Origin of the sequence: Streptomyces sp. NPDC002467 (genome assembly GCF_042889825.1) — a bacterium.
Lineage (GTDB): Bacteria > Actinomycetota > Actinomycetes > Streptomycetales > Streptomycetaceae > Streptomyces.
In genome coordinates, this window is sequence record NZ_JBIARJ010000002.1 from 1 (window position 1) to 56,622 (window position 56,622).

50 protein-coding genes (1 of these 50 only partly in view) are annotated in these 56,622 nt (G+C 73.3%); 26 read left to right on the forward strand and 24 right to left on the reverse strand.

The genetic code is table 11. The features are described 5' to 3' along the window. Positions 1-142: 142 nt before the first annotated feature. From ACFYYJ_RS03380 to ACFYYJ_RS03395, 4 genes are all read right to left on the reverse strand, one after another. On the reverse strand, positions 143-577 hold the full coding sequence (locus tag ACFYYJ_RS03380; protein WP_385121940.1) for a hypothetical protein: 435 nt from the start codon (positions 575-577) through the stop codon (positions 143-145). After that, the gene (locus ACFYYJ_RS03385; RefSeq protein ID WP_389128078.1) at positions 574-1,557 is read right to left on the reverse strand and encodes an SCO0930 family lipoprotein; all 984 of its coding nucleotides are present in this window, start codon (positions 1,555-1,557) and stop codon (positions 574-576) included. The genes ACFYYJ_RS03380 and ACFYYJ_RS03385 overlap by 4 nt, the downstream gene beginning before the upstream one ends. A gap of 133 nt (positions 1,558-1,690) precedes the next feature. After that, complete coding sequence (locus ACFYYJ_RS03390; protein ID WP_385121945.1) at positions 1,691-3,142, reverse strand: NADH-ubiquinone oxidoreductase-F iron-sulfur binding region domain-containing protein; 1,452 nt, start codon at positions 3,140-3,142, stop codon at positions 1,691-1,693. Then, positions 3,139-3,957 (reverse strand): hypothetical protein, encoded by an 819-nt coding sequence (locus tag ACFYYJ_RS03395; protein ID WP_389128080.1) that lies wholly within the window; start codon positions 3,955-3,957, stop codon positions 3,139-3,141. The genes ACFYYJ_RS03390 and ACFYYJ_RS03395 overlap by 4 nt, the downstream gene beginning before the upstream one ends. Positions 3,958-4,147: 190 nt before the next feature. On the opposite strand from ACFYYJ_RS03395, the gene ACFYYJ_RS03400 reads away from it, so the two are divergent. Then, positions 4,148-5,467, forward strand: a complete 1,320-nt coding sequence (locus tag ACFYYJ_RS03400; protein ID WP_389128082.1) for a PucR family transcriptional regulator — start codon at positions 4,148-4,150, stop codon at positions 5,465-5,467. 153 nt (positions 5,468-5,620) lie between these two features. Here the strand turns inward: ACFYYJ_RS03400 and ACFYYJ_RS03405 are convergent, their stop codons facing one another. The 3 genes from ACFYYJ_RS03405 to ACFYYJ_RS03415 all read right to left on the reverse strand — a co-directional run bounded on the left by ACFYYJ_RS03405 (position 5,621) and on the right by ACFYYJ_RS03415 (position 9,214). Further along, positions 5,621-6,994: a DUF1996 domain-containing protein gene (locus ACFYYJ_RS03405; RefSeq protein WP_389128084.1), complete on the reverse strand. Its 1,374-nt coding sequence runs from the start codon at positions 6,992-6,994 to the stop codon at positions 5,621-5,623. A 4-nt stretch (positions 6,995-6,998) separates the two neighbouring features. After that, positions 6,999-7,736 carry a DUF4142 domain-containing protein gene (locus tag ACFYYJ_RS03410; protein ID WP_385360427.1) on the reverse strand — a complete coding sequence of 246 codons (738 nt, stop codon included), beginning with the start codon at positions 7,734-7,736 and terminating at the stop codon, positions 6,999-7,001. A gap of 152 nt (positions 7,737-7,888) precedes the next feature. Beyond that, the gene (locus ACFYYJ_RS03415) at positions 7,889-9,214 is read right to left on the reverse strand and encodes a phosphoribosyltransferase (protein ID WP_389128086.1); all 1,326 of its coding nucleotides are present in this window, start codon (positions 9,212-9,214) and stop codon (positions 7,889-7,891) included. Between the two features lie 120 nt (positions 9,215-9,334). Between ACFYYJ_RS03415 and ACFYYJ_RS03420 the strand changes: the two genes are divergently transcribed. Both ACFYYJ_RS03420 and ACFYYJ_RS03425 read left to right on the forward strand, forming a co-directional pair. Then, complete coding sequence (locus ACFYYJ_RS03420; protein ID WP_389128088.1) at positions 9,335-9,757, forward strand: DUF6153 family protein; 423 nt, start codon at positions 9,335-9,337, stop codon at positions 9,755-9,757. Between the two features lie 77 nt (positions 9,758-9,834). Further along, positions 9,835-10,482 (forward strand): DUF305 domain-containing protein, encoded by a 648-nt coding sequence (locus ACFYYJ_RS03425; RefSeq protein WP_389128090.1) that lies wholly within the window; start codon positions 9,835-9,837, stop codon positions 10,480-10,482. A 92-nt stretch (positions 10,483-10,574) separates the two neighbouring features. On the opposite strand, the gene ACFYYJ_RS03430 is transcribed toward ACFYYJ_RS03425, so the two are convergent. Further along, the gene (locus tag ACFYYJ_RS03430) at positions 10,575-12,044 is read right to left on the reverse strand and encodes a purine-cytosine permease family protein (RefSeq protein WP_389128092.1); all 1,470 of its coding nucleotides are present in this window, start codon (positions 12,042-12,044) and stop codon (positions 10,575-10,577) included. Between the two features lie 68 nt (positions 12,045-12,112). On the opposite strand from ACFYYJ_RS03430, the gene ACFYYJ_RS03435 reads away from it, so the two are divergent. The 4 genes from ACFYYJ_RS03435 (at position 12,113) to ACFYYJ_RS03450 (ending at position 18,184) form a co-directional block, all read left to right on the forward strand. Beyond that, complete coding sequence (locus ACFYYJ_RS03435; RefSeq protein WP_385360417.1) at positions 12,113-12,760, forward strand: TetR/AcrR family transcriptional regulator; 648 nt, start codon at positions 12,113-12,115, stop codon at positions 12,758-12,760. A gap of 167 nt (positions 12,761-12,927) precedes the next feature. Further along, positions 12,928-14,550, forward strand: coding sequence for an amidohydrolase (locus ACFYYJ_RS03440; protein ID WP_389128095.1), 1,623 nt, complete (start codon positions 12,928-12,930; stop codon positions 14,548-14,550). Positions 14,551-14,666: 116 nt separating this feature from the next. Beyond that, positions 14,667-17,237, forward strand: coding sequence for a molybdopterin-dependent oxidoreductase (locus tag ACFYYJ_RS03445; protein ID WP_389128097.1), 2,571 nt, complete (start codon positions 14,667-14,669; stop codon positions 17,235-17,237). Further along, positions 17,234-18,184: an FAD binding domain-containing protein gene (locus ACFYYJ_RS03450; RefSeq protein WP_389128099.1), complete on the forward strand. Its 951-nt coding sequence runs from the start codon at positions 17,234-17,236 to the stop codon at positions 18,182-18,184. Before ACFYYJ_RS03445 ends, ACFYYJ_RS03450 begins: the two co-directional genes overlap by 4 nt. Before the next feature lie 12 nt (positions 18,185-18,196). Here ACFYYJ_RS03450 and ACFYYJ_RS03455 read toward each other — a convergent pair whose 3' ends face one another. Then, the gene (locus ACFYYJ_RS03455; protein WP_389128101.1) at positions 18,197-19,366 is read right to left on the reverse strand and encodes a hypothetical protein; all 1,170 of its coding nucleotides are present in this window, start codon (positions 19,364-19,366) and stop codon (positions 18,197-18,199) included. 224 nt (positions 19,367-19,590) lie between these two features. Here ACFYYJ_RS03455 and ACFYYJ_RS03460 point away from each other — a divergent pair, with 224 nt between their 5' ends. From ACFYYJ_RS03460 to ACFYYJ_RS03510, 11 genes are all read left to right on the forward strand, one after another. Then, positions 19,591-20,190, forward strand: coding sequence for an acyltransferase (locus ACFYYJ_RS03460; RefSeq protein ID WP_385121981.1), 600 nt, complete (start codon positions 19,591-19,593; stop codon positions 20,188-20,190). A 403-nt stretch (positions 20,191-20,593) separates the two neighbouring features. Beyond that, positions 20,594-21,760 (forward strand): hypothetical protein, encoded by a 1,167-nt coding sequence (locus ACFYYJ_RS03465; RefSeq protein ID WP_385121984.1) that lies wholly within the window; start codon positions 20,594-20,596, stop codon positions 21,758-21,760. After that, positions 21,757-22,527: a WecB/TagA/CpsF family glycosyltransferase gene (locus tag ACFYYJ_RS03470; RefSeq protein WP_385121986.1), complete on the forward strand. Its 771-nt coding sequence runs from the start codon at positions 21,757-21,759 to the stop codon at positions 22,525-22,527. Before ACFYYJ_RS03465 ends, ACFYYJ_RS03470 begins: the two co-directional genes overlap by 4 nt. Beyond that, complete coding sequence (locus ACFYYJ_RS03475) at positions 22,527-23,783, forward strand: nucleotide sugar dehydrogenase (protein WP_385360401.1); 1,257 nt, start codon at positions 22,527-22,529, stop codon at positions 23,781-23,783. Before ACFYYJ_RS03470 ends, ACFYYJ_RS03475 begins: the two co-directional genes overlap by 1 nt. 3 nt (positions 23,784-23,786) lie before the next feature. Then, positions 23,787-24,908, forward strand: a complete 1,122-nt coding sequence (gene wecB / locus ACFYYJ_RS03480) for a non-hydrolyzing UDP-N-acetylglucosamine 2-epimerase (protein ID WP_385121991.1) — start codon at positions 23,787-23,789, stop codon at positions 24,906-24,908. Between the two features lie 27 nt (positions 24,909-24,935). After that, positions 24,936-25,838 (forward strand): Wzz/FepE/Etk N-terminal domain-containing protein, encoded by a 903-nt coding sequence (locus tag ACFYYJ_RS03485; protein ID WP_389128104.1) that lies wholly within the window; start codon positions 24,936-24,938, stop codon positions 25,836-25,838. Then, positions 25,810-27,408 carry an oligosaccharide flippase family protein gene (locus ACFYYJ_RS03490; RefSeq protein ID WP_389128106.1) on the forward strand — a complete coding sequence of 533 codons (1,599 nt, stop codon included), beginning with the start codon at positions 25,810-25,812 and terminating at the stop codon, positions 27,406-27,408. The genes ACFYYJ_RS03485 and ACFYYJ_RS03490 overlap by 29 nt, the downstream gene beginning before the upstream one ends. A 5-nt stretch (positions 27,409-27,413) precedes the next feature. Continuing rightward, positions 27,414-28,520, forward strand: coding sequence for a hypothetical protein (locus tag ACFYYJ_RS03495; protein WP_385360395.1), 1,107 nt, complete (start codon positions 27,414-27,416; stop codon positions 28,518-28,520). Beyond that, complete coding sequence (locus ACFYYJ_RS03500; RefSeq protein ID WP_389128108.1) at positions 28,517-29,326, forward strand: glycosyltransferase family 2 protein; 810 nt, start codon at positions 28,517-28,519, stop codon at positions 29,324-29,326. The genes ACFYYJ_RS03495 and ACFYYJ_RS03500 overlap by 4 nt, the downstream gene beginning before the upstream one ends. 68 nt (positions 29,327-29,394) lie before the next feature. After that, positions 29,395-30,045, forward strand: a complete 651-nt coding sequence (locus ACFYYJ_RS03505) for a class I SAM-dependent methyltransferase (RefSeq protein ID WP_385122006.1) — start codon at positions 29,395-29,397, stop codon at positions 30,043-30,045. Beyond that, positions 30,039-31,019: an SAM-dependent methyltransferase gene (locus tag ACFYYJ_RS03510; RefSeq protein ID WP_389128110.1), complete on the forward strand. Its 981-nt coding sequence runs from the start codon at positions 30,039-30,041 to the stop codon at positions 31,017-31,019. Before ACFYYJ_RS03505 ends, ACFYYJ_RS03510 begins: the two co-directional genes overlap by 7 nt. A gap of 10 nt (positions 31,020-31,029) precedes the next feature. Here the strand turns inward: ACFYYJ_RS03510 and ACFYYJ_RS03515 are convergent, their stop codons facing one another. Both ACFYYJ_RS03515 and ACFYYJ_RS03520 read right to left on the reverse strand, forming a co-directional pair. After that, entirely contained in the window at positions 31,030-32,001 is a 972-nt protein-coding gene (locus ACFYYJ_RS03515; RefSeq protein ID WP_389128112.1) for a glycosyltransferase family 2 protein, read from the reverse strand. Further along, a complete protein-coding gene (locus ACFYYJ_RS03520; protein ID WP_385122012.1) occupies positions 31,947-33,968 on the reverse strand; it encodes an O-antigen ligase family protein in 2,022 nt (673 codons plus the stop codon). Before ACFYYJ_RS03520 ends, ACFYYJ_RS03515 begins: the two co-directional genes overlap by 55 nt. A gap of 88 nt (positions 33,969-34,056) precedes the next feature. Here ACFYYJ_RS03520 and ACFYYJ_RS03525 point away from each other — a divergent pair, with 88 nt between their 5' ends. Continuing rightward, positions 34,057-34,683 (forward strand): hypothetical protein, encoded by a 627-nt coding sequence (locus ACFYYJ_RS03525; RefSeq protein ID WP_385122015.1) that lies wholly within the window; start codon positions 34,057-34,059, stop codon positions 34,681-34,683. A gap of 17 nt (positions 34,684-34,700) precedes the next feature. On the opposite strand, the gene ACFYYJ_RS03530 is transcribed toward ACFYYJ_RS03525, so the two are convergent. The 7 genes from ACFYYJ_RS03530 to ACFYYJ_RS03560 all read right to left on the reverse strand — a co-directional run bounded on the left by ACFYYJ_RS03530 (position 34,701) and on the right by ACFYYJ_RS03560 (position 44,272). Next, on the reverse strand, positions 34,701-35,750 hold the full coding sequence (locus ACFYYJ_RS03530; protein WP_385122017.1) for a glycosyltransferase family 2 protein: 1,050 nt from the start codon (positions 35,748-35,750) through the stop codon (positions 34,701-34,703). After that, positions 35,747-39,049 (reverse strand): DUF4082 domain-containing protein, encoded by a 3,303-nt coding sequence (locus ACFYYJ_RS03535; RefSeq protein WP_389128116.1) that lies wholly within the window; start codon positions 39,047-39,049, stop codon positions 35,747-35,749. The genes ACFYYJ_RS03530 and ACFYYJ_RS03535 overlap by 4 nt, the downstream gene beginning before the upstream one ends. A gap of 17 nt (positions 39,050-39,066) precedes the next feature. Beyond that, entirely contained in the window at positions 39,067-40,182 is a 1,116-nt protein-coding gene (locus ACFYYJ_RS03540) for a DegT/DnrJ/EryC1/StrS family aminotransferase (protein WP_385122022.1), read from the reverse strand. Next, the gene (locus tag ACFYYJ_RS03545; RefSeq protein ID WP_385360378.1) at positions 40,179-40,949 is read right to left on the reverse strand and encodes a NeuD/PglB/VioB family sugar acetyltransferase; all 771 of its coding nucleotides are present in this window, start codon (positions 40,947-40,949) and stop codon (positions 40,179-40,181) included. The genes ACFYYJ_RS03540 and ACFYYJ_RS03545 overlap by 4 nt, the downstream gene beginning before the upstream one ends. Further along, positions 40,946-42,088 (reverse strand): DegT/DnrJ/EryC1/StrS family aminotransferase, encoded by a 1,143-nt coding sequence (locus ACFYYJ_RS03550; RefSeq protein WP_389128119.1) that lies wholly within the window; start codon positions 42,086-42,088, stop codon positions 40,946-40,948. The genes ACFYYJ_RS03545 and ACFYYJ_RS03550 overlap by 4 nt, the downstream gene beginning before the upstream one ends. Beyond that, positions 42,085-43,101 carry an SDR family NAD(P)-dependent oxidoreductase gene (locus tag ACFYYJ_RS03555; protein ID WP_389128121.1) on the reverse strand — a complete coding sequence of 339 codons (1,017 nt, stop codon included), beginning with the start codon at positions 43,099-43,101 and terminating at the stop codon, positions 42,085-42,087. Before ACFYYJ_RS03555 ends, ACFYYJ_RS03550 begins: the two co-directional genes overlap by 4 nt. A gap of 67 nt (positions 43,102-43,168) precedes the next feature. Next, a complete protein-coding gene (locus ACFYYJ_RS03560) occupies positions 43,169-44,272 on the reverse strand; it encodes a Gfo/Idh/MocA family protein (protein ID WP_385122031.1) in 1,104 nt (367 codons plus the stop codon). A gap of 309 nt (positions 44,273-44,581) precedes the next feature. Between ACFYYJ_RS03560 and ACFYYJ_RS03565 the strand changes: the two genes are divergently transcribed. From ACFYYJ_RS03565 to ACFYYJ_RS03575, 3 genes are read left to right on the forward strand one after another with little or no spacing between them, the layout of a single operon-like run. Continuing rightward, entirely contained in the window at positions 44,582-45,478 is an 897-nt protein-coding gene (locus ACFYYJ_RS03565; RefSeq protein ID WP_389128124.1) for a glycosyltransferase, read from the forward strand. A gap of 2 nt (positions 45,479-45,480) precedes the next feature. Next, positions 45,481-46,989: an MFS transporter gene (locus tag ACFYYJ_RS03570; protein ID WP_389128126.1), complete on the forward strand. Its 1,509-nt coding sequence runs from the start codon at positions 45,481-45,483 to the stop codon at positions 46,987-46,989. A 17-nt stretch (positions 46,990-47,006) separates the two neighbouring features. After that, positions 47,007-48,020, forward strand: a complete 1,014-nt coding sequence (locus ACFYYJ_RS03575) for a TolB family protein (RefSeq protein WP_389129032.1) — start codon at positions 47,007-47,009, stop codon at positions 48,018-48,020. A 13-nt stretch (positions 48,021-48,033) separates the two neighbouring features. Here ACFYYJ_RS03575 and ACFYYJ_RS03580 read toward each other — a convergent pair whose 3' ends face one another. Together ACFYYJ_RS03580 and ACFYYJ_RS03585 are read right to left on the reverse strand one after the other, a co-directional pair. Beyond that, positions 48,034-48,270 carry a hypothetical protein gene (locus ACFYYJ_RS03580; protein WP_384744783.1) on the reverse strand — a complete coding sequence of 79 codons (237 nt, stop codon included), beginning with the start codon at positions 48,268-48,270 and terminating at the stop codon, positions 48,034-48,036. Continuing rightward, positions 48,267-48,953, reverse strand: coding sequence for a DUF2278 family protein (locus tag ACFYYJ_RS03585; protein WP_389128129.1), 687 nt, complete (start codon positions 48,951-48,953; stop codon positions 48,267-48,269). The genes ACFYYJ_RS03580 and ACFYYJ_RS03585 overlap by 4 nt, the downstream gene beginning before the upstream one ends. 292 nt (positions 48,954-49,245) lie before the next feature. Here ACFYYJ_RS03585 and ACFYYJ_RS03590 point away from each other — a divergent pair, with 292 nt between their 5' ends. Next, positions 49,246-50,691, forward strand: coding sequence for a hypothetical protein (locus tag ACFYYJ_RS03590; protein WP_389128131.1), 1,446 nt, complete (start codon positions 49,246-49,248; stop codon positions 50,689-50,691). A gap of 23 nt (positions 50,692-50,714) precedes the next feature. Further along, the gene (locus ACFYYJ_RS03595) at positions 50,715-52,229 is read left to right on the forward strand and encodes a hypothetical protein (RefSeq protein WP_389128133.1); all 1,515 of its coding nucleotides are present in this window, start codon (positions 50,715-50,717) and stop codon (positions 52,227-52,229) included. A gap of 32 nt (positions 52,230-52,261) precedes the next feature. Here ACFYYJ_RS03595 and ACFYYJ_RS03600 read toward each other — a convergent pair whose 3' ends face one another. Next, the gene (locus tag ACFYYJ_RS03600; protein WP_389128135.1) at positions 52,262-53,044 is read right to left on the reverse strand and encodes a lysophospholipid acyltransferase family protein; all 783 of its coding nucleotides are present in this window, start codon (positions 53,042-53,044) and stop codon (positions 52,262-52,264) included. 125 nt (positions 53,045-53,169) lie between these two features. Between ACFYYJ_RS03600 and ACFYYJ_RS03605 the strand changes: the two genes are divergently transcribed. Next, positions 53,170-53,421, forward strand: a complete 252-nt coding sequence (locus ACFYYJ_RS03605; RefSeq protein WP_389128138.1) for an acyl carrier protein — start codon at positions 53,170-53,172, stop codon at positions 53,419-53,421. Positions 53,422-53,574: 153 nt separating this feature from the next. On the opposite strand, the gene ACFYYJ_RS03610 is transcribed toward ACFYYJ_RS03605, so the two are convergent. After that, complete coding sequence (locus tag ACFYYJ_RS03610; RefSeq protein WP_384583892.1) at positions 53,575-53,877, reverse strand: DUF1876 domain-containing protein; 303 nt, start codon at positions 53,875-53,877, stop codon at positions 53,575-53,577. Positions 53,878-54,210: 333 nt separating this feature from the next. Between ACFYYJ_RS03610 and ACFYYJ_RS03615 the strand changes: the two genes are divergently transcribed. Then, positions 54,211-55,458 (forward strand): glycosyltransferase, encoded by a 1,248-nt coding sequence (locus ACFYYJ_RS03615; protein ID WP_385360356.1) that lies wholly within the window; start codon positions 54,211-54,213, stop codon positions 55,456-55,458. Here ACFYYJ_RS03615 and ACFYYJ_RS03620 read toward each other — a convergent pair. Beyond that, positions 55,426-56,451: an amidohydrolase family protein gene (locus ACFYYJ_RS03620; protein WP_389128140.1), complete on the reverse strand. Its 1,026-nt coding sequence runs from the start codon at positions 56,449-56,451 to the stop codon at positions 55,426-55,428. The genes ACFYYJ_RS03615 and ACFYYJ_RS03620 overlap by 33 nt on opposite strands. A 31-nt stretch (positions 56,452-56,482) precedes the next feature. Continuing rightward, positions 56,483-56,622: the 3' portion of a cytochrome P450 gene (locus tag ACFYYJ_RS03625; protein ID WP_389128142.1), read on the reverse strand. 1,162 nt of this gene lie beyond the right edge of the window; 140 of the gene's 1,302 nt are visible here — the last part of the coding sequence; its start codon lies beyond the right edge, outside the window — the gene reads right to left on this strand; the stop codon is at positions 56,483-56,485.

Here is a 56,622-nt window from a genome sequence, read left to right on the forward strand (position 1 = left end):
GGGGGCGGGGGGGGCCGGGCCCGGCCTCGGGCCCCCCGGCCCGCCGCGGCACCGGGTTTGGGGGGGCCCCCGGGCCCCCCCCCGGGGGCGCCGCGGGGGGGGGCCCCCCCCCCCCCCCCGCGATCCCCACGACCCGGGCCCGCTAGGAGTGGTGGACATGGGTGCTGCCGGTGTCCAGGGAGCCGCCGAGGCGTTCGCGCAGAGTGGTCAGCGCGTCGGTCTGCGGGGCGGTGACCACCCAGCGGTTCCCCACCAGGTAGCTGCCGCCGTAGATCCGGGCCTCGGCCAGCCAGGAGCGCTGCCCCTCGTCGGCGGCGAAGGTGGCCATGCGGTACGCGCCCTGCGCGCTCTCACAACCGCCCTCCCGCAACTCCTCCGCCTCCACGCTCACTTCGGCGGTGCAACCGATGGCCGCGGCGATCTCCTCGATCGAGACGGAGGGCGTCGCGGGGGCCTTCGCGGAGACCTGCTCCGGGGCCGTCCCGGGAGCTTTCGGGGGGCCGGCGCCGCAACCGCCGCACAGCAGCGCGACGCCCAGCGCCGCTGCGGCGCCGGCGGACACGGCGGCCGGTGTCACGCGGATGGCTTCGCCTTCTTCCCCTTGTCGGTCACGGCGAACCAGAGGCCCTGCTTCCCCTGACCGTTGGTGTCGCCCGGCTGCTTGTCACCGGTGAAGGAGTAGACGGGCCAGCAGTCGATCGTCAATTGTTCCGTGCCGTCCGGGCGTTTCACGGAGCCGACCAATTCGGAGGCGATTCCCGAAACCTTCGCCTTGTCGACCGGTTTGGCGGGCTTCCACGTGTCCAGGCAGGAATCCAGGCAGCCGAATTTCATCGGCCAGGCACTGTCCTTGTCGAAGCGGTACAGGGTGTGGCCCTCGGTATCCGCGAGAATTCCGCCGAGCGTGGCGTTCTGCGCGACCGAAAGCTCTGCGCCGCCCTTCTTCGTCGCGGCCGCGGGGGCGCCCGCTGGCTTCCCGTCGGCCCCCACCGCGTGCCACGTCCCGGCGACGCCCTCGCCGAGCGCCTCACCCGGCGCGGTGTCCTTGGAGTAGCGGTACACGGGCCATCCGGCGAGGGTCAGCTGCCGGGTGCCGTCGGCCCGCAGCACCGAACCGAGCAGGCCCGCCTCGATCCCCTCCCCGGCCGTGGCCTCGTCCGCCGGAACCGGTGGCCAGGCCTTGGCGCACTCCCCGTCGCAGTTGGACTGGGGAGGTTTCGCGGTGTCCTTGTCGAACCGGTAGAGCGTCAGGCCCTGCCCGTCGGTGACCGCGGCGCCCACGGCGGGGATGTCACGCAGTTTCAGCTGCCCCGCGGCGCGGGTCGTGACGGTGCCGGGATCGGCGGCGGGGTTGTTCCCGCTGCCGCTGCCGCTGCCGCTGCCGCTGCCGTAGGCGTCTGCTTCCCCGCCGTAGGCGGACCCGATCTTCTGGCTGTCGGCCACCGGCTTGACCCCGCCCGATTTGCCGGCGTATTCGCTCCCGGAGCCGCACCCGGCCGTCAGCAGCAGAACCGCGACGGCCGACCCGGCGCCTATTCCCTGTCGGATTCGTTTCACGACTGATTGCTCCTTCGGATTCGTTTCCGTGCCTTCTTGCGTCCGTGCTTCCGTGCTTTCGTCATTGATACGGGGAAAGGGGTGGCGGCGGTGAATTCGGCCCGGAATTTGTCCGATCACGCCAAGAACCCGCTCAGCCCTGGATGCGCAGCGCGAGGGCCGGGCAGCGCCGTACAGCCCGCAGGGCCTTCGGCCGCAGGTGCCCCGGCACCGCCATGGACGCCTCCGCCGGATAGCCGTCCGCGTCGAGCCGTACGACATCGGGGAGCACGTCCACGCACAGCCCGTGCCCCCGGCACAGGGTCCAGTCCACGACCAGTCGCTCCGGACTCTCGTCCCGGGGCAGCGGCAGCGCACCCAGCACCCGGCGCCCGCAGCCGCTGCCGAGCGCGTGGTCGCGGAACTCGTCCGGGAACGAGGCCAGCGCCGACGCGACGAACCGCGAGGTCCCGTCGGGATGGCTGCACGCACCCCGCCCCAGGACCGAGCGCATCCGCGCCTCCACCGCGTCGAGCGCCGCCCGGCCCCCGCCCCGCACCGCGTCGTCCAGTACGTCGGCCAGCGCGGGCAGACCCCGTACGCAGGGGCCGCACTGGCCCGCGGACTCCCCGGCCATCCACCGGGCGACCCGTGCCACCTCCCCGGCCGGACAGGTGTCCTCCGGCAGCGGCAGCACCGCGCCCGCCCCCAGCCTCGCGCCGAGCGCGTCGAGGGACTGCCGGGACACCTGCGCGGAGCGCGCGGACACCGGGTCCAGCCACTTCCCGTGGTAGCCGCCGACGAGCACGCCCTGACCGGGCTCGGTGCCGCACAGCTGGAGGACGTACGGGAGCGAGGTCCCGGACGGGGTCTCGACGACCGTGGAACCGGCGACGGTCAGCAGCACGGTGCCCGGCTCGGCGGGCAGGCCGGCCGTACGGTACTCCGGCGCGCCGAGCCGGGCGGCGACGGCGAGCTGGGCGAAGGTCTCCGTGTTCGACAGCAGGGTGGGCATGCCGCCCAGGCCCCGCTCGCTGGTGCGCACCTTCTGCCCGGACGGCAGCGTCGCGCCGCCGTTCAGACCGTCGACCAGGGCCGTGCCCTCGCCCGTCACGAACCGCTCGGGCAGCCGCGCCACCCGCACCCGGCGGCCCGCCGGCCCGCGTTCGGACACGGCCTCCCGTACCGACTGCTCCACGTCCGTGCGGGTCACGGCCACGGCCACCTCCTCGGCGCCCAGGGCCGCGGCCGCCAGCAGGGCGCCGTCGAGCACCAGGTGCGGGGCGTGCAGCAGCAGCGCGGTGTCCTTGAGGCAACTGGGCTCGCCCTCACTGCCGTTGACCACGACGGCGGTGAGCCCGTCGCTGCGCCCCCGGGCCGACCGGATGACCGCCCGCATCTTGCGGGCGAAGGGGAAGCCCGCACCGCCCCGGCCCCGGAGGTCGATGTCGTCGGCGAGGGTGACGAGTTCGTCAGGGTGGCAGCGGGGGAGCGGGCCGTGCACGGCCAGATGGGCCTCCCGGTCGAGCCGGGCGGCCCGGTCGAGCCCGGCCAGCAGCCGGGGGGCGCCCACACAGCCGAGGCCCGGGCGCGGCCCGCCGTTCACCGCCACCGCTCCCGACCCGCGAGCTGCTCCACCCGGGGCGAGCCCACGACCGTCCTGCGCACGGACGCCCGGCGCGGCGAGGCGCGGCGCAGTGACGTCCGGCGCGTCGTCCTGCCCCCGAAGGCGTCCCGGGAGCCGACGGGTGTGACGACCGGCGGCGGAGTGACCCCGCGCAGCGTGGACCGCAGGCGCAGCACGAGCACGCCGGCCACGGCGGCCACGCACAGGGCGTAGGCCGCCGTCACCCAACCGGCCGCGGGCCGGCCGGCCTTCAGTCCGTGCACCAGGCAGGCGCCCCAGGCGGGGTAGGCGCCGACGTGCAGCGCCCGCCACCACAGCGAGCGGCTCCTGGTGGCGAAGGCGCTGCGCACCCCGCCGGACACGGCGACGGCCACGAAGAGGTACCCGGCGAGCGTGCCGAGCCCGATCACCAGCGGCCGGTCCCCGTCCGCGAAGGGGACCGCCGCCGCGGCGGGGCTCGTACGGCCCTCCGCCACCTTGACCCAGATGTGCAGGGCGAGGAAGCCGAGTCCCGCCACGGCCAGGCCGCGGTGCACCCCTTGGGCGAGCAGTCGGGCCCCCGGCCCCAGCAGCAGCCGGTCGGTGGCGGTCAGCCCCCACAGGACGGTGGCGGTGAGCGAGACGAGCGAAAGGACGCCCGCCCCGAAGTCGAGGAACTCCCAGAGGTGTGTCAGGACGCCCGCGCGGGCCGCCACGACGGCCGATACGAGGGCGGCGACCCCGACGCTGAGCGCGCCGGGATGTCGGCGGCGCGCGCGGTGCGAGCGGGGGAGGTGCGGCTGGGGCAAGGGCATCCGGTTCTCCTGTGAACTCCGAGCCGACAGACGGGTCTTGGGGTCGGAGTGCAGAAGCATCGTGGACCTGCGCAGCACCTCCACAGGATTTATCCAACCGTGATAATTTCTCGCACCGGCTCTCCGGCGCATCGAACAAGACCGGAAGACTCCCCTTCGTCAAGGCCTCACCGGCACGATCGAGGTAACGATGTGCGAACTTCTGAACCGCATCTGGTCCCGCCCGCGCGGCGAGTGGACCCGTGTCCTGCGCCGGGAACTCCCCGCCCTGGCGGCCGAGATAGTGGAGGAACTCCTGCATGGCAATCCGGAACTATCCGCCCTTGTCGATGACAACGATGCCATTGACGACGAACTGCTCAGAGAGAAGGTGGAAGAGGCACTGCTTACCGCCCTCGGCTACCGCGACCCGGCCGAGGCCGAGGGCGACGGGGAAGCCGACATCCACGGGGAAGCCGAAGTCGACGCGGACCCCTGCACCGACGCGGACCCCTGCACCGACGCGGACCCCTGCACCGACGCGGACCCCGGCACCGACGCCGCCCCCGGCGCCGACGCGGAACCCCGGCACGGGCGCGCGTCCGAGCCCGCGTCCATACCCGAGGCCGTTCCCGTCCCGGCGCGCGCAGCGGTAGCCGTACCCGCACCCGTACCGGTTCGCGTGCCCGCCATCGAGCGCGGGTCCGAGCCCGAACCGGAGCACGGTCGCGTGGCCGACCAGGCACGGCACGACCTCTTCAACGCCCTCACCGACGGCCGCGCCGCATCGGAGGGTTCCCTCTCCGAGCTGGCCCAGGCCGCGGACTGGCCCCTCCCCCCGGCCGTACGGGCCATCGCGCTCGCCACCCCCGCCGACACGCAGCAACTGGCGGCCCTGCACGACGACGCCCTCGCCGGCGTGTTCGCGGGCCGCCCGTGCCTCCTGGTCCCGACCGCCGACCCGGACGCCCGCACCCCCCTGGAACTCGCGCTGCGCGGCCGCTGCGCCGCCGTCGGCCACTCCGTCCCCCTCCGTGACGCCGCCTCCTCACTGCGCTGGGCGCTGCGCCTGCTCGCCCTGACCCCCGCCCGGGGCGGCCTGGAAGCCCGTACCGTCTTCGTCGACGACCACCTCTCCACCCTGCTGTTGCTCCAGGACGAGCCCCTGGCCCACGCGCTCGCCGCGCGCTGGCTGCGCCCGCTGGCGGATCTGACCCCCCGCCAGAGCGAGCGGTTGGAGGTGACCCTGCTCGCGTGGCTGGAAGGCGGCGGGGCTCCCGAGGCCGCCAAGGCACTCAGCGTGCACCCCCAGACCGTCCGCTACCGCATGCGCCAGCTGGAGAAGCTCTTCGGTACCGGATTGCGGGACCCCCGGACCCGGTTCGAACTGGAGATGGCCCTGCGCAGTCGCCGGCTGATGGCCCAGGTGCGCCGCCAGCACTCGCGGGTGAGCCGCAGGGCGGCGCGCGTGGTCACGGCCGACTTCACCCCCGTCGTCGTCGGCCGGATGGCCCGCGTCAACGGCCTGTAGACAACAGCCTCGCAAGTCAGCGGCCTTGTAGGTCGAAGGCCGCGGGAGAAAGGGAAGGGAACGCGGTGCCGGCCCGAAGCCTGAGGCTTCGGGCCGGCACCTTTTCCCGGACCGGGCGCGGCGGTAGGGGAGGGGGGCGCCCGGCGCGGGGGTTCAGCGGCAGCCGCGGCCGGAGTTGATGCAGTCCACGGCCCTGGTCATCAGCCCGGGCGACATCACGTTGATGAAGTCACCGTGGTCGGTCACCGGCTTGTGCAATTGCTCGGGGAAGCTGTCCACGGCGAACCGGGCGCCCGGCGCGATGCCGTAGGTGATCCGCTGCACCAACTGCGGCACGGCGGTGAAGCCCTTCGGGCAGCGGCCCGCGCGGTCCGCGAAGGCCATGTGCGTACGGTGGTTGGCGCTGTCGATGTTCCGGCCGTCCCAACAGCTCTGGAAGGAGAAGGTGCGGACCACGTCGCTTCCCTTGGGGCAGACCGGGTACTTGTCCTTCAGTTGGCGGTCCTCGAAACCGGTGCAGCTCCACGAGGCGTTGGCGTTGGCCGTGCCGTTGGTGAAGGCCTTCGCGTCACCCGTGATGACGCGCAGGAACCGGGGCATGGCCGTGACCCGGCCGACGGGACTGCCCTTGAAGGTGATGGTGACCTGCTTGGGACGCAGGATGGTGCCGACGTTGCCGTCCTGGCCGCCGCCGGGAGCCTTCGCGTCCTGCTCGGCCTTCCCGTCGCGCAGCCGCAGCACCGGCCAGTAGTAGCTGGACTGGTCGCCGTTGCCGCAGGTGGTGCCGGCGGCGGCCAGGCTGTTGTTGGTGGAGAAGGCGTCCGTCGACACGTTGCCGACGTAGTCGTGCATGTGGTGGGCGCCGTTGGAGACGCCCGGGGCCACGATCACGTTGTCCGGGTTGAAGTGCTCGTTCTCGTTGCGGCCGCACTGCGAGGTGAAGGAGCCCTTGGAGGCGCCCGCCGAGGGCGCGGGCGTGCGTACGTTCGGCCGGACCTTGGTGATGTTCACGAAGTCGCTGCGCGCCGGACCGCCCTTGCGGGCGAAGTCGGGCCCCGCTGCCGCCGTGTCCTCCGCGGCCGCCTTCACCATCTTGCATCCGCTCAGGGCCTTGAGTTCCTCGGGACGGGCCGCGGACCGGCCGATCGCATCGGCCATCCGGCCGATGGTCGCGCCGCGCTTCGCGCCGAGCTCACCGAGGAGGGCCTCACCCTGGGCCTCGCCCTTCCCCTTGGCCTGCGCCTCGCCCGAGGCCAACCGCCGGTAGGCGTCGGCCACCTGCCCGTCCAGCTCGGCGAGGCTCTCGTCGACCTCGGCCTTCGCCTGCTCGGGGACGCTCGTGAGCCGTTCCCCGACGTCCGGGCAGTCGATCGTTGACGTGAACTGCTGTGCCTGCCCGCCGTCCTGTCCCGCGGAGGCGTTGCCGGCGACGACGGCGACCCCGCCGGCGCCCAGCACCAGCGCGGAGATCAAGGCCGCCAGTTTGCCCGACGGGCGGCGGTGGCGTTCGTGGCCCTTTCGACTCATGCGATCACTTCTTCCTCGATGGGGTCGGGGGAGCGGGGGAGGAGAGCGCCGGGGAGGAGGGAACCTGCGCCGGGGCCGCGTCGGAGAGCGCGTCGAAGTCGACCAGCCCGCTGTCCTCCAGGACCGTGATGTGGTCCAGGACCGTGGCGTTGGCCGATGTGGCCAGGGCGCGGACCATGGAGTTGCGGGTCTGCGCCCGGATCCCGGCCAGCAGCGCGAACACCTTCCCGTGCGCGCGCCGCAACAGCTGGACGAACAGCCGCTCGTACGCGTCTCCTTGGGCCTGAGTCAGCTGACTCAGCCACTCCTGCTGCTGTGCGCTGGGCTGATTGGGCAGGTCGACACCGAGGGCCTGGCCGACGCGGATGACCTGCTGGTCCAGCTCGGTGTGGCCCTCGACGAGGTGCTCGCCGGCCGTGCGCACCGCGGGGCGCGTCCCGCGCTGCTGTGCCTGCCGGCCCGCGGGAAGCTCCCACAGCCCGGCCAGTCGCACCTTGCGGACGAAGTCCCGGTCCGCGGCGGTCAACGGTCCGTAGGCCGTGCTCATGGTTCCGGCGCCGTCGTCATCGGCCGCCGGGACGGCGGCCGTCGCCCCGACCGGGGCCCGGTCGCCGAAGCCCTGGACGGGCACCAGCAGCGCGATCAGCGTGACGGCAAGGGCGGTGATGACGATGCCGTTCGCGATCGTGTGCCGCGTGGTCACCGACAGGCTGTTGATGGATCGCCACCGCAGTGACAACACAGTGCCTCCTCGCTCCGTGGGTGTCACGGGACGCTAGGCGACTCGTGGTGCCGGCGCGCGTGGACCATCACCCTTGGACAAACAATCGGGTGGGCCCCACAAAGGCTGTTATCTTGCGGCGTTCGACCGCCCGTCGGTCCGGGCGCGGTCCGCTATGCGTTCAGGTGCCGGGTGAACCACTCCCGGGCCAGTTCCGCCACCTCGTCGAGGGTTCCCGGCTCCTCGAAGAGGTGCGTCGCACCGGGGACGACGTCGAGCCGGTTCTCGCAGCGCAGTTCCGCCTGCGCCTGCCGGTTCAGCTCCAGCACCGTCGTGTCGCGGCCGCCCACGACGAGCAGGGTGGGCGCCCGTACGCCGCCCAGCCGGGGCCCGGCCAGATCCGGGCGGCCGCCCCGCGAGACCACGGCGCCGATGTCCGCCTCCGGGTCCGCCGCGGCCAGCAGCGCCGCCGCGGCCCCCGTGCTGGCCCCGAAGTAGCCGACGGACGCGGGCGCGTACCCGCTCCGCAGCCAGCGTGTCGCGTCGGACAGCCGACCGGCCAGCGGCCCGACGGCGAACACGTTGGACCGGTCGGACTCCTCGGCGGGCGTGAGCAGGTCGAAGAGCAGGGTGCCCAGGCCCGCCCGGTTCAGCGCGGCCGCCACGGCGCGGTTGCGGGGGCTGCGCCGGCCGCTCCCGGAGCCGTGCGCGAACATCACGACCGCTCCGGAGCCGTCGGGGCCCCGCGGCAGGGTGAGGTCGCCGGCCAGCCGCAGAGCGCCCGCGTCGACCTCCACCTCGACCGCCACCTCGGCGTCCGACTCGACGGCCGCCTCCACCGTGCTCCCGGCGGTGCGCGCGGGGGAGCGGGCGGCCTCGGCCAGCAGCGCGACGACCTCCTCGTCGGGGGTCTGGGAGAAGTCCTCGTACCACTCGCCGACCGCCCGGAAGGCGCGCGGCGTCGACAGGCACACCACCTCGTCCGCCTCGGTCCGCAGCCACGCGACCGCGTCCGGCGGAGCCACCGGCGCGGCCAGCACCACCCGGGAGGCGCCCTGCGCGCGTACGACCTCGCAGGCGGCGGCGGCCGTGGCGCCCGTCGCGATCCCGTCGTCGACCACGATCGCGGTGCGCCCGGTGAGCGGGACCCGCGGCCGGCCCTCGCGCAGTCGGTGCGCCTGCCGTCCGAGCTCCTCCCGCGCGGTCCGCTCGACCGCCGCGACGTCCGCACCGGTGACCCGGGCCTGGCGGACGATGTCCTCGCTGATGACGCGTACGCCGCCCTCGCCGATCGCCCCGAAGCCCAGTTCTCGGTGGGAGGGGACCCCGAGCTTGCGCACCACGATCACGTCGAGCGGGGCGCCGAGCTCCCGCGCCACCGGGAAGGCCACCGGTACCCCGCCCCGGGGCAGCCCGAGGACGACGGGATCCTCCGTCGCCAGGTGCCGCAGCGCCGCGGCCAGCCGCCGACCCGCGTCGGCGCGATCGGTGAAGAACACCTCGGCTCACCCCCGTCCAGGGGAGACAGGACCCACGCAACTCCTTCCGGCGCCGATGCGCAAGCGGGCGGCGGATACCCCGGTGGGGCATCCGCGCCGGATGTTCCGTACGATGCCTCCATGATCTCCCGCGTGCAGCCACCGCGCCGTAGCCCGGCAGGGCGCGGCCTCGTGCTGCTCGTGCTCGCCGTGCTGGCCGGTGTGCTGGCCATGCACGGTCTGGGCCCCGGGCCCGCCTCCGTGCGCGCGCACGCGACGGCCGTCGGCCATGTCATGGAGCGGGTCCACCACGAACGGCTCGGCCCCGAGGCGAGCGCGGCCGAGAGCTGCTCGCACACCGCCGGCGGATCGGACCACACCCACCACGCCGACGCCACCTGCGCGGCGCCCGGCATCGGCACGCCGTACGCACCGCCCGCCCCGGCCGCCGCCCTCGACGGCTCGGCGTCCGCGCCCGAGGCGCCGCACGGCGTCGCGACGGCGGCGGCGCAGAGCGGACGGGCGCCGCCCGACCTGGCGGAACTGCAACTCCTGCGGATCTAGGACGACCCGCGCCGGGGGCCTCCACGGGCCGCCGCGCTCCGTCGCATCCTCAATTCCGGACAAGGAGTCGCACCACCATGAGCACGAACCGTTCCCCCATCCGCCGTACCGCCGCCGGCGTGGCGGTGGCCACCGCCACGCTCGTCCTCGCCGCCTGCGGGTCGGGCAAGGACGACACCGCCGGGCACGGCGGCCACGGCGCCCAGACCCCGACCCCCGCGGCCTCCGCCCCCGCTTCGGCTTCCGCCGGGCAGGGCGGGCACAACGCCGCCGACACGGCCTTCGCCAAGGGGATGATCCCGCACCACCGGCAGGCCGTGGAGATGGCGGACCTCGCGCCCTCCCGCGCCGAGTCGGCCGAGGTCAAGCAGCTCGCGGAGCAGATCAAGAAGGCGCAGGACCCGGAGATCAAGACCCTCTCCGGGTGGCTGACCTCCTGGGGGGAGCAGGTGCCCGCCGAGGGCGCCATGGACCACTCCGGGCACGGCGCGGGCGGCGCCGGAGGCATGATGACGGCCGAGGAGATGGACCAGTTGAAGCAGGCCTCCGGCAAGGCCTTCGACACCGCCTTCATGCGGCTGATGATCAAGCACCACGACGGCGCGGTGGCGATGGCCCGCACGGAGAAGGCCGACGGGACCTTCCCCGAGGCCAAGACCATGGCCGACGCGATCATCACCTCGCAGACCGCCGAGATCGACCGGATGAAGGGCCTGCTGGGCTGACCCCGGCCCGTAGCGCAGGGCTCGCGGCGTAGAGCCCGCGCCGCAGGGCCCGGAGGGGCCACCGGACAGCGCTCCGGTGGCCCCTCCGCCCGTCAGGCGGCGGCGCGCGCCCGGAGCACGGTGGCGTCGCGGCGCATCAGGACGGCGTACAGGGCCGCGGACACCACCATGCCGGCGGGGAGCGCCAGGTCCAGGCCGCCCAGGGCGGCGGCCACCGGGCCCGTGTAGAGGGTGTTCACGCAGAGCGCCGACGCGGCCACGCCCGCACCGAGTGCGAAGGCCCCCGCCCAGTTGACTCCCGCCGTGTACCAGAAGGGGCCGCCCGGGGTCTCGTCCACGAGCGCGAGGCCGTCGTAGCGGCACCGGCGCAGCGCGATGTCCGTGGCGTACACGGCCATGGCGGGGCCGATCAGGACCACCGTCAGCTGCAGGACGTTGCTGACGGTGTCGAGGAGGCTGGAGAACAGCAGCCCGTACAGGGTGAGGGCGACGGCGACGGTCCCGTCGAAGAGCACGCTCACGGAGCGGCGGATGCGGATGCCGACGGCTTGGAGGGCGAGGCCGGCGCTGTAGGCGGTGAGGGCGTTGACGGCGATGGTGCCGAGGACCAGGGCCAGGAGGAAGGCGGGGTAGAACCAGCCGGGCAGCAGTGCGCGCAGGGCGGTCTCCGGGTCGGTCATGTCCACCGCGGTCGCGGCGAGCGCGCCGAGCGCGGTGACGACGAAGCCGGGCAGGAAGGCGCCGAAGGCCGTCCACCCCAGTACGGCCTTCGGCGACGAGGTCCGGGGCAGGTAGCGGGAGAAGTCGGCGCTGGTGGTGTAGGAGAGCGGGCCCGCGGCGATCAGGCTGACGCCGGCCGCGAGGGCGGCCCACAGCTTGGTGCCGGTCAGCGGTTCCGCGGGGGCGTAGGCGAAGTCCGCGTGCCCGAGCACGGCGAAGGCCACGACGGCGAAGGCGGCGGTGAGCAGCAGGGTGATCGGCAGGTAGAGCCGCACGATCAGCGCGTGTCCGTAGACGCTGATGGCCAGGGTGAGTGCGGCGATGACCAGGACGACGGCGGTCTTGACGCCGGTGCCGGGCGTCAGACCCGCCATCTCGACCAGGGCGAAGGCCGCGGTGGCGGCCGCCGCGAGGTTCAGCGCGAAGTAGCAGACCGAGACCAGCCAGCCCAGGACCGCGTTGTTGAACCGGTTGCCGATCACCCCGTACATCGCCCGCGTGATCACTTCGCTGGGGGCGCCGGCGGCGGGGCCGGAGGTGGCGAGCAGCCCGGTGAGCACCCAGAACAGGTTCCCCACGACGATCACCGCGAGGGCCTGCCAGAGCGTGAGTCCCATGAGGACCAGCGCGCCGCCGACGACCAGGCTGAGGTAGTTGACGTTCGCCGCCGCCCAGATGGAGAACAGCTCGCGGGGCCGGCCGTGGCGTTCCGCGTCGGGGATGTGGTCGACGCCGTGGACCTCGATCCGGCCGGGGCGGTCCTCGGCGGGCGGGGCGGCCGGTGCGGGGACGGTCAGGGCTGCCGGGGTGCCCGGGTGCGGGTCGGGAAACGTCGATGCCATGCGGACCTCCGGTGCTGGGCGTACCCACCTGCTTGCTTATTGGTCGCACACTCAATAGCATCCTCGGTATGTCGTCAAGCGTCCAGCGCAAACGAGTTCGCAAATCACCCGAAGCCCGCCGGGCGGAGATCGTGGAGGCGGGGGCGGCCATCGCCTTGACCGAAGGGCTGGAGTGCGTCACGCTGCGTCGGATCGCCGACGAGCTCGCCGTACGGCCCGGTCTGATCAGCCATTACTTCCCCTCTGTGGAGGATCTGGTGGCCGAGGCGTTCGGCGATGCCGCGACCGCGGAGCTCGACCGCCTCCTCCCGGAGAGCGCGGACGGCGACACTCCGGCGCGCCACCTGGCACGGTTCTTCGCACACGCGACCGGGGAAACGTACGACGACATCAGTCGGCTCTGGATCAACGCCCGGCATCTCAGCCGCTACCGGCCGGTGCTGCGCGACCGGGTCGCCGAGCAGGAATCGGCCTGGCGCGGCCGCATCGAGGGCGTCATCCGGGAGGGCGTCGCACGCGGGGAATTCCGTACGGAGGACCCGCGCGCGACGGCCATACAGATCCTCGTCGTGCTCGACGGCCTCGGCGCCCACGCCAACACCGACACCCGCGACCGGCCGGCGGCGGTGACCCGGATGGCCGTCACGACGGCGGAGCGGGAACTCGGCCTGGCCACCGGCACCCTCGACGACCCCGACCCCGCCCCTGCGGCCTGACCCCGCGGCCTGACCCCGGCTCCACCCCCGCGGCCTGACCCCGGCTCCACCCCCGCGGCCTGACCCCGGCTCCACCCCCGCGGCCTGACCCCGGCTCCACCCCCGCGGCCTGACCCCCGCCCGCTCCCGCCGCCCGACCCTTCTCGCCGTTCCACCCAGGAGTTCCCGTGCGCACCAGTCTCGTCCTGCTCTCCGCCCGTCTGCTCGACCCGGTGACCGGCACCTTCCTCCCGGAGACGGCCCTCGCCGCGGCCGGCGGGCGGATCGCCGCCCTGGGTGACGACCGCGCGATCCGCGCGCTCGCGGACTCCGGGACGACGGTGATCGACCTCAAGGGGGCGGTGGTCACCCCCGGCCTGGTCGACGGGCACCTCCACCCCGTCTCCGGCGCCGAACTGACCCACGGCCTCGACCTGTCCGGCTGCACCGACGTGGACCAGGTCCGCACCGCCCTCGCCGTCGAGGTGCGGCGCCTCGCCCCCGGGCAGTGGCTGCACGGCTGGGGCCTGGACCCCAACGCGTTCGGCGACCGGCCCGTCGAGACCGCCCCGTTCGACGCCGTGCTCGACGGGGTCCCGGCCCTCCTGCTGCTCTTCGACGCCCACTCGATGCTGGCGAGCCGCCGCGCGCTGGAACTGGCCGGTGTCGACGGGCCGCGGACCTTCGAGCAGGCCTCCGAGGTCGTCTGCGACGCCGACGGCAGGCCCACCGGGCTGCTCCTGGAGGACGCCGCCTGCGAGCTCGTCGAGCGCGTCGCACCCCAGCCCACCCGCGAGGAGCGCCGCGCCCGCCTCGCCGCCACCCTGCGCGCCATGGCCGCCGCCGGACTCACCGGCGGCCACGCCATGGACGCGAACGGCGACAGCCTCGCCTTCTACGCCGAACTCGACGAGGCGGGCGAGCTCCCGCTGCGCCTGAGGGTCGCCCCCTGGTGCCAGCCCGGCGCCGACGCCGAGGCGGTGCGCGCGCTGATCGAACGGCAGGGCACGGGCGGGCGGCTGTGGCGGACCGACGGGGTCAAGCTGTTCATGGACGGCACCATCGACAACGGCACCGCCTGGCTCGAACGCCCCGACTGCCACGGCGAGTCCACGCACGCCTTCTGGCCCGACCCCGCGGACTACACGCGGATCATCGGCGAGCTCCACCGGGCCGGCGTGCCCACCGCAACGCACGCGATCGGCGACGCGGCCGTACGACACGTCCTCGACTCGGTGGAGAAGGCGCAGGCCGGCGGCGGGCGCGGGGTCCGCCACCGGGTCGAGCACATCGAGACCGTGCCCGACGACACCCTGCGCCGCTTCGCGGAGCTCGGGGTCGTCGCCTCCATGCAGCCGACCCACTGCTGCGACTTCACCCGAGCGGACCACACCGACAACTGGTCCCGGCGCCTCGGCGAGGAGCGCGCCTCCCGCGCCTGGCGCTGCCGGGACCTGCGGGACGCCGGCGCCGCCGTCGTCCTCGGCTCCGACTGGCCCATCGCCCCGTACCCGCCGCTGGGCGTCATGGCGGGCGCCCGCCACCGCCGCCCCTCCCGGGACCTGAACCAGCCGCCGCACGGACCGGAACAGGCCCTCACCGCCCTGGAAGCCCTCCAGGGCATGACCGTGGGCGCGGCCCACGCCGCGGGCGAGGAGCACGAGGCGGGCAGGATCGCGGTCGGATACCGCGCCGACCTCACCGTCCTGGCGGACGACCCGCTCACCACCAGCGCCACCGACCTGCCCGTGCTGCCCGTGCTGCTCACGGTCCTGGACGGCGCCCCGACCCACCGCGACCCGAGCGTGTGACGTGCCCGGGGGGCGGCGCGCGCCGAACTGCGCCGCCCCCGGAAGCGGGATATCAAGGACGTGAAGGTGAGCGCGGGCCCCGGCGGTCGCCACCCCACGGCTGAGGAGTACGTCTCGTGGAGTTCGAGGTCAACGGCGCCCGGCGCGATGTGGACGTGGACGACGACCCGGCCGCCGTCGAGGTGGTGCGCGACCGGCTGGGACTGACCGGCACCAAGCTGGTCTGCGCGGGCGGCGTGTGCGGAGCCTGCACGATCCAGGTCGACGGCGAGCCCCGGGTGTCCTGCCTGACCCCCGCGGTCGCCCTGGCCGGCCGCCGGATCACCACCGTGGAGGGCCTGAGCGGCCACCCGGTGACCCGCGCCTTCGCCGGCGAGGACGCCCTCCAGTGCGGCTACTGCACCCCCGGGTTCGTCGTCGAAGCGGCGGCGTTCCACGACCGGTGGCGGGCCGAGCACGGCACCGCCCGGCCCGGTCGGGAGCAGATCGCCGACGCGCTGGCCGGCCACCTGTGCCGCTGCGGCGCGTACGAGGGGATCTTCAGCGCGGTGGCCACCGCCTGCGCGGGCGAATACGACGAGGAGCACGCCGACGGAGAAGAGCGGGTCGTACCGCGCACCGAGGCCCCGGCGAAGATCGACGGATCGGCCCGCTACACCACGGACCTGCGCCCCGAGGGCCTGCTGGAGGGGGTGATCATCCGCTCCCCGCACGCGCACGCCCACGTACGGTCCCTGGAGGCAGGCGACGTCCCGATCGTGCCGCTCCTGCCTCCCGACGGAGTGGTGCGGTACGTCGGCCAGCCGGTCGCGGCCGTCGCGGCGCCCGACCGGGCGGCGGCCCGGGCCGCCGCGGCGCGGGTCGACGTCGACTACGAGGTGCTGCCGGCGGCTCTGGACGCACGCCTGGCCCGGGCCGGCGAGGGCCCGCTGGTCTACGAGGACAAGGCGGCCCGCAACCGGGCGCCCGGCTCCGGCGAGACCCCCCAACTGCTGCCCGCCCGCTGGCGCGGCAACCTGCGCGGCCCCTCCGCCATGAGCAAGCGCCCCGCCACGGCCGTGCGCCGCATCACCGAGGCCCGCACCCGGAACCCGGAACGCGTCGTCGAGGGCGTGTTCACCACCGCCGCGCAGACCCACACCCCGCTCGAACCGCACGCCGCTCTCGCCGAGTGGGTCGACGGCGCCCTCCACCTGGAGGTCTCCACGCAGTCCCTCAAGCACGTGGCCGGCCTGGCCGCCGAACGCTGGGGCGTGCCCGTCGAACGGGTGGTGGCCAAGGCCGTCCACGTCGGCGGCGGCTTCGGCTGCAAGATGGGGCTGACCACCGACGTCGTCGCGGCGGTGGAACTGGCCCGGCTGCACGGCGCCCCCGTACGGGTCGTGCTGGACCGCGACGAGGAGCTCACCGACGGCGGGTACCGGCCCGGCACCCGGATCCGGGTGGCGATGGTCGCCGACGAGGCCGGCGACCTGAGCGCGCTGGCCATGGACGCGGACAGCGACGGCGGGATCTCCGTGGGAGCCTCCGTGGCGGCCCTGGCCCGGTTCATGTACGGCAAGGCCCCGCGCCGGCTCCGCGACTTCGACACCGTCACGCACCGGCCGCCGGGCGCCCCCTTCCGCGGCCCGGGAGGACCCCCGCTGTGCTGGGCCCTGGAGCAGGCCGTCGACGAGATGGCCCACCGGCTCGGCGAGGAACCGATCGCCCTGCGCCGCCGCTGGGACGGCAATCCCAAGCGGCACGCCCTCTACGACCTCGCCCGGGCCCTCCCGTTCTGGGCCGGCCCGCGCGGCGGCGGCGGACGCTTCCGCCGGGGCGTCGGCGTGGCGGCCGCCAACTGGCTGTATTTCCTCGACCCCGCCACCGAGGTCGAGCTCACCGTCGAGGACGGCGCCGTCGTCGCCCGCTGCGCAGTGCAGGACATCGGCACCGGCGCGCGCAGCGTGCTGCGCCGGGCCGTCGCCGAGGAACTCGGCCTGCCGCTCGGCCGGGTGCGCGCCGAGATCGGCGGGAGCGACACCGTCCACGGCCCCACCTCCGGCGGCAGCCGCACCACCCCCTCCCTCGCGCCCGCCGCCACGGAGGCCGCCGCCAGGCTCCGCGAAGCCCTCGGCGGCGGCGACGTCGCCGCCCGACTGGACACGGCGCACGGCGTACGGGTCACCGGCAAACGCCCCCGCGACCACCGGGGCTTCGTGACCCCCTTCGGCCTGACCATGGGCGGTATCGCGATCGGCCGCGGATTCACCGGATCGGTGCAGGTCGCCGAGGTCGAGGTGGACACCCGGCTCGGCCGGATCCGCCCGCTGCGCGTGTGGAGCGGCATCGCCGCGGGCCGCATCCACGAGGACATGCTCGCCCGCAGCCAGTGCGAGGGCGCCGTGGTCCAGGGCATCGGCTACGCGCTGTTCGAGGAGCGGCGCGTCGACCCGGCCACCGGGCGGGTGCTGACCGACAACCTGGAGGACTACCGCCTCCCCGGCATCGGCGACACCCCCGAGATCACCGTCCACTTCCACGAAGAGGGCTTCGAGCACGTCCCCGGCGGCGGCGTCGGCCTCGGCGAGATCGCGACCCTGCCCACCGCGGCCTGCCTGGCCAACGCGGTCCACGACGCCACCGGATGGCGCCCGTACGACCTGCCCATCCGCCCCGACCGGCTCCTGGAAGGACTGGGTACGTGACCACCGAGCCCGCCCTCACCGACCTGTCGGCCGCCGTCCGCACCCGCGGCGGCGAGCTGCGCGCCGGCGGCACCGACACCACCGCCCGGCAGCGCAGCGGCGTCTCCCCGGGCCCCTTCACCGACCTCGGCGCCGCCGCCGGCCTGCGCGGATGCACCCCGCTGCCCGGCGGCGGGCTGCGGATCGGCGCACTGACCACCCTCGCCGAGCTCGCCGCCGACCCGCAGGTGCGCGCCGGCCGGCCGGGCCTGGCCCTCGCGGCCGGGACCGCGGCGACCCCGCAGATCCGCGCCGCCGGAACCCTGGGCGGCAACCTGCTCCAGCGCAACCGCTGCTGGTACTACCGCAACCCGCACGTCGACTGCTTCCAGAAGGGCGGCGCCGGCTGCCCCGCGCAGCAGGGCGACCACCACTTCGGCGTGGTCAGCGGCGACGGCCCCTGCATCACCCCGCACCCGTCCACCCTCGCGACGGCCCTGCTCGCCTACGACGCCGAAGTCGAGGTCCACGGCGAATCCCCGCGTCATGTCGCCCACTTGTACGGGGACGGCGACCTGCTCTTCCAGGCGGACCACCTGCTGCCGCCGGACCGCGTCCTCACCGCGGTCAGACTGCCCGCGCCCCTCCCGGGCGAACGCGCCGCGTACCACCGGTCCATCAGCCGGGCCCACGCCGAATGGCCCCTCGTCGAAGCCACCGCCCGGCTCGCGCTCGACGGCACCACGATCACGCACGCCGCAGTGGCCGCGGGCGGCGTGGCCCGCGTCCCGCTGCGCCTGACGGAGGTCGAGACCGTCCTGACCGGCCGCGAGGCCACCCCCGAACTCCTCGCCGCGGCCGCCGCCACGGTCCTGACCCGCTGCCGCCCCCTGCCGCAGACGGGCTACAAGACGACGCTGTTCCGCGACACGGTGCTGGAGGTCCTGGAACGGGCCGCCGCGGGCTGACGCGGCGCCCCTTCAGGACTCGGACGGGGCCGACCGGTCGGCCGCGACGCCCGCGACGTCGGCCACGTCCGGGACGCCGGCGGCCTCCGCGCGGCCCACCGCCGTCCGCAGCGCCACGGTGGCCGCGCCGCCCGCCACCAGCCCGAAGAGCAGGGCCGCCGGGAGACCGTCGCCGAGGCCCGCGAACAGCTGCGGCACCCCGTACGGCGCGCCCGAGTCGTCCACCGCGATCCGCAGGAGCCGGCTCGCCAGCAGACCGAGGACGGTCGCGCCCACCGCGCCCAGCGCCATCGCCGGGAGGGTGGCCCGGGTGAGCAAGACGGGCAGCCGGCGCAGCGCCACCCACACCAGGGCGAGCAGCAGCGCGTCGGCCGTCCGTTGGACCAGCCAGCTGCCGATCCCCGCGCTCGACGGGAAGTCCCAGAAGCCCAGCAGCAGCCACTGGCGCAGGAGCTCGCCCGGCTCGGAGAACATCCCGTCGTAGGGGGAGAACATCTGGATCTCCGCCGCGACCGGCCCGTACGAGAGGACCGCCAGCGACACGGCGATCACCGCGGTGCCGACGGTGGCGGCCAGCCGGGTGGCGCGCTCGGGGACGATGTTCTGCGGCACCGGGCCGGCGCCCTTGGCCGTGACGCGCGCCACGAGCACGGTCACCACCGCCGCCACCAGCGCGGCCACCACCGGCATCTGCCGCCCCGAGGCGATCACGCCCGACAGCTGGGGCAGGAGGCGGTAACTGCCGTGACCCATCGAAGCGATCAGCCAGGGCGCCGAGACCGTCATCGCCAGCATCCCGGCCACCATCCCCCAGGCCCACACCGCGAGCAGCGATGCCGTCACCCGGCCCCGCACGGGCGGCAGTCGGCGGATCAGCAGCAGCGCGCCGGGCACGAAGGAGGCGAAGACCGCGGCGAACCGGATCTGCGCCGCCGTGGTGTAGAGCGAGAGGTAGTCGCCGGTCCCGCCGGACCGTCCGGCGTCGCCGAGCGACATGAACGACGTGGGCGCGTACGACCAGGGGGCCAGCCAGCGGTCCAGCTCCGCGGTGACCTCGACTCCGAGCACGCCGTTGCTGCCCGCCAAGTGCAGTGCCTCGGCACTCGCCCCGGCCCACCACAGCAGCGCCGTGAGCAACAGCCCTCCCGTCAGTGCCGGTATCGCCGCGCGTCGGTATGTCATGAACTGCCCCCGCCTTGCTCGGTCGTTCGGTGAATCCGCTGGTCAAGAACCCTACGTCGGGGTCGCGGCGAGCCGCGCACCGGTTCGGACGGACCCGCGTCGAGGGGCTCAAGTCCGTTTGCGGAACAGTGGGTTGATCTCCGGGTGCGGGTCACCGGCGGCGCATATGCTCCGCACGTAGGCCCGTGGTTCCGGGGGCCTCGCGAACGTAAGGGGAACGCGCCGTGAGCGTCCGCATACAACCCTCCTCCCAGGTCGACGAGACGGCCGAGCTCGGCGAGGGGACGACCATCTGGGATCTGGCGCAGATACGGGAGGAGGCCAGGCTCGGGCGTGGCTGCATCGTGGGGCGGGGGGCTTACGTAGGGCCCGGCGTACGCATCGGCGACCACGTGAAGCTGCAGAACTACGCGCTCGTCTACGAGCCGGCCGTACTCGGCGACGGCGTGTTCATCGGCCCGGCGGCCGTGCTCACCAACGACTTCTACCCGCGAGCGGTCGACCCCGACGGCAAGCTGAAGCGGGACGGCGACTGGGAGGCGGCCGGCGTCGTGGTGGCCGAGGGCGCCTCGCTCGGGGCCCGGTCCGTCTGCGTGGCCGGGGTGAGGATCGGGCGCTGGGCCCTCGTCGCGGCCGGGGCCGTGGTCTCCCGGGACGTGGCCGACTTCGCACTCGTGGCCGGTGTGCCGGCCCGGCGGATCGGCTGGGTGGGGAAGGCCGGAGTCCGCCTGGTGGAGGCCGAGGGGAAGCCGGGCGTCTGGGAGTGCCCGAGCACCGGCGCGCTGTACGAGGAGAAGGACGGCGTCCTGGCCGAGGCCGGCTGACGACATGTCGGCAATTTGAGGCAACGGCATTTCCTCAAAACCACAATCAACGAACATCCGTGGGCATACCGTGTCCCTGCACAACGGGATCTGAGCAGGCAACAGGCCGTGCTCAGTGGGGGGTTGTACACGACGAGGCACCAGGGCAGTGTCATGTCCGGGCGCGGCGCCACCGCGCCGGACGGGACACTGCCGATCCGCGTGCCCCGGTCCGCGGCATCGCTGGGGGGTTCCAGACGCAGCCGCCGGACGGTTCGGGCCACGGCGCACGACGCCGCGGGCCGGGACGTCGTCATGCACGATCCCCCTCCGCCGAGCGAGTAGAGGGGATAAGTGTGTTGGAGCGCTACGGCTCGGACATGCGGGGTGCGAGGAGCACCCGGGGATTCGGGGTGGGGACCCGATGACCACCAAACGATTAGGAGCACTGGCTCACGAGGACCCGGCGCTGCACGCCCTCGCCGAGCGGCTGCTCGCACTGGCCGAATCCGGTCTGCCCGCCATGTACCTGGCCGGGGAAGAGACCTTCGTGTTCACCCGGGTGGGCAAGGTGTCGCCCGACGGCACCCGCGGGCTGGAGCAGCGGGGGACCAGCACCCGGTACGCGGCGATCACCGCGCTCGGGGCCCGGTTCCTGCCCGAGGAGCGCCAGCGCGCGCTGTTCGGCGGGCGTACCGCCGAGGAGTTCACGGGACTCCTCGTGCAGCGGCTGCCCGGGGTCGTCAACCTCGGCGACGCCGCGCTCATCGCCTGGGCCGCCGCCGAAACCGGCCACGCCAAGCTGTCCGACGCCCTCGACCGGGTGGCCGCCCTGGACCTGCCGGGCCGGCCGCAGTACACCGTCGAGGCGGCCTGGGTGCTCTCCGCCCTCGCCGCCGCCCGCGCCTCGGTGGACGTGGAGGACCGGATCCCGGCCGCCCGCGACCGCCTGCTCGCGGCCAGGGCGGCGGACAGCCCGCTGTTCCCGCACGCCACCGCGCCGGGTCTGGTGCCCGGCTACCGCTCCCACGTGGCCTGCTTCGCGGACCAGACGTACCCGCTCCAGGCCCTGGCCCGGCTGCACGCGAGCGGCGAGGACCACGAGGCCCTCGCGGCCGCCGACGCCTGCGCCGCCCGCATCTGCGCCCTCCAGGGCGACGGCGGACAGTGGTGGTGGCACTACGACGCCCGCCACGGCACCGTGGTCGAGGGCTACCCCGTCTACAGCGTCCACCAGCACGCGATGGCCCCGACCGCCCTGTTCGACCTCGCCGAGGCGGGCGGGACGGACTTCGCCGCGGAGATCCGCCGCGGCCTGCGCTGGATGACGGAGGTCCCCGAGATCGCGGGCGCCACCGGCACCCCGCGCGAGCCGATGATCCGCGACGAGCTCGGCGTCACTTGGCGCAAGGTCTACCGGGGCGACCCGAAGAAGGCCGTACGGGCCGCCCGCGGGCTCACCACCCGGGTCGCGCCGCGCGCCCGGCTCGCACCCCTGGACGGGCTCTTCCGACCGCTCGCGGTGGACCGCGAGTGCCGTCCGTACGAGTTCGGCTGGATGCTGTTCGCCTGGCTCGGGGGGCTCAGATGAGCGGACGCCAGTTCCTCTTCGGGGTCGGAGTCGACCCCCTGACCATGGACGAGACCGTCCAGCGCTGCCTGGACGCCGTACGGCGCGGCGAGCAGATCGAGATCGGCATGGTCAACGCCGCGAAGCTCGTCAACATGCGGCGCGATCCCCTCCTCGCAGAGGCCGTGTCCGGCTGCGACCTCGTCCTCGCCGACGGCCAGGCGGTGGTCTGGGCCGGCCGCGTCCTGGGCGTTCGGCTGCCCGAACGGGTCGCGGGCATCGACCTGTTCATGCGCCTGCTCGCCGCGGCCGAGGTGGCGGACATCCCCGTCTACCTGCTCGGGGCCAGGCAGGACGTACTGGAGCAGATGCTCGGGCAGATCGCCGAACGGTTCCCGAAGCTGTACGTCGCCGGCAGCCGCAACGGCTACTTCGACGACTCCGACCAGGAGTCGATCGCCGACGCCGTCTCCGACAGCCGCGCCGGTCTGCTGTTCCTCGGCATGACCTCGCCCAAGAAGGAGATCTTCACCGCCGGTTACGGCAAGCGCACCGGCGTCCACGTCGTGCACGGAGTCGGAGGCTCCTTCGACATCCTCGCCGGGATCACCAAGCGGGCCCCCCTGGTCTGGCAGCGGATGGGGCTCGAATGGTTCTACCGCACCCTCCAGGAGCCCCGCCGGCTCGCCAAGCGCTACTTCACCACCAACGCCGCCTTCCTCGCCATGACGGCCCGGGAACTCGTCCGCCGCACACCGCCTGCTGGCCTTGCGAACAGGAGTCACTGATGCGCGTCGTCGTCGTGGGACAGGGATACGTCGGTCTCCCGCTCGCCATCCGGGCCGCCGAGGTCGGTCACCAGGTGATCGGATACGACGTGGACTCCCGGCGGGTCAAGAGCCTCGCCGCCGGTGAGTCCTTCGTGGAGGACGTCACCTCCGAACGGATCGCCCGCGCGCTGGAGCGCGGCAGCTACCGGCCCAGCGAACTCGCCCGGGACTGCGGCGGTTTCGACGTCGCCGTCGTCACCGTCCCCACCCCCCTCCGGGAAGGCACGCCCGACCTGCGCTACATCGAGGAGTCGGCCCGCACCCTGGCCCGCTTCCTGCGCCCGGGCGCCACCGTCGTCCTGGAGTCCACCACCTACCCCGGCACCACCGAGGAACTCTTCGCCCCGATCCTGGAGGACGGCTCCGGACTCACCGCGGGCGCCGACTTCCACCTCGGGTACAGCCCCGAACGCATCGACCCCGGCAACACCGTCTGGGGCTTCCAGCAGACCCCCAAGGTGGTCTCGGGCGTCGACGCGGCCTCCCTCAAGGCCGTCGAGGCCTTCTACGGGGAACTCGTCGACACCACCGTGCCGGTGAGCTCGCCCAAGGAGGCCGAGCTGGCCAAACTGCTGGAGAACACCTTCCGGCACGTGAACATCGCACTCGTCAACGAGATAGCCATGTTCGCCCGTCACCTCGACATCGACGTGTGGCAGGCCATCGAGGCGGCCTCCAGCAAGCCCTTCGGCTTCATGAAGTTCACCCCGGGCCCGGGCGTCGGCGGCCACTGCCTGCCCATCGACCCTTCGTACCTGTCCTGGCGCGTACAGCGGGAACTCGGCCAGAACTTCCGTTTCGTCGAGCTCGCCAACGACATCAACAGCCACATGCCCGAGTACGTGGCGCGACGCGTCATGGACGCCCTCAACACCAAGCGCCGGTCCGTCAACGGCTCCCGGGTCCTGCTGCTCGGGCTCGCGTACAAGAAGAACACCGGCGACGCCCGCGAATCGCCCGCGGTGCGGATCTCCCAGCTCCTCATCGACATGGGCGCCAAGGTGCGGGCCGCCGACCCCCACGTGGTCGAGAGCATCGCGGTGGACGCGCGGCTGGTCCGCGTCGAACCCACCCGCAAGGAGATCGCGGCCGCCGACGTCGTCGTCCTGATCACCGACCACGACTCCTTCGACTACAAGCTGATCGGCGAGCACGCCTCGTTCGTACTGGACTGCCGCAACCGGCTGTCGGGACCCAACGTGGAGGTGCTCTGAGCCGTGGGCAGCCCGAAGAGGATCATCTGCGTCGCCGGAGCGCGACCCAACTACATGAAGATCAAACCGGTGATGGACGCACTGGAGCGCCGCGGCGCCGAGGTGATCCTGGTCCACACCGGCCAGCACTACGACGAGTCCATGAACGACGTCTTCTTCCGCGACCTCGGCATCCGCAAGCCCGACCGGTACCTCGGCGCCGGATCCGGCAGCCACGCCGAGCAGACCGGCCGGGTGATGGCCGCGTTCGAACCGCTCGTGGACGAACTGGCCCCGGACGCCGTCGTGGTGGTCGGCGACATCAACTCCACGCTGGCCTGCGCCTTGGTGACCGCCAAGGCCGGCCCGCTGCTGGCCCATGTCGAGGCGGGCCTGCGCAGCCGCGACTGGGGCATGCCCGAGGAGGTCAACCGGGTCGCCACCGACCGGCTCAGCGACTACCTGCTGGCCCCCTCGCCCGACGCCGCCGCGAACCTGCGGGCCGAGGGCTACCGGGAGGACCAGATCCACGTCGTCGGCAACGTCATGATCGACACCCTCCTCGCCAACCTGGAGCGGGCCCGGCAGTCGGACGTACTCGACCGCCACGGCCTGACCCGGGGCGGATACGGCCTGGTCACCCTGCACCGGCCGGCCAACGTGGACGACCCCGGGGCCCTGCGCGGCCTGCTCAAGGCCCTGGGCGAGATCGCGGAGCGCTGCCCGCTGCTGCTGCCCGTGCACCCGAGGGCCGCCGAGCGGCTGGCCGAACTGGGCGTACCCGGCGGGATCAAGCTCGTACCGGCCGCCGGATACCTCGACTTCATCGCCCTGCAGGACTCCGCCCGCCTGGTGCTCACCGACTCCGGGGGCGTCCAGGAGGAGACCACCGCGCTGGGCGTGCCCTGCGTGACCCTGCGGGAGAACACCGAGCGGCCCATCACGGTGGAGCAGGGGACCAACGTACTCGCGGGCACCGACCCGGACCGCGTCGTGGCCACCGTGAACCGGGTGCTCGACGATCCGCCCGCGCCCCGCTGCCCCGAACTCTGGGACGGCCGGGCGAGCGAGCGCATCGCCGAGGTCCTGCTGGAGGGCGGGAGCCGGCACACCCGGCCGCGGCCCACCGACCTCGTACCGCAGTAGACAAGCAGTTCAGAGAAGGGGAAGACCTTGGATCTCGCCGAAATCTGGCGGGTCATGCGCAGGCGCTGGTACGTACTCATACCCGGGCTGGTGATCACGGCGGCGCTGGCCGCCGCCGTGCACTTCCTCGTCCCGGTGGAGTACCAGTCGCAGAGCACGGTGACCCTGCTGAACTCCAAGAAGGCCACGGAGGCCTTCGACGGCAACCCCTTCCTGAGCACCCAGACCTCGCTCACCGGCATGGCCGACGGCCTGGCCCGCAACCTGAACTCCGACGGGGCCGTCGCCGACTTGAAGGCCCTGGGCCTCACCGGCAAGCACGAGGCGAAGATCGCCGACAACGCCCTCGGCCCCTTCATGTGGCTGACCGTCACCGGAACCGACCGGGCGGCCGTCCTCAAGTCGGACGAGATCCTCACCAAGTACGCGCAGAAGAGGCTGGACGACTTCCAGACCCAGCAGACGGTCCGCCCCGAGGCCATGATCAGGATGGCCACGATCGTGCCGCCCCAGGAGCCGCAGGCCCAGACGAAGTCCCGGATCCAGTTCCTCGTCATGGCGGGCGCGCTGGGCTTCGTGCTCAGCCTGGTCGCCACCTTCTTCGTGGAGGCCCGCAAGCGGCGGGGCCCCGGCAAGCACCGGCCCGACCCCGCCGAGGAGCAGGGCGACGGGCCGGAGGCCCTGGCGCCCGAGCCGGAGGAGCGACCGGCCGCCCCCGGCCCCGGCCCCGCCCCCGTCTCCCGGACCGAGGAACCGGCCGTGGAACGGACGCTCGGCATCCGGCGGCCGCCCTCCTGGGCGCGGTCCGACCAGGACGGGCCGGCGGCCGCGCAGCCCGAGGCGCCACAGCCCGTCATGGCCGCGCCGACCACCGCCGAGCCGCTCGACGAGGAGTCGACCCATGGACACCGTCCGCACACCGGACAGTGAGACCGGTGCGCCGGGCGGAGCCCCCGCTCCGCCCCCGCCCGCATCCACCGTTCCTCCCGCGCTCGGCCGGAAGGTCCGTTCGGCGGCCCGGTGGAGCCTGATCAACACCCTGGTCCTGCGCCTGGGCAACTTCGCGACCGGCATCGTGCTGGCACGCTTCGCGCTGGGGCCGGCGGAATGGGGCGTGTACGGCGTCGCGCAGACCGTGCTGCTGGTCCTGCTGTCCGCGAACGAGCTGGGCGTGAGCCTGGCCATCGTGCGCTGGGAGGGGGACCCGCGACGGTTCGCTCCGACCGTGCTGACCCTCAGCACCCTCTCCAGCGGCGTGCTGTACGTGGCGCTGTTCACCGCGGCACCGACGGTGGCGGGCCTGCTCGGCTCGCCGGACGCCACCGGAGTCCTGCGGGTGATGTGCCTGTGCGTGCTGATCGGCGGGGTGGCGGCGGTGCCCGGCCAGTTCCTCACCCGCGAGTTCGCCCAGGGCAAGCGGATGGTCATCGACGGCCTCAACTTCGTGGTCAGCACCTCGGTCACGCTGCTGCTGGCCTTCGCGGGCTGGGGGGCGATGAGCTTCGCCTGGGGGGCCGTGGCGGGGAACACCGTGACGCTGATCGGGTGCTGCCTGGCCGTGCCGGGCACCCTGAAGTACGGCTGGGACCGCGCACACGCCCGGGAGCTCCTGAGGTTCGGACTTCCGCTGGCGGGGGCGAGCCTGCTGGCGCTCGCGGTGGTCAACGTCGACACCATGCTGGTCGGCGCGACGGTGGGCGACGTGGCCCTCGGCTTCTACGTCCTCGCCTTCAACATCTCCGGCTGGCCCGTGCGGATCATCTCCGAGGCCGCCCGCAGGGTCACCTTTGCCGGCTTCTCCCGCCTGGCCGAGTCGCCGCAGGCGCTCGCCCGGGGCTTCAGCCGCGCCCTGGGCGTGGTGGTCACCGGCACCGTCCCGCTGTGCGTCCTGCTGGCCGGCTTCGCGGCGCCGGCCATCGAGCTGATCTACGGGAGCCAGTGGACTGCCGCCGCACCGGCGCTGCCCTGGCTGATGGCCCTCGGCCTGATCCGCATCGGCAGCGAACTCGCCTACGACTGCCTGATCGCGGTCGGGCAGCGCCGGTCGCTCTTCCTGGTGCAGGGCCTGTGGCTGGTGGCCCTGATCCCGGTGCTCCTCGCCGGCGCCCGGCTGAACGGCATCGTCGGAGCCTCCCAGGCCCATGTGCTGGTAGCGGGCGGTCTGGTGGTGCCCGTGTTCCTGTACGCCCTCAGCCGGGGCGGCATCGGGGTCGGCTGGGTGGCGAAGGCGTGCGCGTGGCCCTTCCTCGGCGGCGCCGTGATGACCGCGACCATCCTGGGCCTGGAGCGCCTGCTCGGCGACGGCCCGCTCGCGCTCGCGGCGACCGGCACGATCGCCCTGGCCGGCTACACGCTGTGCGTACTGCCCAGCCGCGGCTTCCTGCGCGGCACCGACGGCGGCGACCGGCCCCGCGGTGACGGACCCGGCGGCGACCGGCCCCGCCACGGCCGACGCCGGTCGCCCGCAGCGGCCCGGCCCACCCCACAGGACACGAGGTGAACCCGATGCCACGGCGCACCAGCCGAAACCCGCTCGCGGGACTGCTCTTACTGGCCCTGCTCGCCGTCCTGGGCGTGGCCTGCTCCGGACCGGACCGGTCCAAGCTGCCCGACTGCCCGGATTCCGCACGGACCTGCCCCGCGAGCGGCTCCCCGGCATCACCGGGTTCCGCCGCGCCGACCTCGGGCGCCCCGGTGACGGGCAGCCCCGCGGCCTCCGCCACCCCGTCGGCGAAGCCCAACGCGACGACGCCCGCCGCAAGCCCCTCGGGCGCCCCCGCGGCCAAGGCCGCCTGCGCCTCCTTCAGCGCCTGCGGTTTCCCCGACGCCTCCACCACCGGTCCGCGGATCCCGCTCACGCCCCACAAGACGGGGTACATGGCCGTCCGCGAGAACGGGCTCGTCATCCGGGGCTGGGACATCACCGGCTCGCTCGACATCTACGCCAACGACGTCACGATCATCGACAGCAAGATCACCTCGGACAGCTGGTGGGGGGTCAACCTGCGCCCCGGCTTCAGCGGCCTGCGGGTCCTGCACTCCACCATCACGGCCGTGCCCGGCAAGGGCCCGGACAACGGCGGCGTGGACTACGCGGTGTCCAACATGGGCGGCAGCTCCATCGAGGTCGGCTGGTGCGACGTCTCGGTGTTCGGTGACGCCCTGTCCATGGGGCAGGGCAACATCCACGACAACTACGTCCACGACATCGCCCCGTTCGTCAACCTGGGCGGCGAGTGGCAGCACACCAACGCGGTGATCAGCGGAGGAGGCAACACCGGCGAGCTGATCATCCGCCACAACACGCTGCTGAACCCGACCGGCCTCACCCAGGGCGCCTCGGGCAGCATCGGCCTGTTCGCGGACACGGGGGTGGTCCGCAACGTCACCGTGGACGACAACTGGATCGCGGGCGGCGCCTACGCCCTCTACGGCGGCAGCACCGGAGCCACCGGGATCAAGGTCACCGACAACGTCTTCTCGACGGAGTACCACCCCGCCGCCGGCGGATACGGCGTGGTCGCCCACTGGAACCACAGCGGCCCCGGAAACGTGTGGCGGAACAACCGGATGTCCGACGGCCGCCCGATCGAACCCGAGCCGGCCCCGTGAGCGGCCCCCTGCGCGGCCTCGCGCGGGCGCCCTGGACCCTCCTCAAGGCGCTGTTCGGCTGGCTGGTGCTCTTCGAGACCAGGAACAAGGTCCTGCTGGCCCCCACCGCCGTGCGGCTGCGCCGCGTCGAGGACGCCGAGACCCGGCGGCTGGCCCGCGTCCTCGCCTCCCCGCCCTCGGCGCTGGTCGCCACGGTGATCGCCACCCACCGGCGCCCCGAACAGCTGCGCGCCGCGGTGCGCTCGGCCCTGGACCAGACCGTCCGGGACCAGGTCGTGATCGTGGTCGACGACGGCGCCGGACTCGGGGAACTCCCCGAGGACCCGCGGCTCTTCGCCGTCTCCCTCGCCCACAACACCGGTGTCGCGGGCGTCGTGCGCAACGTGGGCATCCGCCTCACCCGCTCGCGGTACGTGGCGTTCCTGGACGACGACAACCTGTGGGAACCCGACCACCTGGAAAAATCCCTGGCCGTCCTGGAACCCGCGGGCGGACCCGACGCCGTCTACACGGCGCTGCGCCGCGTCCTGCCCGACGGCAGCGAGCAGGACGTCCTGTCGGTGCCCTACGACCGGCGCCGCGCCGCCCGCGAGGCCTTCCTGGACACCAACGCCTTCGTCGCCCGTCGCAACCGCTCCCTCCACTTCAGCCGTCTGCGCCGGACCCCGGAGGTGCTGCCCCGCGAGGACTGGGAGCTGATCCGCCGGTACGGCCGCCGGCACCGGGTGCGCCACGTGCCGCACCCCACCGTCCGCTACCTCATGAACCCGGCGAGCTTCTACACGCAATGGCAGCAGTCCAGTTGAAGCCCGTCCCTCTTCCGCTCCGACCACAGGTGGTTGATCCGATGCCCCGATCCCGGGCCCTCAGAAACATGTTCGTCGACGCACCCGGCTCGCTGGGCGAACGCATGCGCACAGCCCGCTGGAAGCGGTTCCGGCGCTGCTTCCCCGGCATCGAGAACATGAGCGTCGTGGACCTGGGCGGCACCGCCGAGATGTGGCTGCGCGCACAGGTGCGCCCCAAGCACGTCCACCTCGTCAACCTGGAGGAACACCCCGCCGAACTGCCCGACTGGATCAGCGCGGAGATCGCCGACGTGACCGACCCGGCGGTCGCCGCCGAACTCGGCGCCCGCGGCGGCTACGACCTGGTGTTCTCCAACTCGACCATCGAGCACGTGGGCGGTCACAGCCAGCGCAGGCTGTTCGTGGCCGCCGTCGAGCAACTGGCACCACTGCACTGGATCCAGACGCCCTACCGCTACTTCCCGGTCGAGCCGCACTTCGTGGCGCCCGGCTTCCAGTTCCTGCCCCTGGCCGCCAGGGCGCGACTGGTGCGGCGCTGGCCGCTGGTCCACAGCCGCCCCGACAGCCCGGAGTCGGCGATGAACGCCGTGATTAACATCGAGCTGTTGACCCGCACCGAAATGCGCTACCTGTTCCCCGGATCGCTGCTCCTCGGCGAACAGGTGCTGGGTGCCACGAAGTCGCTCATCGCCGTACGGAGGGAGCCCGCATGCTGAACAACCTGATCAACCGGCACGACGCGGACCGGCTGCTGCGCAAGGTACGGAAGCTGGACCTGGACCCGGTGCTGGCCAAACTGCGGGTGCGCGGCGGCGCGCGCGTGGTCCAGCACTGGTCCCAGGTCGACCCGTCGCTGACCGAATGGTGGGCGATCCCGAGCGTCATCAAGCGGTGGAACCTGCTGATGACCGGCGACGCGGACACCTCCTTCCCCCAGTACGTGGCCGCGAAGCACTTCGCGCCGCGCACCGATCTGCGCGGTCTCTCCCTCGGCTGCGGCACCGGCGGGAACGAACTGCTCTGGGCGAAGACCGGCGCGTTCGGTCTCCTGGAGGGCGTGGACGTGGCGCAGCAGCGGATCGACTTCGCCACCCGGACCGCCGCCGAGGAGGGCCTCGCCGACGTCCTGCGCTTCCGGGTCACCGACGTCAATCAGATGACCAGTGACGGGGAACGCTTCGACGTGCTGCTGGGCCTGCAGTCCCTGCACCACTTCGACAATCTCGACGAGACCCTGCCGCGCCTGTCGCAACTCATCGAAACGGACGGGACGTTCGTGATCGACGAGTTCGTCGGCCCCACCCGCTTCCAGTGGACCGACGCCCAGCTGGACGCGGCGAACGCGCTGCTGGCCCGGCTCCCCGAGGAGCGGCGGCGGCTGGCCGACGGCCGGACCAAGCACCGCGTCGTACGGCCCAGCAAGCTGTCGATGGTGCTGGACGACCCCTCCGAGGCCGTCGACGCGGCCGCGCTGCTGCCGGGCCTGCGCCGCCACTTCGAAGTCGTCGAGGAACGGCCCTACGGGGGCACGGTGCTGCACATCGCGTTCTCCGGCATCGCGCACAACTTCCGGGACCAGGAGCCGCGGACGCTGGAGCTCCTGGAGGAGTGCTTCGCCGCGGAGGACGCGGCGCTCCCGGAAGTCGGCCACGACTTCATCGCCATGGTCTGCCGCCCCCGGGGCAACTGACCGGCGTCGCTCAGGGCCCCGGCGTCGCGCGCAGGGCGCCCGGTCGGACGAGTGCTGCCGCGGCCGCACGCGCCGCCGGGCGTCCGAGCACGGCCCGCGAGGTCTCCCGCAGCAGGACCGCGGCCCGGAAGGCCGCCGTCGCCACCGGGCCGTGCCGGCGCTCGTAGAGCCGTACCCGGTTCAGCGTCAGCAGGGTCCACAGGCGCGGCGAGACCTGCGAGTCCCCGCCGAGGTGGGTGGCCGAGGCCGCCGGCTCCAGGCGGGTCACGAAGCCCCGGTCCCGGGCCCGCAGACAGTACTCCGTCTCCTCCGAGTAGAGGAAGAACGATTCGTCCCACGGGCCGCAGGCGGCGAGGCAGTCCCCGGAGACGGCCATCAGCGCCCCGGTCGCCCAGTCCGCGCGCGTCGGCCGCTCGTACGCGGCGGAGTCGGTGACCAGCTCGCTCAGGCGGGGGAAGCGCCCCGCCCGGCGGTTGCCGATCACCGCCTCCCCGAGGGCGCGGGTCACGCTCGACTCCCGTCGCAGCGAGTGCACGAGGGTGCGCCCGTCCTCCTCGTACAGCAGCGGCACGCTGATCCCGACCCGGTCGCCGTCGCCCACGGGCGCGCCGAGCCCGTCCACGAGCAGTTTGGCGCAGCCCGGCCGCATCCGGATGTCCGGATTGCAGACGAGCGCCGCCCGCGGCCCGTCCTCCCGGTCGGCGGCGGCACCCAGCGCCGCGTTCACCCCGGCCGCGTACCCGGCGTTGCGGCCGGTCTGCACGATCGTCGCGTCCGGGGCCAGCGAGCGGATCACCGCAACGGTGTCGTCGGCCGAGTCGTTGTCGGCGACGACGAGCCGCCAGTCGAGCCCCGTCATCGCCTCCGGCAGGGAGGTGAGGAACCCCGGGAGCACCTTGGCGCTGTTCCAGGTGACGACGAGGACGGCTACGGGACCGGAACCGCGGGCCGGGCGGCGGGAGGCTGGACTGTCGAACCGCATGAGGACTCCAGGGTCGGTGGCTGCGGCGCCGCGCGCCGGATGAAGCCGAGGTGACTGCCGCCCGCGGCGATCGTCAGGAAGAACATCCCCGCGAACATCGGGAAGCTGAGTGCGTCGAAGGTGGCGGCGCTGACCAGGGCGACGAGGGCGGAGGCGAAGAACGCCTGCCCGAGTTCCCGGTCGGACTCGTCGCGGGCCAGCCGGCGGATGGCGCCGCCCTGGTGGATCCCGGTCAGGAAGAGGGCAAGGAGGGCGGCCAGCCCCAGGAAGCCCATCTCGGCCAGCGTCAGCATGTACTGGTTGTCGGTGAAGAAGTAGAGCTCGGGGATGAAGGTCCCCAGGCCCTGCCCGAACCACGGCCGTCCCTCCAGATAGGGGACGATCGCGCTGTACTTGACCGTACGGGCCTGGGTGCTGCTGTCGGAGTTGGCGAAGAAGGACCCGAACAGGGTGGTGATGGTGCCGATCAGACCGGGGACGATCACCTTGAAGCAGGCCACCGAACCCAGCAGCAGACCGATCGCGGTCCACCGTCGCTGCGGCTTCCACCGCGGCACCATCACCAGCACCACGATGAACGCGCCGATGATCGAGGTCCGCGACACCGTCAGCGGCAGCGATCCGCCCACCAGCACCACCGGCAGCCAGCGCCGCCACCACTTCAGGTGCGCCCGCACCGGATCGAAGGCCTGCTGGATGGCGAACGGCAGCAGCAGGGCCAGCATCCCGCCGAACTCCAGGGGGTGCGCCGTGGTGGACCGCGGCCGGGTGAAGGCGCCGCGGTCCATGGCGGCGAGCTGGGGGACGCTGTTCGAGAGGCCGGGGATGGTGATCTGGTCGGCGATGTTCGTGGCGGCGAAGAAGTCGTAGAAGCCGATCGCGGCCACCACCGACGCCATCACCACGGCCCGGCGCAGCAGCGTGTCGAGCCGCGCCCGGTCCTGGATCGCCGCGGAGACCAGCACCACCAGGGACACCCACACCAGCAGCCCGATCAGCCCGCGGTCCGCCCCGAGGAGCTCCTTGCGGGAGGCGCCCCGGGTCGCGTTCGACAGATAGGCGGCCAGCACCGCGACCGCCAGCAGCAGCATCATCACCCGCGGCAGCCGGGTGCCGGGGGCGGGCCGGATCCGGCCGGTGATCCACGCGGCCAGGTACCAGAACAGGCCCAGCAGCGCGAACACGTTGGCCGGCGTACCGACACCGCCCATCCCCGGCAGCGTCATGTTCGACGGGATGAAGAAGGCCAGCACCAGATAGCCGGTGAGCAGCGTGACCGCGTCCAGCCGGCGCCCCCGGGCCCGCCGTCGGGCACGCCACCCCCGCACCCCGCCGGTGGACCCGGCCGCGCGCCTGCGACGCACCGCCACCACCAGGGTCTCGGTCACGAAGGACAGCGCGAACCCGGCCGTGGTGCAGATGATCAGGACGCTCAACACCTGCTGGTAGCGGGTCTTGAGCTGGGGCCGCGGGATCTGCGGCAGCACCACCGGAGTGGTCTGCACGAAGTACGCGGGCGCGACCTTCGCCGCCGCCTGGAGCGCGCCGAGCTGCTCCCCGGCGAACTCGGTCAGGATCTTCGTCTCCCGCAGGACCTTCTCGCGGTCGGTACCCGTGACGGTCAGCGTGAGCATCGGACCGGAGGCGTTCGCGGCGAAGGAGACCGTGTACGGGTCCGTCACCCCGAGGCCCTGGAGGTCCCGGGCGGCGTCCGCCCCCGACAGGGTCCTGATCAGCACGTCCGCGGTCACGACCAGCGTCCCGCCCGCGTTGGCGATGGGATTGCCGAACGCGGGGGCCAACTCGGCCACCGCCTTGGAGTCGATCAGCGCCACCGAGCTCTGCGACTGGTACGACACCGGCACCGAACGGTACAGGTGGCCGGCCGCGAGCAGCCCGATCAGTGCCATCGGCACCATCACGTACCAGCGGCGCCGGAGCACCGCGAGTATTTCACCGATGGTCACGAACACCCCTGAGAGCTACCGGATTTGATGGCGCGCCGACACGTGTACTGACAGGATCGATCACGACGTGGGGAACGGAAGGAATCGTGTGTCGCCTGGTGAGTTGGTCCGAGCGCTGCTCCGGCGCTGGTACGTCCTGGTCGTGGCGATGGCGCTGGCGGCCGCAGGAGCCCTCCAGGTGCTGCGCCCCGTCCCGACCTACCTGAGCTCGGCGATCGTCGTGCTCAAACCCCCGGTGACCGGCACCCAGCCGAACCAGCTCGCCAATCTGCAACCGCCGCTCGCCGCCGTCTCCTACGCGGCCGTGCGCCAGTTGGAGTCGAGCGCCGGAACCGACGAGCTGCGCGCCGCGGGGGTCGAGGGAACCTACCGGCTGATCCCGCGCAACAGCGGCACCAGCGTCACCCCGCGCTACCTGATCCCCTCCCTGCAGATCCAGGCGGAGAAGCCCGCACCCGCCGCTGCCAACGCGACCGTGCAGAAGATCATCGAGGTCTACTCGAAGCACCTGACGGACCTCCAGGTCCAGCAGGGGATACCCGAGGCGGCGCGGATGAGCATCACGCTCCTGGTACCGCCGAACTCCGTGGCGCAGAGCGGCACCAAGAGCCGTGGACTGGCCGGACTGGCCCTGCTGGCCCTGGCGGCCGGAGTGCCGGCGGCCCTGTGGACCGACCAGCTGCTCGCCCGTCGTTCCCGACGGGCGAGCAGCTGAATGGAACGGACGGGTCATCAGATCCCTCGGCGCTTCCACGAACGCCACCACAACCACTCGCGCCCCCGGTCGGCGACGGCCGACAGCACCAGCGGCTGGAGGTACGGCATCACCCGCGCCCCGATCCGCCGGCGCAGGCGCAGCGCCCGGTACTCGCCGAGCCCGGTGTAGCCGTCGGGCAGGCACTCGGCGGCGAACGCCACGAGCTCGTCGACCGGAACGACCCCGGTGCGCCCCCGGTCGTACGCCCGGTAGGCGCGCCGCAGCGCGTACCGGGCGAGCCGGGTGCGCGCCGCCCGTGACAGCCGGTCGACGTCCGGGAGCTGCCCGCCGCACTTCTCCAGCACCGAGTCGAAGGCGACGAGGCGCTGGCGGAGGTCGTCGAGCTGCCCGCCGAAGTCCGTGGTGGACATGTTGTTGCCGTGGACCCGGTAGAACGCCTGGTCGGCGCCGCTGACGTAGCCGACGTCGGCGTGGGCGGCGAGCCGCATCCACATCTCGATGTCACCGGCGTGCGGGAGCTCCGGATCGTAGCCCCCGACCTTGCGCTGGAGGCTCGTGCGCACCACCACCTCGGGCGAGGTGATGCACCCCGTGCCCTCCCGGAAGCGGCGTTCCAGCCACCAGTGGCCCGGGTAGACCACCGACCCGGTGGACCGGGTACGGGCGGCGGGCAGCGGACCGCCGTGCAGGAAGCGCAGCGGCCGGCCGTAGGCGAAACCCGCCTCGGGGTGCGCGTCGAGCAGGGCGGCGGCGCGCACCAGGGCGCCGGGGACGAGCCGGTCGTCCGCCGAGAGCAGGGCGACGTAGTCTCCGTCGGCCCACTCCAGCAGCCCCTCGTTGTAGGTGGCGATGTGGCCCCGGTTCTGCTCGTGGACCCGCACCTCGATCCGAGGGTCCTTGGCCGCCAGCGCCCGCGCCACCTCCGCGGAGTCGTCGGGCGAGGCGTCGTCGATGATGAGCACCCGGACGTCGACGCCCTCCTGTTCGTCCAGGACGCTCTTGACGCAGTCGGCCAGGAAGTGGCCGTACTTGTAGCAGGGGATCACCACGCTGACCGTGCTCACTGACCGGACACCTCCGAGGCGGCCGCCGGGTCGGCGAGCGTCGCGGGCGGGGTGGTGGTGAAGATCGGGCCGACCCAGTAGTTCACCGAGCCGAAGGTGTTGGTGGGGAAGGCGGAGGACGCGCCGTACTTGTACAGGCCGTTCGCCCCGCCCGTGCCGTCTGCCGGGGCGACCAGCGGGTAGGAGCGGTGCGCCGCCGTGAAGTAGCCGCCGTCCACCGAGTAGTTGCCGTTCGGTGCGTGGTAGGAAGCCACGTACGAGGTGCCGGCGGTGATGGCCACCGGGGTGGCGAACTTGAGCTGCTGCCACCCGGTCAGCGTCTCGCTGCCGAAGGTGCCGGTGGCGAGCAGCGTGCCGTTGGCGGACCAGAGGCTGCCCGTGTGGGTGCCGGTGTTGTTCGGGCCCTTGTAGAAGCTGATGCCGGTGATGTAGCCGTTGACCGCCGACTGGAAGCGGGTGCCCAGCTCGACCGAGTTGGTGTCGTCACCCACGTTGGCGGTGCTCGGGGTCGTCGTGCCGGTCCACAGCGTGCACGGGCAGTTGACCGTCGGTGGTGTCGTACTGGTGGTGAAGTTCCACGTCACCGGCGCGGCCATGGCGTTGCCCCACAGGTCGGAGGCCTGCACGGACGCCGTGTAGGTGGTGCTGAGCGCGAGCTCGCCGGCCGGGGTGAAGGTGGCGCTGTTCGAGGCCGGGAACGTCTTGGTGCCCGGCACGGAGTTGCCGCCGGAGTCCTTCAGCGTGAACACCAGGGTGTCCGCGTCGATGGCCCCGCTGAAGGTCGCCGACACGGACGCCGTGATCGCCGTCCCCGTCGCCGCGGACTGCGGGGAGATGCCGGTGACGGTGGGCGGTGTCGTACTGGCCGTGGCGGTGTCCAGGACCGCGTCCACCCAGTAGTTGCTGCCCGAGGACGCGTTGTTCGGGAAGCCGCCCGTGCCGCTGTAGCGGTACACGCCGTTACCGCCGTCGGTGCCGTTCTTCAGCGCGGTGAAGGGGGCCAGGCCCGCGTCGGACGACGCGAAGGTGGTGTCGTGGGAGTAGCCGCCGTGGGGTGCGAAGTAGGAGGCCACGTAGGTGGTGTTGGGCTTGATCGGCACCGGCGAGGCGAAGTTCAGCTGCTGCCATCCGGACGCCGTCTCGTTGGTGAAGGTGCCGGTGGCCAGGCGCTGGCCGGTGCTGCTCCACAGGCTGCCGGTGTGGGTGCCGGTGTTGGCGGGGGACTTGTAGAAGCGGACGCCGGTGATGGAACCGGGCACCGACGAGCGGATCTTCACGCCGAGCTCGACGGCGCCGCCGTCACCGGCGTTGACCGTGCCCGGCACGGTCGCGGTCGGCCAGACGGTGCACGGGCACTGCTGCGGGCCGACGGTGATCGGTACCGTGGTGGTGGCGCCCATGTTCACGGTGTCGTCGACCGCACGGACCTTGATCTGGACGGCGCCGGGGGCGGTGGGCGTCCACGTGTACGTCCACGAGCCGATGCCGGTGGTCGCCTTCCAGGTGGTCCCGCCGTCGGTGGAGACCTCCACGCGTGCGACCACCCCGCCGCCGGTGTCGCTCGACGTGCCCTTGACGGTCACGGGCCGCAGGGCGGGCACGGTGGCGTTCGGTGCCGGGCTGGTCACGGTGACGGTGGGGCCGGTCGTGTCGGTCGAGGCGGTCGCCGCGACCAGGTTGCCCTGCAGGGACTTCGGCTGCACGCCCATGTCGGCGAAGACGTTCACCGTGGCCTGCTGCATGCGCTTGTCCTCGGTGACCACCGCGTCGTCCGGATTGCCGGTGGGCATGTTCGTCAGACCCCAGGACCACTGCACCGTGCCCGCCCCGAACACCAGGGCGTGCGAGGTCTGGTCGCGGAAGGCGACCAGGCTGTGCGTCGCGGTGCCGTTGCCGTAGTTGTTCCCGTAGTCCTGCCGGAGCTTGCCGTCGGTGATGTCCACCGTGGTCGACGACATCGCGATCTGCCCGGGCGGCCGGTAGCCGTCCTCCACGTCGCTGTCCCACTCGTAGCCGAGGGTGCCGACCGGGAACGTGGCGGTCTGGGAGGGGGTCAGGGCCGCGACCGTGGTGTTGCGCCACAGTCGCATCTTCGCGAAGGAGCCCGGCACGGTGATCGCGTCGGCGCGGTAGCCGTTCACGGTGAACAGCGAGCCCGTCAGCTGGTTCTGCGGCTGGTAGGTCCGCCCGTTGGTGCCGCTGGCCGGGTCCATCCAGGTGCCCGTCCAGATCCCGCTCGGGTCGGGCACGCCGTTCGGGACCGGGAAGGACAGCTTGGTCTCCTTGTAGCAGACCAGCGTGCGGTTGGCGGTGTTCGCGCCGTCGATGCTCGGGGCGAGGCGGGTCTTCCAGAAGACCTCGTTGCCGCTGAAGTACGTCTGGCTGACCCCGGCCCGGCGCGCGTTCAGCGCGTTGGTGAACTGGTCCTGGGTCCAGTACTCGTCGTGTCCCGAGGACATGAAGACCTTGTGGTTCTGGAGCTGCGCGGCACCGCGGGTCGACACGTCGATCCCGGACATGTAGCTCACGTCGTACCCGTTGCGCTCCAGCCACGCGACCATCTGGTACTCGGAGCCGTAGATCCCGTTCTCGCCGCCGATGTCCATCGGCCGGTTGTAACTGACCTCGTAGGCACGCCCGTCCGGGGCGGGCCCGGCGCCGTCGTACAGGTCCTGGCCGCCGTAGTTGTTGTACGCCTGCCAGGTCTGGTCGCTCGTCTGCACCACGATGTCGGAGTGGCTGGAGTCGTTGCGGACGACGAACGGATAGGGCATCACGCCGTTGCCGTCCGCCTGGTCGAAGTTGACGATGTACAGGCCGGAGACGGCGTCCGCCGGTACGGTCCACGTCGCGGTGACGGGCCAGTTCCCGCAGTCGACCAGCCCCGTGGAGGCCTTGGTCGTACAGCTCTTGGGATTGCCGCCCTGCGCGAAGTTCGCCGGATACGTCTGCGCCGCCTGCGCGGCGGTCGACATCAGGCGGGCCCCGTTGCCCCCGTAGTGGCCGAGCCGGTAGACCGAGACGTGGTACGCGGTCGACGACTGGATCTTGAACTGCACGGTCTCGCCGGCCTGGACACTGGTCTGGGCCGGGAACCCCTTGATGTCGCCGTAGGCACTGGGCGCGAACCAGTCGGACATGGGAGTGCCCGGCTTGGAGTTCTCGCACACGATCGCATTGCTCCCCGGGCCGCAGGGATCGGCCGCGGTGGCCACCGCGGCCGGCGGCAGGACCGTGGCCATGAGAGCGGCGACCACGGTGAGGAGACCGTACCGGAGGAGCCTTCTCCGTCTGTTCATCTGTACCTCTTCTTGCGTCAGCGCAGCGCGCCTGCGAGCGCGTCGACGACCCGCTGCTGTTGGGCAGCGGTGATCTGCGGGAACAGCGGAAGGGAGAGCATCCCGTCCGCGGCCCGTTCGGCGTGGGGGAAGTCGCCGCGGCCGTGACCGAGGTGACGGTAGGCGGGGGTCAGGTGTACCGGGGCCGGATAGTGCACGCCCGCCCCGATGCCCTCCGCGTTGAGCTTGCCGACCACGGCGTCCCGGTCCGCCCCGGCGACCCGTACGACGTACAGGTGCCACACGTGGACGTTGCCCGGAGCCGTGACCGGCAGGGTGATCCGGCCGGCCGCCGCGAGGTCGGCCAGCAGCGCGTCGTACCGGGCGGCGGCGGCCCTGCGGGCCGCGTTCCCGTCCGCCAGCCGGGCCAGCTTCGCCCGCAGGACCACGGCCTGCAGACCGTCCAGCCGGCTGTTGAACCCGGTCACGTCGTGCCGGTACTTGGCGACACCGCCGTGGTTGGCCATCGCCCGCACCAGGGCGGCCGTCTCCTCGTCGTCGGTGACCACGGCGCCCGCGTCCCCGTACGCGCCCAGGTTCTTGCCCGGGTAGAAGCTGGTCGCGGCGATCCCGCCGCTGCCGGGGGAGCGGCCCTCGCGGGTCGCGCCCTGGCTCTGCGCGGCGTCCTCCACGACACGGACGTGCGGGGGCAGCTCCGCGGCCAGGGCGGCCGTGTCGGCGCACTGCCCGTACAGGTGGACCGGGACCACCGCGCGGGTGGCCTCCCCGACCGCGGCCACCGCGGCCCCCGGGTCCATCAGCAGCGAGTCGGGCAGGCAGTCGACCAGCACCGGACGGGCCCCGATCCGGGCGACGGCGCCCGCGGTCGCGATGAAGGTGTTCGCGGGCAGCACCACCTCGTCGCCCGCGCCCACCCCGCTCGCGCGCAGGGCCAGTTCCAGGGCGTCGGTGCCGTTGGCGACGCCCACGCAGTGCCCGACCCCGGCGAACTCCGCGTACTCGCGCTCGAAGGCGGCGACCTCCTCACCGCCGATGAAGGCGGTACCGGCCAGCACCCGGTCGAACCCGGCGCGTACTTCGTCCGCGACCTCGGCGTGAGCCGCCTTCAGGTCGACGAGCGGTATCTGGTTCATGCGACGTGACTCCCCATCCGTGTACCCGGCCTCAGGCCGGTCCCCTCCCCATCGGCCCGCAGTTCGTCGAGGGCCGGACCGTCCGCGGCCCGCAGCGGGCGGGCCGGGCTCCCGGCCCACACCTCGCCGGGCGGCACGTCCGCCAGGACCGTGCTCCCCATGCCGGTCAGCGACCAGGCGCCGACCGACGTGTACTCGCGCACCAGCGATCCCGCACCCACGTAGGCGCCGCGGCCCAGCCGCACCCCGCCGCCGAGACGGACCCCCGAGGCGAGCGTGGCGAAGTCCCCGACCACGTCGTCATGGGTGAGCACCGTCTGCGGCATCACGGCCACGTGCGAACCGACCCGGACGGACGCGGTCAGCACGACGTGCGCGAGCAGCACCGTGCCCACCCCGAGCATCGAGCTGTCCGACACCACCGCCGTGGGGTGGACCACCGTCGCGTACCGGTTCGCCGGCAGCCCCAGGCGCCGCACCAGCCGGGCGCGCACCGCGTAGTCGCGCGGACTGCCGACGCAGACCACCACCCGGGCGTCGCGCAGCCGGTGCACCTCCTCGCAGCCGCCGAGCACCGGAACCCCGTCCACCTCGCGGCCCAGCAGCGCCGGGTCGTCGTCGAGGTGCCCGGCGAGCCGCCAGCGCGGGGGCCGGCCCCACGCCAGGTCCGCGGCGGCCACGTCCCGTACCGCCTGAGCGGTCTCCCGCGCGAAACCGCCGGCGCCCACGATCACCAGGTCCTCGGTGTCCGGCCGACCGCCGCTCATGCGCGGGCCTGTTCGCGGAGCACCGCCACCACCCGGTCCTGCTGGGCCTCGGTCATGGTGTGGAACAGCGGCAGGATCAGCGAGTCCCGGCTGATCCGCTCGGTCACCGGCAGGGGCGCGGCGCCGTGGCCCGCGTACGCCGGCTCCAGGTGCGAGGCCATGATCCCGCGCCGGGCCGAGATCCCGGCCTCCGAGAGCGCCGCGAGCAGCGCGTCCCGTCCGACCGGGAAGTCCGCCGCCGGCAGCACCCAGTACGACTGGAAGTTGCCCTCGCCGTACTCGGGATCCCGCACCGGCGCGAGGCCGGGGACCTCGGCTAGCAGCCGCGTGTAGCGGGCCGCCAGCTCCCGGCGCCGGGCCACGATCTCGTCCAGCCTGGCGAGCTGCACCAGGCCGACCGCGGCCTGGATGTCGGTCATCCGGTAGTTGTAGCCGACCTCCAGGTAGCTCTCGACGATCGGCTTGCCGCTCGCGTGCCGGTCCGCCGCGGACACGTTCATCCCGTGCTCGCGCAGCCGCCGCAGCCGCCGCGCCCACGCGGCGTCGTCCGTGGTGATCATGCCGCCCTCGCCGGTGGTGATCACCTTGCGCGGGTGGAAGGACCAGGCCGCGAGCAGCGCACCGTGGCCCACGGACTTGCCGCCGACGGTCGCGCCGATCCCGCAGGCCGCGTCCTCCACCAGCGCCAGGTCCCAGTCGGCGCAGGCCGCGCGCAGCGCGTGCACGTCGGCCGGCACTCCGCCCTGGTGCACGGCCAGCACCGCCTTGGTGCGTGGGGTGCGGACCGCGTCGACGGTGGCCGGGGTCAGGTTGCCGGTGGCCTCCTCGACGTCCGCGAACACCGGCGTCGCCCCCACGTAACGCACCGCGTTGGCGGTGGCGATGAACGACAGCGAGGGGACGACCACCTCGTCGCCCGGCGCGAGCTCCAGCGCGATCAGCGCCAGGTGCAGGGCCGTGGTGCACGAGCTCACCGCGACGCCGTGCGCGGCGCCGACGCGCTCCGCGAAGGCCCGCTCGAACTCCGCGACCCGCGGACCCTGGGCGACCCAACCCGAGAGCACCGCGTCGGCGGCGGCCTTCGCCTCCTCCTCACCCAGCCACGGCACCATCACGGGGATCCGCTCGGGCGCGCTCATCGGCCCGCCTCCCCGTCCGCGGTCGCGCCGGAAGCGGCGGCGCCGGAGGCGGCGCGCTCGGCCCGCCACCACTCCACCAGGTCCCGCAACCCGGTGCGCAGGTCGATCTCCGGTGTGAAGCCGAGGAGCTCCCGGGCCCGCGAGGTGTCCGCGAGCCGCCGGGTCACCCCGTTCACCGCCCGGGCAGGCCCGTGCTCCGGGTCCGTGCCGTCGGCGTCCATCGCCTCCAGCAGGCCCTGAGCGAGCTGGAGCAGACTGGTCTCGGTGGAGCTCGCGATGTTGAAGACCTCGTCGGTCAGGTCGGACTCGGCGGCCAGCAGGTTGGCGCGCGCGATGTCCCTGACGTCGACGAAGTCCATGGTCTGGGTGCCGTCGCCCAGGATCAACGGCGGCTCGCCCGCCGTGATCCGCTCCATCCAGCGGATCAGCACCTCGGTGTACAGGCCGTGGATGTCCATCCGGGGCCCGTAGACGTTGAAGTAGCGCAGCGCGACGTAGTCCAGCCCGTACATGGAGTGGAAGCTGCGCAGCATCCCCTCGTTGAAGGCCTTCGCCGCGCCGTAGAAGGTGTCGTTGTTGTAAGGGTGGTGGCGCTCGGTGGTCGGGAAGGTCTCCGCCAGCCCGTAGACCGAGGCCGAGGACGAGGCGATCACCTTGCCCACCCCGGCCGCGGCCGCCGCCTCCAGCACGTTGAACGTGCCGTCGACCATCACCTCGTTCGCCAGCCGCGGTTCCTCCGCGCACTGCGTGATCCGGATCGCCGCGAGGTGGAACACCAGGTCCGCGCCGTCCGTGGCCTTGCGCACGGCGGCCACGTCGCGGATGTCGCCCTCGACGAGCTCCACCACACCGCTCGGCAGGGCGCGGGCCAGGTTGGCCGTGCGCCCGCGCACGAAGTTGTCGAGTACGACGACTTCGCGCGCCCCGTTCTCCACCAGGAGGTCCACCACGTGCGAACCGATGGTCCCCGCCCCTCCGGTGACCAGAATCCTCTTGCCTCGTACGCTGCTCAACGCCCTGCCCCCACTGAATCGTTCATCGTCTGTCGTGCGAACGGCCCGGCCGGAACCGGGCCGAAGATCAGCGCCCGGTGCGCAGTCCGACCACGGCGCCACGGAACTCCAGGCTCCGCGATGCCGCTTCGAGGATGTCGAGGACCTTGAGCCCGGCCCGGCCGTCGGTCAGCGGGGCGCGCCCCGTCCTGATCGAGTCGGCGAACTCCTCGACCATGCTGCGCAGGGCTTCCTTCTCGCCGATCGCGGGCGCCACCATGTCGCCGGTGCGGTACGAGACGAGCATGTCGCGGCGCTCGTCCACACCGATCTCCTGCGGCGCCGTCAGGTCCACCCCGCGGTCGAACACCGCGACCCGCTGGGAGGGGTTGAGGTCGTCCCAGACCAGCGTGCGCTTGGATCCACCGACCATCGTGGTGCGGACCTTCGTCGGGGAGAGCCAGTTGACGTGCACGTGGGCGATGGCGCCGGTGCTGAGCTGGAGCGTCAGGTAGGCCACGCAGGACTGCCCGGCCCCGATCGGGTCGGCTCCGTGCGCGGCGACCGCCACGGGCTGGACGTGGTCCGGGAGGATGAAGTCGAGCACCGACAGGTCGTGCGGGGCCAGGTCCCACAGGACGTCGATGTCCTTCTGCACGAGCCCCAGGTTGATCCGGACCGAGTCGACGAACTGGATGTCGCCGAGCTCCCCGGAGCGGACCATGTCGCGGATCCGGGCCACCGCCGGCGTGTAGCAGTACGTGTGGTCGCACATCAGGGTCAGGCCGCGCTCCTCGGCCTCCCGCACGAGCTTCAGCCCGTCCTCGTAGGTGGCGGCGAGGGGCTTCTCCACGAGCACGTGCTTCCCGGCGCGCAGGGCGGCCAGCGCCACGTCCAGGTGCGTCCCGGCGGGAGTGGCCACGGCGACCGCGTCGACCTCGGGGTCCGCGAGGACCGCCGCGTAGTCCGCGGTGGCCTGGACGGTGGAGTACGCACCGAGCACCTGCCGGGCCCGGTCCACGTCCAGATCGCAGAGCCAGCGCAGCCGGAACGCGGGACTGGACTGGAAGTTGCGGACGAGATTGGGGCCCCAGTAGCCCGCGCCGACCACGGCCACGCCTAACGCGGCCCCGGGCTCCCGACCGCCGGCGGCGACGGTCTCCCGCCCCGCGTTCTCCGCGGTGTCCTTCACAGCGTTCCCCTTCCCTCCGCGCACACCTGACGGTGCGTCGACAACTCGTGTCCGGGACGCGTGTGATGGAGGGACGGGCCGTCGAGGGCAGCCCGGACGCCTGCGCGTCCCGTGCATGACCTGCTCAACGGCGATGGCCCCCCACAACCGATGCTGCGTAAACCGCGTGCTTCCGCCCCCCGGACCGGCCGCTTGTTCCCCCAGGCGACCGAACCGCTACAGCGCGCTCAATCTAGACCACCTTGCCTACGCCTGGGGAGAGTTGGGGGAATCACCCGAGTCCGTTGATCGAACGTGCATACTGCCCGGGTGACCAGCATCGTGATACCGGCCCACAACGAGGGCGTGGTCATCGGCCGACTCCTCGACGCACTCCTGGCCGATACCGCAGACAGGGGCCCCGGAGAGGGCGACATCGTCGTCGTCTGCAACGGCTGCACGGACGACACCGCGCGGGTCGCGGCCGCCCGCGGTCCCCGCGTACGGGTGGTCGACATCCCGACTCCCTCCAAGCACACGGCACTTCGGGTCGGCGACGAGCACGCACGGGGCTTCCCCCGGCTCTACGTGGACGCCGACGTCATCCTCGGGGCCGCCGACGTACGAGCCCTGACCGCAGCCCTCGACGGGAACCCGGAGCTCCTGGCCGCCGCCCCCGGCCGGGACATCCCGCTGACCGGCTGCGCCTGGCCGGTCCGGGCGTACTACCGGGTGTGGCAGCGCCTCCCGGCCGTCCGCGAGGGCCTGTTCGGCCGCGGGGTCATCGCCGTGACCGAGGCCGGGCACGCCCGGATCGCCGCACTGCCGCCGCTCATGGCGGACGACCTGGCCGCGTCGCTGGCCTTCGGACCGGGGGAGCGGCGCGTGGTCGAGGCGGCCCGGGTCGTCGTCCGGCCGCCGCGCACCTGGGCCGACCTGATCAAGCGGAAGATCCGCGCGTCGACCTCATCCGCCGAGCTGGAGCGCGCGCAGGCGGCCGAGCGCACCGGGGGGGAGCGCACGGGGGAGGAGCCGCCCGCGCCGTCCGCCCGCACCGGTACCGCCGATCTGCGCGCCGTCCTGCGGGAGCGGCCGGGGTTGCTGCCGGGGGTGGTCGTCTTCGTCGTGGCGGCCCTCGCGGCCCGTCGGGGATCCCGCAAGGCCATCAAGGACGGGGACTTCTCCACCTGGCTGCGGGACGAGAGCAGCCGGCAGGGGAGCGCCTGACCATGTACCTCGCGGACCGCTCCGCCCCCGCCGACGGGGCGAAGACCGCGCCGGGCACCGGACCCGGCCGTACCCCCGCGGTGGCCTCGGCCGTACTCGCCCTGGGCACCGTCAGCCTGATCACCGACATCTCCTCCGAGATGGTCACCGCGGTCCTGCCGCTCTACCTGATCGCGGGGCTCGGCCTGAGCCCCCTCGGCTTCGGCGCCCTGGACGGCGTGTACAACGGGGTCAGCGCCCTCGTCCAGCTCACCGGCGGACACCTCGCCGACCGGGTCCGCAACCACAAGCTGATCGCCGGGCTCGGCTACGGACTGTCCGCCCTGTGCAAACCGCTGCTGCTGCTCGCCCACAGCGCGGGCCCGATCGGCGTGGTCCTCGCCCTGGAACGCACCGGCAAGGGCCTGCGCACGGCCCCGCGCGACGCGCTGATCTCCCTGTCCACCCCCGCCGGGCAACAGGGGCGGGCCTTCGGCGTCCACCGGGCCATGGACACCACGGGGGCCCTGCTCGGCCCCCTCGCCGCCTTCTTCATCCTGAGCGCGGCGGTGGACGGCTACGACGCGGTCTTCGGCGTCAGCGCGTGCGTGGCCGCACTCGGCGTGGTCGTACTGATCCTCTTCGTCCCGGGCCGCAGCCCGCGGAACCGCCCGGCGGGGGCCGTCCCGGCGCAGGCCGGCTCGGCAGCCGTCGGCCCGGGACGGGCCCGCACCGCGGAGAGCGGCCCCGGGCGGGCCCGGGCCGCGCAGGGCGGCGGTACGGAGGGCGTGCCGGGGTACGTCCCGGAGGAGGGGGGAGCACCCGCCGTCGGCATGCGCGAGGCGCTGGCGCTGCTGCGTCTGCCCCGGCTGCGCGCGCTCGTGGTCTGTGCCGCCCTGCTCGGGCTGACCACCGTCAGCGACGCCTTCGTCTACCTCCTCCTCCAGGACCGCACCGGACTCGACGTGCGCTGGTTCCCGCTCCTGCCGCTCGGCACGGCCACGGTGTTCCTCCTGCTGGCCGTACCGGCCGGGGCACTGGCCGACCGGATCGGGCGGCGCACCGTGTTCCTCACCGGGCACGCCCTGCTCCTCGCCGGGTACGGGCTGCTCCTCTGGGCGCCCGCCTGGCCCGCCCTGCCCTACCTCGTCCTCGCCCTGCACGGGGTCTTCTACGCGGCCACCGACGGCGTCCTGCCCGCCGCCGTCTCCGCCACCGTCCCCGGGGAGCTGCGGGGCACCGGCCTCGCCCTCGTCGGCACCGGCCAGGCCCTGGCCCGGGTCGCCTGCTCGCTGGCCTTCGGCGGCGCCTGGTCCCTCTGGGGTCCCGGCCCGGCGCTCGCCGCCGCCGCGGCCGGACTGCTGTGCTGCGCGGCCGTCGCGGGCTTCGTACTGCGCGACCCACGCGACCCGCGCGACCCGCGCGACCCGCGCGACCCGCGCGACCCGCGCGACCCGCGCGACCCGCGCGACCCGCGCGACCCGCGCGACCCGCGCGACACCCCTCGTACCGACCCGCCCCGACGCCCGTGAGGACCCCCCCGATGACGCTGTCTCCCAAGCGCCGCCTGCTCGTCCTCGCCCTGGCGGTGCTGCTCCTCGGGGGAGCCGCCACCGCGATGGTGCTGCGCGCCGCCGACCGCGCCGAGCAGCCGCAGCGGGGCGGCCCCGCCATCGCCGCCGGCCAGGTCTCGCTGGGCCGACCGGGCACGCTGCTGCTGCTCAACACCGCGCAGGGCCCGCACCGCGGCACCCTCGCCTCCGTCCCCGCCGACGACCCCGAGGGCGAACGCACCGCCTCGGACCTGAGCTGCCAACGCTTCCACGCCGCCGCCGGCACCGGCGTGTGCCTGCGCTCCACGCCCGGTGCCCTCGCCCAGGACAACCAGGCGATCATCGTCGGCGCCGACCTGAAGACCCGCCACAGCTTCCCCCTCGCGGGCACCCCCAGCCGGGCCCGGGTCTCCCCGAGCGGCCGGTTCGCCGCCTGGACGGTCTTCGTCGCGGGCGAGTCCTACGGCGCCGCGTTCTTCTCCACCCGCACCAGCATCGTGGACACCACCACCTGGCAGCTCGAACCGGACCTGGAGAAGTTCACCGTCCTCATGGACGGCAAGAAGTACAGCGCGGGCGACGTGAACTTCTGGGGCGTGACCTTCTCCAAGGACGACGACACCTTCTACGCCACGCTCGCCACCGCGGGCCAGACCCACCTGGTCAGGGGCTCGCTCTCCGCCCGAACCGTCACCACCCTCGCGCAGAACGTCGAATGCCCCTCCCTGTCCCCGGACGAGACCCGCGTCGTCTACAAGAAGCGGGTGCAGCGCGGGGCTTCGCTGTGGCGCGAACACGTACTGGACCTGAAGACCCTGCGCGACCAGCCGCTCGCGGAGAAGCGCAGCGTCGACGACCAGGCCGCCTGGCTCGACGACCGGACCCTCGCCTACGCCCTGCCCACCGAGGGCGCCACCGACAGCACGGACCTGTGGACCGTCCCCGCGGACGGCAGCGGCAGCCCGCGCCTGCTGGCCCCGGGGGCCTCCTCCCCGGCCCGCCTGGGCTGAGGAACCGGCACGATCAGCGTGGGTTCCAGGTGAACTTGCCGCCCGCGACCCACCGGACCTCGTCGGGGTCGTCCAGGTCGTGGATGGTGATCCCGAACTCCGCGGCGATCAACAGCACGTCCGTCATGGACATCGCCCTGCCGACGAACTCTCCGTCGACCTCCACGATGCGGAAGGGCGGGTTGCCGGTCTGAACCCCCAGGACGGTGACCCGCGCCGGGTGCATGTACGGTGCCGAACCTTCGGTCATGAGGAAACAGTGGCACAGCACCGGACGGGGTGCCCGTCGGAGTCGGTGTGGTCCTTCTGGGTGGAGAACCGGTTCAGGAACACGTCCCAGCGCCCGTCGGGGCGGAGGGTCAGGGTCGCGCCGTCCTGCCAGGTGCCGTTCTGGGGCCACCATTCGGTGCTGTACGGGTCGCCCTGGTTCTGATGGACGTTGTGCATGCCGAGGCCGGCGTCGAAGGGTTCGCCGAAGACCAGGATCGGCCGTCCGAGGACCAGGATCCGTTCGAGGGCCAGGGCCGCGTCCAGATTGGAACCCGACTGCCACGGCCGCACGGGCCGCACCCACCGGTCGAGACGGTCCCGCAGTGCCCCCGGCAGCCACGCGGGCCACGCCGGGCGGTCCCGCAGGGCCGGATGGCGCAGGTAGTCGAGCGCCCCGGACGAGGAGGAGCGCGCCAGCTCGTGGTAGCCCTGCGCCTGCGCCAGTGCGGTCACCGGCCCGAGCATCGAGGCGTCCACGGTGAAGGACCGCCACCGCACACCCGTCGCCGAGTCATGGCTGTCCACGTCCACGGCGCACCTGTACCGCCCGTCAGGCGCGTCCACCCTGAGGTTGACGTGGAACCAGGCGCCCTCGTCGTCGGGGGTGTCGCGGAAGTGCTGCGACAGCGTCCCGGCCAGTACGCCGTAGTGGTCGAATGGCATGCCTTCCAGTGAAGCACCGGCCGCCGCCGCGGGCCATCGGGACGCCGCCCGGCAGCGCCCGTGTCAACACGGGGACGGCGTGCTCACCCCCCTCCCGCCGATCGGCCGCCACCGGCGCCGCGGGCCGCCGACCGCCCCACGGGCGCGCGGCCCCACCCGCGGCCGTGCCCGGGCGGGCGCGGGTGCGCGGCGCCGGGGCGGCGATTCGCGGTCCCCGTTCGGTGCCACCATGCGTGCGCGATCAAGAAACCAGCGCACGGACGACATCAGCGCACGGACGAGAGGTGGGGACGTGACCCCTCAGGTGGTCGACGAAGAGACGCGGCGCCTTCCCGAGTGGCAGAAGCCGAAAGCCGCCGCGAAGAACGAATCCGCCGTCCCGCCGGAACCCGGGAGCACCGACGCCGAGTTGCTGATCGCCGCCTCCGTGTTGCTGGCCGACGCGGCGCTGACGGCGCGGCAGGCCGGCGCGGAGCTGACGGGAGCCCTCGGCAGCCGGCTCTTCGGACTGGCGGCCCTGCGCCGCCCCACCTGGGCGCTCGACGCAGCGTTCTCCTGCGTCAAGGCGCTGACGAACCCGGCGGGCCTCGGATTCGGGGCGAACGGCGGCCTCTTCGGCGAACTCGCCCGGTTCGCCGGGAGCGTGACGTACCGCCGGCCCGCCAAGGTGGCCATGGCCGTGGACGCCTTCGCCCTCCGGATCAGGGCGGCCGCCGCCGAGCACCCGAACCTGGCGGCCCCGGCGGCCCGGCGCCTGACCGACGCCATGGTGGCCGGGAACCGGATCGAGGCACTCCGCGCCTTGCACGGGCTCGTCGAACGGCTGGGCATCACCCGCGCCCTGACCACCGTGAGCCCAGTCATGATGGAGCTCCTCGCCCTGCTCGGGCTCCTCGACGAGAACCCGGTCAACGACGCCTTCTCCTGGGTCACCCTCGCCGGCGGGGTCCCGACCACCGACCCCTTCCTGGGGTTGCCGAGTTCCCTGATCAAGTACCTCAACCCCGGGCCGGGGCGGGCCGAGCGGACCGAGCCGGACTCGATCCTGGCCAAGGTCCTCGACACCTCCCGCAACGACATCGTCAGCTACGTCAACGACATCGGCGCCCTCGGCAACCACGGACTGGCCCTGTTGCGCCGGGTCCGGTGCGCCGACGGGTCCGTACGCCACGTGCTCCTGCTGCCCGGCACCAGCTTCGCGCTGCTCAGCAACAGCACGCCCCAGGACGTGATCGGGGCGTTCGACGGCTGTCTGCGCACCGACACCACCTACACCCGCGCCGTCCGCAACCTCGTGGAACGGGCGGGCGTCCCGGCCGGATCCGAGCTGATGATCGTCGGCCACAGCCTCGGCGGACTGACCGCGATGAACCTGGCCTCGGACCCGGCGTTCTCCTCGACGTACCGCCTCACCCACGTGATCGCGGTGGGCTCGCCGATCGACGCCAAGCGGCCCGCCGACCACACCACCCGGGTGATCAGCCTGGTCAACGAGCACGACGTGATCCCGACGCTGGACGGGCGCGGACCGGCCTCCCCCAACGACATCCCCGCCGACTGGGTCGAACTGTCCTGGCTGGACGAGTCGTACGACTACCCGCTGTCGCACGCCCCGCAGGCGTACTCCGACAGCCTGCGCGGCCCGATGGCCCACCACCGGGAGCGGGTCAACGGACTGATCGGGGCCTACGAGGGCGAGATCACCGCAAACCAGCCGTACATGCTGCGCGACAAGTGACCGCGAGGGAGAGGGAACGACCGATGGCAGACGAAGACACCCGCGACGGGCACGACATCCACGACACCCGCGACGGGCACGAAGAAGGCGGGGCCCGGGCCGCGGCGGCGGTGCGGGGCCCCGCCGCCGCCTGGCCCCTGGAGAACGCCCTGTTCAGCGCCGCCGTGCTGGCCCGGCGGTTGCCCTGGGCGGACGCCGCCGCCCGCGCCCTGGGACTGGACGCGCTCACCCACGAGGGGATCACCCGCGCCCTGCTCGGGCACCTCAAGCGCACCCGGTCCGGGCGGCCCGTACGGCTGCGCACGCCGTTCGGGGCCTTCCTCGTGCCGCTCCGCGCCGGCGACGCCGCGGCCCTGCTCGCGCACGCGGAGCGGGAGGGCGCCCTGGGCGCCGCGACCGGGCTCGACGCCGGGGGACGCCGCTACGGGCTCTCCCCGCACGCCACCCCCGACGCCGCCCGCGCCCGGGAGGCCGCCCCGCCCGCCGACGCACTGCGGGACCTGGTCCGCGACGACGTGGACGGGATCACGGCGGCCCGGCGCGGGGACGGCACCCTCGACTGGAAGGTCTGGCGGGCCGGGACGCTGCGCCTGGCCCGGCGGGTGGTGGTGGGGGCCGAGGCCGCCGAGGACGCCCTGCTGAGCGAGGTGCTCGCCGCGGCGACGTCGGCCGTCGACAGCCGGTCCGCCGAAGCCAGGAGCGCGGCCCTGGGCCGTCGCCTCGCGCCGTACCTGACCGACCCGGACCCCGCTTCGCTCGCGGGCCGGCTGTCACCGGGCGGCGAGGCCGCCGAGACCCTGGTCGGTTCCGTGGCGCACGCGCTCGCCCTGGTGTCCGAGGCGGCCTCCGCCACCGCGCTCCAGGCCCTGGCCCTGGACGCCGCGGGGGTCGCGGACTCCCCGGAACGGGCCGTGGCGGAGGCGCTGCGCCACTGGCCGCCCGTGGCCGCCGCCGTGCACCCGGTGCGGGCCTCGTTCGTCTGGCACGACCTGGCGGTGGAGTCCGGGACGGAGATCCTGTGCGCCCCCGGACTGCTGCCGCACGAACCGGGCGCCGACGGCCCGGCCCCCTGGCCCGGAGCGCTTTGCGCGGCGCCCGCCGGCTGCGCGTGGGCACCCTTCGCGGAGCTCGTCGCCACGGAGACCGTACGCGCGGTCCTCGCCGGCGCCCGGTCGGTGCTGATCTCGCCCCGGTTCGGGCCGGACCGGCTGCCGGACGCCCTGGAGCCGGGCGAACTGCTCGTGGCGCTGACCGATCGCGAGGGACGGTCCGGCGACGCGCGGATCACGGTCGGCCTGCCGACGGCGCTGCCGGTCGCCGCCCCCGGTTACGCGCCCGCCTCGTACGCGGCGCTGGCGCAGGCCAGTGCGGAGCGGCTGGAACGGCACGCGGAGAGCCTCGCGGCCTGCGCAGGCCACACCGGCTGGAACGACGACGAGGCCGGCGAGCACTTCCGGATGGTGCTGCTCGGCCACGCCGACCGGTGTGCCAAGGCCGCGGCCGACGTACGGCGGGCCGCGCAGCGGCTGGCGGGCTGAAGGGGCCGGGTGGAGCACCGCCGGGCGCCGCCCTACCAGAAGGGCGTCTCCCGGCGGCCGACCTCGTGGTCGAGCATGCCCTGCACGGCGGCCTGGGCCTCGGCGCAGAGCGAGCGGGCCGCCGCCGAGCGCTCGGCGAGCGACGAGGGCCGGGCGGGCGGCTCGATCGGCTCGCCGATGGTGATGAGCCACTTCGCGGGCAGCGGGAACGCCGGGGTGAGCGGGAAGTAGGGCAGGTCGAAGAGGCGTGCCAGGGCGGGGATCTCCCCGAGCTTCGGGTACGCCTCCTCGGCGCCGACGATCGCCACCGGTACGACGGGGGCGCCCGCACGGACCGAGGTCACCGCGAATCCGGGGCTGAACGGGCGCAGCCGATAGCGCTCCTGCACGGGCTTTTCCAGACCGGCGATTCCCTCGGGAAACACCCCTACGAGTTCCCCCGCGTTCAGGTGTTCCAGTCCGAGGGTCGGGTCGATCGGGAATCCGCCGTTCTTGCGTGCATACGAGCCGAGCACCGGGATGCGGAAGGTCAGGGGATCCGCCGGAATGCGCAAGGAGCGGCGCAGGCTGCGGGTGAGGACCCGGTGGAACACGAACGCGTCCAGTCCCCAGGCGCCGGAGTGGTTCGCCACGAGCAGTGCCGCACCCTCGGCCGGGACGTTCTCCAACCCCATGACGTCCAGCCGGAAGTAGTCGTCGACGAGCCAGTCGAGGGTCCGGATGCACGCGATCTCGCCCGCCCCGCCGAACATCCCGCGGAGCAGTCGGAATTCGACGGCGGCCGCATCGAGAAAATCGGTCAGGCTTTCGGACATGAAGGACTCCCGCTCTCCTGTTTCGGATCGTCAATAACCGCACAGGCCAAGGGTTTTGAGTGAATTGGCCGACGTGGTACTTATTCCATCACGAGATCCACTCCCACCGTTCCATAAGAGGTGCCGTGACCATTTCCGCCCACGAATCCGTCATCGACGTGATCACCGAACTGCTCACCGGGACGCTCGAAGTGCCGCCCGAGGAGGTGCGGGCGGACGCACCGATGCGCGCCCTGCTGGAGGATTCGCTCATGGTCGTCGAGCTGGCCATGGCCGTGGAGGAGCGACTGGGGGTCAAGATCGGTGAGGCGGAGTTCCGTGAATCCACCCTCGCGGAGTTCGCCGGAGCGGTGGAGGTCCTCCGGGCGGCTGCCTGAGCCGATGGCCGCGGCCGCCGAACGCTTGTCGCACGGGTGAGTCCGAGCTCCCCGCAGGCCGGCCCGCCCGGGTCCGCCGTGTCGCGGACCCGCGGCGGAGTGCGGTCCGCCTTCCGAGGGGCGGCCGGACACCGCACCCCGGCCGAGGGCGGTCTACTTGGCCGGGCCCGTGTCCTCGGGCCAGCCGTAGCCGGTGCGCGGCGGTTCGGGTACGCCGCCCACCGCGGCCAGGTCCTTGTCCGCCGCCCGCATCAGTTGCCCCGCCAGATCGCGCATGGCCCGGCTCGCGGCCAGCTCGTCACCGATCGCGGGGACCTCCACGTCCGTCGGATTGCAGCGCGCCTTCCCGCGCCCGACCATGGTGGTCTTCCCGTTGTCGAGCACGGCCCGCGCCTTGGTCGTACCGTCCTCCTCGGTCAGGTAGACGCCCACCTGCCATTCCTCGGCGTGTGTCATGACGTGCCTCCTCACACTCCGATCCCACTGGTTCCAGAATCCCCCCGTACGGGCCGGTCCGGCCATCCGCGGGCGCCGGCGGTGGGCCGGAGCCGGTGCGGGGGACGGCCGTGGACCGCGTGGACGACCTGCCCGGCACGAAGTCGTCGCTCAGCGTGACGCCGGTGCGCGGGAATGGGAGTCGAGGACGTACGCCTCCGCCGGCGCCGGATCCCCCGGGTGCGGAAGGGGCTGGTCGACGCCCCGCCCGGGCCTCACTTCGCCCGCACGGCGCGGTGTGATCAAATCACCCTGGATCCTTGCAGGTTACCGATTGAACGGGGGAGTTCGGTCATGCGTGCAGTGCTGTCGGCGTACGACTCGCGCGGGGGCGTCGAGCCGCTCGTGGGGCTCGCGGTGCGGCTGCGGGAACGCGGCGCGGAGGTGCTCGTGTGCGCACCGCCGGACGAGGAGTTCGCGAAGCGGCTGGCCGAGGTCGGCGTGGAGATGGTGCCGACCGGGGCGTCGGTGAAGGACCTCGTCACCGGGAAGACGCCGCCGACGCCCGGCGGCGTGCCCCGGCGGGCGGCCGAGTTGGTCGCCGCGTTCCACGAGAACGTCACCGCGGTGGCGGAGGGCTTCGACGTACTGGTGGCGACCGGGCTCGTACCGGCCGTCGCCGGTGTGCGGTCGGCCGCCGAGACGCTCGGCATCCCCTACGTGTACGCGAGCTACCAGCCGGTGAGCCTTCCGTCGCCGCACCACCCGCCCATCCCGCGGCCGGGCCGGCCGCTGCCCGCCGACGTCACCGACCACCGCGAGCTGTGGGAGCGGGACGCCCGGGACGCGCAGGAGGTGTTCGGCGAGGCCGTCAACACCCACCGGGCGTCGGTCGGTCTGCCGCCGCTGGACGACCTGCGCGACCAGGTGTTCACCGACCGCCCGTGGCTGGCCGCGGACCCGGTCCTGGCCCCTTGGCGGCAGCCCGCCGACCTCGACGTGCTGCAGACCGGCGCGTGGGTCCTGCCCGACGAACGCCCGCTGCCCGCGGAGCTGGTGGCCTTCCTGGACGCCGGGCCGGCGCCGGTGTACGTGGGCTTCGGCAGCGTCCCCGTGCGCGATCCGGGAGACGCCGCCCGGGCGGCCGTCGAGGCGATCCGCGCGCAGGGCCGCCGTGTGGTCCTCTCCCGCGGCTGGGCGGAGCTGGCGAAGGTCGACGAGCAGGAGGACTGCTTCGTCGTCGGCGAGGTCAACCACCAGGCGCTGTTCCGCCGGTCGGCCGCCGTCGTCCACCACGGCGGCGCGGGCACCACGACGACGGCCACCTGGGCCGGGGTACCGCAGGTGCTGGTGCCGCAAGGCGGGGACCAGCCCTACTTCGCCTCGCGGATCGCCGAGTTGGGCATCGGGGCGGCACACGACGGTCCGACCCCGACCTTCGAGTCCCTTTCGGAGGCGCTGCGTTCGGCGCTGACGCCCGAGACGGCCGCCCGGGCCACCGCCGTGGCCGGCGCGTTCGGCACCGACGGGGCGGCGGTGGCCGCGGACCTGCTGTTCGAGACGTACGGCTCAGACCGTCGCCAACTGGGGGATCAGGCTTAGCGCGTTGTCGTGGTAGACGCCCGTCAGCTGCTCCGGGGTGAACGCGGGGTCGGCGTCGAGGGCGGGCAGCGCGAAGTCCACGACGGTGTCGGCGGGGGCCGCCGGCCAGTCCGTGCCGAACAGCACGTGCTCGGCCGGCACGTGGGCGAGGAGGGTCGCCGCCGGCGCCATCGGCCCCGCGGTGTCGTAGTAGAAGCGGCGCAGGTGGTCGCGGACGGCGCCGGGGTCGACGGCCGGATCGCAGAACCGTCCCAGGGCCTGGATCCGCGGCGCGATGTACGGCAGGAACCCGCCGGCGTGCGGCAGGATCACCTTGATGTTCGGGAAGCGGTCCAGCGTCCTGCGGCTGATCATGTTCACGGCCGCGCGGGTGGTGTCCAGCAGGAAGTCGCACATGAAGTTCGGGATGCCGGGGACGGCCGTCGCCGTGCCGGGCGGGCTCCCCGGCAGGTTGTGCGGATGGGTGTCCACCACGGCGCCGAGGTCGTCCAACTCGTGGAACACCCGGTCGTAGGAGGGGTCGCCGAGGTACACGCCCCCGTGGTTGGCCGTCACGTTCACCCCGACCGCCCCGAACTGTCCGAGTCCGCGGCGCACGGCCCAGGACGAGGCCTCGGCGTCCTCCAGGAAGAGGGGGACGTAGAACGAGAACCGCCCGGGATGCGAGTTCGCCACCTCCAGCATGGACAGGAGCGTGATGTTGATCGCCTCGCGCAGCTGCGCGGACGAGTGGTACTTCGCGGGCAGCATGGGCTTGAGCACCGCCGTCGCGATGCCCACGCGGTCCATGAAGCGGATCGAGTCCTCGGCGTCGAACCGGGCCCACGGCGGCAGTTGCCGCGGATTGACCAGCCCGTGGCGCTCGGCCCACTCGCGCCACTCCGGGGCGCAGAAGTGATGGTGCATGTCGATCTTCGCCTGCACCGCGTGTCCGGCCGCGGCCGCCGCCAGTCCCGGCAGGTGCAGTTCGGAGGTACTCGTGGAGTCGGGCATACCGGTCCGCCGTCCTTCGTCGAGGTCTGGATCAGGTTCCTGCCGTGGGTACCGACGCGAATTCCCGGACGACCCGCGACGGACCCAGGACGAGTCGCAGGTGCTGGAGCCCCCGGAACGCCGCCATCGGGCCCTTGAGCCACGCGGCCTCGCTCTCCTGCGCGTCGCACA

Excerpts from the sequence above, each read along its gene's own strand:
- ACFYYJ_RS03395 (WP_389128080.1), bottom strand. The coding sequence starts at position 3,957 with ATGCCCTTGCCCCAGCCGCACCTCCCCCGCTCGCACCGCGCGCGCCGC.
- ACFYYJ_RS03400 (WP_389128082.1), top strand. The coding sequence starts at position 4,148 with ATGTGCGAACTTCTGAACCGCATCTGGTCCCGCCCGCGCGGCGAGTGG.
- ACFYYJ_RS03405 (WP_389128084.1), bottom strand. The coding sequence starts at position 6,994 with ATGAGTCGAAAGGGCCACGAACGCCACCGCCGCCCGTCGGGCAAACTG.
- ACFYYJ_RS03420 (WP_389128088.1), top strand. The coding sequence starts at position 9,335 with ATGATCTCCCGCGTGCAGCCACCGCGCCGTAGCCCGGCAGGGCGCGGC.
- ACFYYJ_RS03425 (WP_389128090.1), top strand. The coding sequence starts at position 9,835 with ATGAGCACGAACCGTTCCCCCATCCGCCGTACCGCCGCCGGCGTGGCG.
- ACFYYJ_RS03430 (WP_389128092.1), bottom strand. The coding sequence starts at position 12,044 with ATGGCATCGACGTTTCCCGACCCGCACCCGGGCACCCCGGCAGCCCTG.
- ACFYYJ_RS03435 (WP_385360417.1), top strand. The coding sequence starts at position 12,113 with ATGTCGTCAAGCGTCCAGCGCAAACGAGTTCGCAAATCACCCGAAGCC.
- ACFYYJ_RS03455 (WP_389128101.1), bottom strand. The coding sequence starts at position 19,366 with ATGACATACCGACGCGCGGCGATACCGGCACTGACGGGAGGGCTGTTG.
- ACFYYJ_RS03465 (WP_385121984.1), top strand. The coding sequence starts at position 20,594 with ATGACCACCAAACGATTAGGAGCACTGGCTCACGAGGACCCGGCGCTG.
- ACFYYJ_RS03470 (WP_385121986.1), top strand. The coding sequence starts at position 21,757 with ATGAGCGGACGCCAGTTCCTCTTCGGGGTCGGAGTCGACCCCCTGACC.
- ACFYYJ_RS03475 (WP_385360401.1), top strand. The coding sequence starts at position 22,527 with ATGCGCGTCGTCGTCGTGGGACAGGGATACGTCGGTCTCCCGCTCGCC.
- ACFYYJ_RS03490 (WP_389128106.1), top strand. The coding sequence starts at position 25,810 with ATGGACACCGTCCGCACACCGGACAGTGAGACCGGTGCGCCGGGCGGA.
- ACFYYJ_RS03495 (WP_385360395.1), top strand. The coding sequence starts at position 27,414 with ATGCCACGGCGCACCAGCCGAAACCCGCTCGCGGGACTGCTCTTACTG.
- ACFYYJ_RS03505 (WP_385122006.1), top strand. The coding sequence starts at position 29,395 with ATGTTCGTCGACGCACCCGGCTCGCTGGGCGAACGCATGCGCACAGCC.
- ACFYYJ_RS03510 (WP_389128110.1), top strand. The coding sequence starts at position 30,039 with ATGCTGAACAACCTGATCAACCGGCACGACGCGGACCGGCTGCTGCGC.
- ACFYYJ_RS03515 (WP_389128112.1), bottom strand. The coding sequence starts at position 32,001 with ATGCGGTTCGACAGTCCAGCCTCCCGCCGCCCGGCCCGCGGTTCCGGT.
- ACFYYJ_RS03535 (WP_389128116.1), bottom strand. The coding sequence starts at position 39,049 with ATGAACAGACGGAGAAGGCTCCTCCGGTACGGTCTCCTCACCGTGGTC.
- ACFYYJ_RS03540 (WP_385122022.1), bottom strand. The coding sequence starts at position 40,182 with ATGAACCAGATACCGCTCGTCGACCTGAAGGCGGCTCACGCCGAGGTC.
- ACFYYJ_RS03545 (WP_385360378.1), bottom strand. The coding sequence starts at position 40,949 with ATGAGCGGCGGTCGGCCGGACACCGAGGACCTGGTGATCGTGGGCGCC.
- ACFYYJ_RS03550 (WP_389128119.1), bottom strand. The coding sequence starts at position 42,088 with ATGAGCGCGCCCGAGCGGATCCCCGTGATGGTGCCGTGGCTGGGTGAG.
- ACFYYJ_RS03570 (WP_389128126.1), top strand. The coding sequence starts at position 45,481 with ATGTACCTCGCGGACCGCTCCGCCCCCGCCGACGGGGCGAAGACCGCG.
- ACFYYJ_RS03580 (WP_384744783.1), bottom strand. The coding sequence starts at position 48,270 with ATGACCGAAGGTTCGGCACCGTACATGCACCCGGCGCGGGTCACCGTC.
- ACFYYJ_RS03585 (WP_389128129.1), bottom strand. The coding sequence starts at position 48,953 with ATGCCATTCGACCACTACGGCGTACTGGCCGGGACGCTGTCGCAGCAC.
- ACFYYJ_RS03595 (WP_389128133.1), top strand. The coding sequence starts at position 50,715 with ATGGCAGACGAAGACACCCGCGACGGGCACGACATCCACGACACCCGC.
- ACFYYJ_RS03600 (WP_389128135.1), bottom strand. The coding sequence starts at position 53,044 with ATGTCCGAAAGCCTGACCGATTTTCTCGATGCGGCCGCCGTCGAATTC.
- ACFYYJ_RS03610 (WP_384583892.1), bottom strand. The coding sequence starts at position 53,877 with ATGACACACGCCGAGGAATGGCAGGTGGGCGTCTACCTGACCGAGGAG.
- ACFYYJ_RS03615 (WP_385360356.1), top strand. The coding sequence starts at position 54,211 with ATGCGTGCAGTGCTGTCGGCGTACGACTCGCGCGGGGGCGTCGAGCCG.
- ACFYYJ_RS03620 (WP_389128140.1), bottom strand. The coding sequence starts at position 56,451 with ATGCCCGACTCCACGAGTACCTCCGAACTGCACCTGCCGGGACTGGCG.